55 protein-coding genes (2 of these 55 only partly in view) are annotated in these 55,634 nt (G+C 69.5%); 26 read left to right on the top strand and 29 right to left on the bottom strand.

Going from position 1 to position 55,634, the window contains the following annotated elements:
• The 3 genes in view from CLV49_RS09355 to CLV49_RS09345 are tightly spaced (each overlapping or abutting the next) and all read right to left on the bottom strand, a layout consistent with a single transcriptional unit that may run on beyond the window.
• A protein-coding gene (locus CLV49_RS09355; protein WP_106563307.1) for a DUF2834 domain-containing protein crosses the window boundary here: on the bottom strand, positions 1 to 343 show its 5' portion. Its footprint begins 29 nt before the window's first position; only the first 343 of its 372 coding nucleotides appear in the window; it begins with the start codon at positions 341 to 343; its stop codon lies beyond the left edge, outside the window.
• On the bottom strand, positions 340 to 1,386 hold the full coding sequence (locus tag CLV49_RS09350) for a hypothetical protein (RefSeq protein ID WP_127054354.1): 1,047 nt from the start codon (positions 1,384 to 1,386) through the stop codon (positions 340 to 342). Before CLV49_RS09350 ends, CLV49_RS09355 begins: the two co-directional genes overlap by 4 nt.
• Positions 1,383 to 2,033, bottom strand: coding sequence for a MerR family transcriptional regulator (locus CLV49_RS09345; protein WP_106563305.1), 651 nt, complete (start codon positions 2,031 to 2,033; stop codon positions 1,383 to 1,385). The genes CLV49_RS09350 and CLV49_RS09345 overlap by 4 nt, the downstream gene beginning before the upstream one ends.
• An 86-nt stretch (positions 2,034 to 2,119) precedes the next feature.
• Between CLV49_RS09345 and CLV49_RS09340 the strand changes: the two genes are divergently transcribed.
• Complete coding sequence (locus tag CLV49_RS09340) at positions 2,120 to 2,620, top strand: magnetosome magnetite crystal formation protein family (RefSeq protein WP_106563304.1); 501 nt, start codon at positions 2,120 to 2,122, stop codon at positions 2,618 to 2,620.
• Between the two features lie 7 nt (positions 2,621 to 2,627).
• On the opposite strand, the gene CLV49_RS09335 is transcribed toward CLV49_RS09340, so the two are convergent.
• Complete coding sequence (locus CLV49_RS09335; RefSeq protein WP_106563303.1) at positions 2,628 to 2,933, bottom strand: hypothetical protein; 306 nt, start codon at positions 2,931 to 2,933, stop codon at positions 2,628 to 2,630.
• Positions 2,934 to 3,137: 204 nt separating this feature from the next.
• Here CLV49_RS09335 and CLV49_RS09330 point away from each other — a divergent pair, with 204 nt between their 5' ends.
• Positions 3,138 to 4,556 (top strand): GH1 family beta-glucosidase, encoded by a 1,419-nt coding sequence (locus tag CLV49_RS09330; protein ID WP_106563302.1) that lies wholly within the window; start codon positions 3,138 to 3,140, stop codon positions 4,554 to 4,556.
• 16 nt (positions 4,557 to 4,572) lie between these two features.
• The gene (locus tag CLV49_RS09325) at positions 4,573 to 5,598 is read left to right on the top strand and encodes a LacI family DNA-binding transcriptional regulator (protein ID WP_424978751.1); all 1,026 of its coding nucleotides are present in this window, start codon (positions 4,573 to 4,575) and stop codon (positions 5,596 to 5,598) included.
• A 52-nt stretch (positions 5,599 to 5,650) separates the two neighbouring features.
• Here CLV49_RS09325 and CLV49_RS09320 read toward each other — a convergent pair whose 3' ends face one another.
• The 4 genes from CLV49_RS09320 to CLV49_RS09305 all read right to left on the bottom strand — a co-directional run bounded on the left by CLV49_RS09320 (position 5,651) and on the right by CLV49_RS09305 (position 8,554).
• Positions 5,651 to 5,941 carry a hypothetical protein gene (locus tag CLV49_RS09320; RefSeq protein ID WP_106563300.1) on the bottom strand — a complete coding sequence of 97 codons (291 nt, stop codon included), beginning with the start codon at positions 5,939 to 5,941 and terminating at the stop codon, positions 5,651 to 5,653.
• Positions 5,942 to 6,011: 70 nt separating this feature from the next.
• Positions 6,012 to 6,791 carry an ABC transporter permease gene (locus CLV49_RS09315; RefSeq protein ID WP_106563299.1) on the bottom strand — a complete coding sequence of 260 codons (780 nt, stop codon included), beginning with the start codon at positions 6,789 to 6,791 and terminating at the stop codon, positions 6,012 to 6,014.
• The gene (locus CLV49_RS09310; RefSeq protein ID WP_106563298.1) at positions 6,788 to 7,747 is read right to left on the bottom strand and encodes an ABC transporter ATP-binding protein; all 960 of its coding nucleotides are present in this window, start codon (positions 7,745 to 7,747) and stop codon (positions 6,788 to 6,790) included. Before CLV49_RS09310 ends, CLV49_RS09315 begins: the two co-directional genes overlap by 4 nt.
• Before the next feature lie 144 nt (positions 7,748 to 7,891).
• On the bottom strand, positions 7,892 to 8,554 hold the full coding sequence (locus CLV49_RS09305) for a dihydrofolate reductase family protein (RefSeq protein ID WP_106564991.1): 663 nt from the start codon (positions 8,552 to 8,554) through the stop codon (positions 7,892 to 7,894).
• An 85-nt stretch (positions 8,555 to 8,639) separates the two neighbouring features.
• Between CLV49_RS09305 and CLV49_RS09300 the strand changes: the two genes are divergently transcribed.
• On the top strand, positions 8,640 to 9,176 hold the full coding sequence (locus CLV49_RS09300; RefSeq protein WP_158261940.1) for a GrpB family protein: 537 nt from the start codon (positions 8,640 to 8,642) through the stop codon (positions 9,174 to 9,176).
• Between the two features lie 106 nt (positions 9,177 to 9,282).
• Here CLV49_RS09300 and CLV49_RS09295 read toward each other — a convergent pair whose 3' ends face one another.
• From CLV49_RS09295 to CLV49_RS09280, 4 genes are all read right to left on the bottom strand, one after another.
• The gene (locus CLV49_RS09295) at positions 9,283 to 9,660 is read right to left on the bottom strand and encodes a type II toxin-antitoxin system death-on-curing family toxin (protein WP_106563297.1); all 378 of its coding nucleotides are present in this window, start codon (positions 9,658 to 9,660) and stop codon (positions 9,283 to 9,285) included.
• Entirely contained in the window at positions 9,657 to 9,860 is a 204-nt protein-coding gene (locus CLV49_RS09290; RefSeq protein WP_208019801.1) for a ribbon-helix-helix protein, CopG family, read from the bottom strand. Before CLV49_RS09290 ends, CLV49_RS09295 begins: the two co-directional genes overlap by 4 nt.
• A 55-nt stretch (positions 9,861 to 9,915) precedes the next feature.
• Positions 9,916 to 11,607 carry a hypothetical protein gene (locus CLV49_RS09285; RefSeq protein WP_106563296.1) on the bottom strand — a complete coding sequence of 564 codons (1,692 nt, stop codon included), beginning with the start codon at positions 11,605 to 11,607 and terminating at the stop codon, positions 9,916 to 9,918.
• Positions 11,608 to 11,692: 85 nt separating this feature from the next.
• Entirely contained in the window at positions 11,693 to 12,493 is an 801-nt protein-coding gene (locus tag CLV49_RS09280) for a DeoR/GlpR family DNA-binding transcription regulator (RefSeq protein ID WP_106563295.1), read from the bottom strand.
• Between the two features lie 80 nt (positions 12,494 to 12,573).
• On the opposite strand from CLV49_RS09280, the gene CLV49_RS09275 reads away from it, so the two are divergent.
• The 5 genes from CLV49_RS09275 to sufU all read left to right on the top strand — a co-directional run bounded on the left by CLV49_RS09275 (position 12,574) and on the right by sufU (position 17,082).
• The gene (locus CLV49_RS09275; RefSeq protein ID WP_106563294.1) at positions 12,574 to 13,221 is read left to right on the top strand and encodes a bifunctional 4-hydroxy-2-oxoglutarate aldolase/2-dehydro-3-deoxy-phosphogluconate aldolase; all 648 of its coding nucleotides are present in this window, start codon (positions 12,574 to 12,576) and stop codon (positions 13,219 to 13,221) included.
• Positions 13,222 to 13,340: 119 nt separating this feature from the next.
• Positions 13,341 to 14,636 (top strand): MFS transporter, encoded by a 1,296-nt coding sequence (locus CLV49_RS09270; protein WP_106563293.1) that lies wholly within the window; start codon positions 13,341 to 13,343, stop codon positions 14,634 to 14,636.
• A gap of 79 nt (positions 14,637 to 14,715) precedes the next feature.
• Positions 14,716 to 15,294: a P-loop nucleotide/nucleoside kinase family protein gene (locus CLV49_RS09265; RefSeq protein WP_106563292.1), complete on the top strand. Its 579-nt coding sequence runs from the start codon at positions 14,716 to 14,718 to the stop codon at positions 15,292 to 15,294.
• Between the two features lie 49 nt (positions 15,295 to 15,343).
• Complete coding sequence (locus CLV49_RS09260; RefSeq protein ID WP_424978753.1) at positions 15,344 to 16,639, top strand: cysteine desulfurase; 1,296 nt, start codon at positions 15,344 to 15,346, stop codon at positions 16,637 to 16,639.
• Positions 16,639 to 17,082 (top strand): Fe-S cluster assembly sulfur transfer protein SufU, encoded by a 444-nt coding sequence (gene sufU, locus CLV49_RS09255; RefSeq protein ID WP_106563290.1) that lies wholly within the window; start codon positions 16,639 to 16,641, stop codon positions 17,080 to 17,082. The genes CLV49_RS09260 and sufU overlap by 1 nt, the downstream gene beginning before the upstream one ends.
• A 24-nt stretch (positions 17,083 to 17,106) precedes the next feature.
• Here the strand turns inward: sufU and CLV49_RS09250 are convergent, their stop codons facing one another.
• Together CLV49_RS09250 and CLV49_RS09245 are read right to left on the bottom strand one after the other, a co-directional pair.
• Complete coding sequence (locus CLV49_RS09250) at positions 17,107 to 17,607, bottom strand: methylated-DNA--[protein]-cysteine S-methyltransferase (RefSeq protein WP_106563289.1); 501 nt, start codon at positions 17,605 to 17,607, stop codon at positions 17,107 to 17,109.
• Positions 17,604 to 19,157, bottom strand: coding sequence for an AlkA N-terminal domain-containing protein (locus CLV49_RS09245; RefSeq protein WP_106563288.1), 1,554 nt, complete (start codon positions 19,155 to 19,157; stop codon positions 17,604 to 17,606). Before CLV49_RS09245 ends, CLV49_RS09250 begins: the two co-directional genes overlap by 4 nt.
• Before the next feature lie 259 nt (positions 19,158 to 19,416).
• Between CLV49_RS09245 and CLV49_RS09240 the strand changes: the two genes are divergently transcribed.
• A complete protein-coding gene (locus CLV49_RS09240; protein WP_106563287.1) occupies positions 19,417 to 20,448 on the top strand; it encodes an aldo/keto reductase in 1,032 nt (343 codons plus the stop codon).
• Positions 20,449 to 20,538: 90 nt separating this feature from the next.
• Here CLV49_RS09240 and metE read toward each other — a convergent pair whose 3' ends face one another.
• On the bottom strand, positions 20,539 to 22,872 hold the full coding sequence (gene metE / locus CLV49_RS09235) for a 5-methyltetrahydropteroyltriglutamate--homocysteine S-methyltransferase (RefSeq protein ID WP_106563286.1): 2,334 nt from the start codon (positions 22,870 to 22,872) through the stop codon (positions 20,539 to 20,541).
• On the bottom strand, positions 22,869 to 23,876 hold the full coding sequence (locus CLV49_RS09230) for a methylenetetrahydrofolate reductase (protein WP_106563285.1): 1,008 nt from the start codon (positions 23,874 to 23,876) through the stop codon (positions 22,869 to 22,871). Before CLV49_RS09230 ends, metE begins: the two co-directional genes overlap by 4 nt.
• A gap of 424 nt (positions 23,877 to 24,300) precedes the next feature.
• On the opposite strand from CLV49_RS09230, the gene CLV49_RS09225 reads away from it, so the two are divergent.
• Positions 24,301 to 25,527 carry a hypothetical protein gene (locus tag CLV49_RS09225; RefSeq protein WP_106563284.1) on the top strand — a complete coding sequence of 409 codons (1,227 nt, stop codon included), beginning with the start codon at positions 24,301 to 24,303 and terminating at the stop codon, positions 25,525 to 25,527.
• Positions 25,528 to 26,135: 608 nt separating this feature from the next.
• Here CLV49_RS09225 and CLV49_RS09220 read toward each other — a convergent pair.
• Both CLV49_RS09220 and lplAB read right to left on the bottom strand, forming a co-directional pair.
• On the bottom strand, positions 26,136 to 27,140 hold the full coding sequence (locus CLV49_RS09220) for a DNA-methyltransferase (RefSeq protein WP_243696631.1): 1,005 nt from the start codon (positions 27,138 to 27,140) through the stop codon (positions 26,136 to 26,138).
• Positions 27,141 to 27,196: 56 nt separating this feature from the next.
• A complete protein-coding gene (lplAB, locus tag CLV49_RS09215; RefSeq protein WP_106563283.1) occupies positions 27,197 to 28,246 on the bottom strand; it encodes a lipoate-protein ligase LplAB in 1,050 nt (349 codons plus the stop codon).
• Between the two features lie 80 nt (positions 28,247 to 28,326).
• Between lplAB and CLV49_RS09210 the strand changes: the two genes are divergently transcribed.
• Both CLV49_RS09210 and CLV49_RS09205 read left to right on the top strand, forming a co-directional pair.
• Positions 28,327 to 29,007 (top strand): hypothetical protein, encoded by a 681-nt coding sequence (locus CLV49_RS09210; RefSeq protein WP_106563282.1) that lies wholly within the window; start codon positions 28,327 to 28,329, stop codon positions 29,005 to 29,007.
• Positions 28,989 to 29,741 (top strand): hypothetical protein, encoded by a 753-nt coding sequence (locus CLV49_RS09205; protein WP_106563281.1) that lies wholly within the window; start codon positions 28,989 to 28,991, stop codon positions 29,739 to 29,741. The genes CLV49_RS09210 and CLV49_RS09205 overlap by 19 nt, the downstream gene beginning before the upstream one ends.
• Positions 29,742 to 29,745: 4 nt before the next feature.
• Here CLV49_RS09205 and CLV49_RS09200 read toward each other — a convergent pair whose 3' ends face one another.
• From CLV49_RS09200 to CLV49_RS09175, 6 genes are all read right to left on the bottom strand, one after another.
• Positions 29,746 to 30,789 (bottom strand): NAD(P)-dependent alcohol dehydrogenase, encoded by a 1,044-nt coding sequence (locus tag CLV49_RS09200; protein ID WP_106563280.1) that lies wholly within the window; start codon positions 30,787 to 30,789, stop codon positions 29,746 to 29,748.
• A gap of 135 nt (positions 30,790 to 30,924) precedes the next feature.
• A complete protein-coding gene (locus tag CLV49_RS09195; protein ID WP_106563279.1) occupies positions 30,925 to 32,022 on the bottom strand; it encodes a glycoside hydrolase family 172 protein in 1,098 nt (365 codons plus the stop codon).
• Between the two features lie 35 nt (positions 32,023 to 32,057).
• Positions 32,058 to 32,912: a carbohydrate ABC transporter permease gene (locus CLV49_RS09190; protein ID WP_106563278.1), complete on the bottom strand. Its 855-nt coding sequence runs from the start codon at positions 32,910 to 32,912 to the stop codon at positions 32,058 to 32,060.
• Positions 32,909 to 33,823 (bottom strand): carbohydrate ABC transporter permease, encoded by a 915-nt coding sequence (locus CLV49_RS09185; protein ID WP_106563277.1) that lies wholly within the window; start codon positions 33,821 to 33,823, stop codon positions 32,909 to 32,911. The genes CLV49_RS09190 and CLV49_RS09185 overlap by 4 nt, the downstream gene beginning before the upstream one ends.
• A gap of 81 nt (positions 33,824 to 33,904) precedes the next feature.
• Positions 33,905 to 35,227 (bottom strand): ABC transporter substrate-binding protein, encoded by a 1,323-nt coding sequence (locus CLV49_RS09180; RefSeq protein ID WP_106563276.1) that lies wholly within the window; start codon positions 35,225 to 35,227, stop codon positions 33,905 to 33,907.
• 178 nt (positions 35,228 to 35,405) lie between these two features.
• Positions 35,406 to 36,464 (bottom strand): LacI family DNA-binding transcriptional regulator, encoded by a 1,059-nt coding sequence (locus CLV49_RS09175; RefSeq protein WP_106563275.1) that lies wholly within the window; start codon positions 36,462 to 36,464, stop codon positions 35,406 to 35,408.
• A gap of 157 nt (positions 36,465 to 36,621) precedes the next feature.
• Between CLV49_RS09175 and CLV49_RS09170 the strand changes: the two genes are divergently transcribed.
• The 5 genes from CLV49_RS09170 to CLV49_RS09150 all read left to right on the top strand — a co-directional run bounded on the left by CLV49_RS09170 (position 36,622) and on the right by CLV49_RS09150 (position 40,704).
• Entirely contained in the window at positions 36,622 to 37,197 is a 576-nt protein-coding gene (locus CLV49_RS09170; RefSeq protein ID WP_106563274.1) for a hypothetical protein, read from the top strand.
• 43 nt (positions 37,198 to 37,240) lie between these two features.
• Complete coding sequence (locus tag CLV49_RS09165) at positions 37,241 to 38,164, top strand: ROK family protein (RefSeq protein ID WP_106563273.1); 924 nt, start codon at positions 37,241 to 37,243, stop codon at positions 38,162 to 38,164.
• A gap of 110 nt (positions 38,165 to 38,274) precedes the next feature.
• Entirely contained in the window at positions 38,275 to 39,252 is a 978-nt protein-coding gene (locus CLV49_RS09160; protein WP_106563272.1) for an NAD-dependent epimerase/dehydratase family protein, read from the top strand.
• A gap of 194 nt (positions 39,253 to 39,446) precedes the next feature.
• Entirely contained in the window at positions 39,447 to 39,983 is a 537-nt protein-coding gene (locus CLV49_RS09155; protein ID WP_106563271.1) for a GNAT family N-acetyltransferase, read from the top strand.
• A gap of 115 nt (positions 39,984 to 40,098) precedes the next feature.
• Positions 40,099 to 40,704, top strand: coding sequence for a hypothetical protein (locus tag CLV49_RS09150; protein WP_127054358.1), 606 nt, complete (start codon positions 40,099 to 40,101; stop codon positions 40,702 to 40,704).
• 55 nt (positions 40,705 to 40,759) lie between these two features.
• On the opposite strand, the gene CLV49_RS09145 is transcribed toward CLV49_RS09150, so the two are convergent.
• Positions 40,760 to 41,272, bottom strand: a complete 513-nt coding sequence (locus CLV49_RS09145) for a MarR family winged helix-turn-helix transcriptional regulator (protein ID WP_106563269.1) — start codon at positions 41,270 to 41,272, stop codon at positions 40,760 to 40,762.
• Positions 41,273 to 41,367: 95 nt separating this feature from the next.
• Here CLV49_RS09145 and CLV49_RS09140 point away from each other — a divergent pair, with 95 nt between their 5' ends.
• Together CLV49_RS09140 and CLV49_RS09135 are read left to right on the top strand one after the other, a co-directional pair.
• Positions 41,368 to 42,306, top strand: coding sequence for an NADP-dependent oxidoreductase (locus tag CLV49_RS09140; protein ID WP_106563268.1), 939 nt, complete (start codon positions 41,368 to 41,370; stop codon positions 42,304 to 42,306).
• Positions 42,307 to 42,386: 80 nt separating this feature from the next.
• Positions 42,387 to 42,635: a DUF1232 domain-containing protein gene (locus CLV49_RS09135; protein WP_106564987.1), complete on the top strand. Its 249-nt coding sequence runs from the start codon at positions 42,387 to 42,389 to the stop codon at positions 42,633 to 42,635.
• On the opposite strand, the gene CLV49_RS09130 is transcribed toward CLV49_RS09135, so the two are convergent.
• The 3 genes from CLV49_RS09130 to CLV49_RS09120 are packed head-to-tail and all read right to left on the bottom strand — an operon-like array spanning position 42,605 to position 45,590.
• On the bottom strand, positions 42,605 to 43,435 hold the full coding sequence (locus tag CLV49_RS09130; protein WP_106563267.1) for a carbohydrate ABC transporter permease: 831 nt from the start codon (positions 43,433 to 43,435) through the stop codon (positions 42,605 to 42,607). The genes CLV49_RS09135 and CLV49_RS09130 overlap by 31 nt on opposite strands.
• Positions 43,432 to 44,331 (bottom strand): carbohydrate ABC transporter permease, encoded by a 900-nt coding sequence (locus CLV49_RS09125; RefSeq protein ID WP_106563266.1) that lies wholly within the window; start codon positions 44,329 to 44,331, stop codon positions 43,432 to 43,434. The genes CLV49_RS09130 and CLV49_RS09125 overlap by 4 nt, the downstream gene beginning before the upstream one ends.
• A gap of 8 nt (positions 44,332 to 44,339) precedes the next feature.
• The gene (locus CLV49_RS09120; protein ID WP_106563265.1) at positions 44,340 to 45,590 is read right to left on the bottom strand and encodes an ABC transporter substrate-binding protein; all 1,251 of its coding nucleotides are present in this window, start codon (positions 45,588 to 45,590) and stop codon (positions 44,340 to 44,342) included.
• Positions 45,591 to 45,751: 161 nt separating this feature from the next.
• Here CLV49_RS09120 and CLV49_RS09115 point away from each other — a divergent pair, with 161 nt between their 5' ends.
• The 5 genes from CLV49_RS09115 (at position 45,752) to CLV49_RS09095 (ending at position 53,658) form a co-directional block, all read left to right on the top strand.
• The gene (locus tag CLV49_RS09115; protein ID WP_106563264.1) at positions 45,752 to 46,816 is read left to right on the top strand and encodes a LacI family DNA-binding transcriptional regulator; all 1,065 of its coding nucleotides are present in this window, start codon (positions 45,752 to 45,754) and stop codon (positions 46,814 to 46,816) included.
• A gap of 153 nt (positions 46,817 to 46,969) precedes the next feature.
• Entirely contained in the window at positions 46,970 to 48,733 is a 1,764-nt protein-coding gene (locus tag CLV49_RS09110; protein ID WP_106563263.1) for a class I mannose-6-phosphate isomerase, read from the top strand.
• Between the two features lie 51 nt (positions 48,734 to 48,784).
• Positions 48,785 to 51,979 (top strand): glycoside hydrolase family 38 N-terminal domain-containing protein, encoded by a 3,195-nt coding sequence (locus tag CLV49_RS09105; protein WP_106563262.1) that lies wholly within the window; start codon positions 48,785 to 48,787, stop codon positions 51,977 to 51,979.
• A gap of 84 nt (positions 51,980 to 52,063) precedes the next feature.
• Positions 52,064 to 53,257 (top strand): M20 metallopeptidase family protein, encoded by a 1,194-nt coding sequence (locus tag CLV49_RS09100; RefSeq protein ID WP_106563261.1) that lies wholly within the window; start codon positions 52,064 to 52,066, stop codon positions 53,255 to 53,257.
• An 86-nt stretch (positions 53,258 to 53,343) separates the two neighbouring features.
• The gene (locus tag CLV49_RS09095) at positions 53,344 to 53,658 is read left to right on the top strand and encodes a hypothetical protein (protein ID WP_127054360.1); all 315 of its coding nucleotides are present in this window, start codon (positions 53,344 to 53,346) and stop codon (positions 53,656 to 53,658) included.
• Positions 53,659 to 53,686: 28 nt separating this feature from the next.
• On the opposite strand, the gene CLV49_RS09090 is transcribed toward CLV49_RS09095, so the two are convergent.
• Entirely contained in the window at positions 53,687 to 54,511 is an 825-nt protein-coding gene (locus CLV49_RS09090; protein WP_106563259.1) for an aldo/keto reductase, read from the bottom strand.
• Positions 54,512 to 54,654: 143 nt separating this feature from the next.
• On the opposite strand from CLV49_RS09090, the gene CLV49_RS09085 reads away from it, so the two are divergent.
• A protein-coding gene (locus tag CLV49_RS09085; protein WP_106563258.1) for a dipeptide ABC transporter ATP-binding protein crosses the window boundary here: on the top strand, positions 54,655 to 55,634 show its 5' portion. Its footprint extends 706 nt past the window's final position; the window shows 980 of its 1,686 coding nt (coding positions 1-980); the start codon lies at positions 54,655 to 54,657; its stop codon lies off the right edge, out of view.

Here is a 55,634-nt window from a genome sequence, read left to right as displayed (position 1 = left end):
ACAGGGCGCGCTCGCGGAACGCGAGGAAGAGGGGGAACGCGAAGGCGAGGGCGACGAGCGGGGCGGCGAGGACGAAGAGCCAGATCCGTTTCATCCGGAGCCGGCGGCCCTCGACGATCATGAAGATCACCGCGGCCACCGCCACCACGAGTAGATCGGTCGTGAGCGACGACACCGCCGGGCCGCCCTGGAACCAGTCGCCGAGGAAGTCGCGCTCCTCGAGGATCGCGATCACGTTGTAGGTCCACGTGCCCACGAGTCCGACGATCGCGAGCGCCAGGTAGAGGAGGGCGCGGGGCGTCCAGCGGGCTCGGGCAGTCCCGGCCCCGACCTCGGCGCTCATCGCCGGACCCCCGCCTCGGTACCGGCGGCGGGCATTCCGCCGTCGGGCGAATCCGCCCGTCCTGCGCCCCGGGCCAGCGAGACGACGACACCGGCGACCACCGCGACCACGAGACCGACGGTCACCGCGATGGTCGACGTATCCGGCGCCACGATCGACTGCCCGCGCAGCGCCTGCCACGTCACGATCGCCACGAGTCCGGCGATACCGACAGCGGCCGTGAGCACGAGTCGGAAACGGACGGCACCGAGGCGCAGGACCGGCACGCGGCCGGCGAGCAGTTCGAGCCCGATCACGAGGAGCGGGAGCGCCTGCAGCGCATGCATCCCGATGAAGTGCGGCACCCGCAGGTCGCCGCCCTCGGTGCTCCACCCGAGGAGCGGAAGTCCGGCACCGCCGTCCGCGACACCGACGGCGTGCGCACCGGCGACGCCCTGGAAGTCGTTCAGCTGCTCCGACGTGGGACTCGTCATGAGGAACGCGAGTCCCATCCCGATGAGCCCGATCACGAGACCGGCGCGGATGGCGAGCGATCGTGCAGGGTCGCCCAGCGGCGCCCGGAAGAGGACCACGGCGACGACGACGGTGACGAGCCACACCACGACGATCGACACCGCCATGAGAGCCCACGCGGCCGTCGCGAGCGGCGTCGAGACGTTGAAGTGGCTCGTCGTGTTCGAGAGCACAGCCCCCACGATCACGACCATCTCGAGGAGGAGCGCCACCACGACGACACCCCCGAGGAGCGAGAGCAGACGCCGAGCACGCGAGGCCAGGCCGATCATCCACGCGAGAGTCACGGCGTAAAGGGCGATCGAGAGGGCGAACTTGAGCGGCTTCGCCCAGGCGGGCTGACCGAGGATCTCGCGCGGGTCGACGACGAGGCCGACGACGCAGACCACGGCGAAGACCGCCGAGGCGATGGCCAGTGCGAGCAGCGGACGATGGAGACGCGCGGCCGACCACACGACGGGCGGGGGCGGCGATGCCGCAGGCGGATCGAGACGAGAGCGGGTGGAGCGGGACGGGGCGAGACGGGTCACGAGGGGTTCTCCTGTTCGGAGGCACGGAACGACGGGGGCGTGGGGAAGCGACGCTCCCCCTCGGTCGCCTGCGCGATGCGCCGCAGGGACTGGAAGACGACGTCGCCGAGGGCCGTGCCGACGGCGACGAGACGCGCTTGGGACGCCGGGTCGGGACGGCGTTCGAGTTCGTCGAAGTCGGCGCTCGCGACCATGGCGGCCGCTTCCGCGTAGCGCTCCAACCACGCCGAGCTGATGGGCTCGCCGGCCGCCACGAACGTGTCGAGGGCGTTCGCCGCCACGTCGGCGGCCGGGTGGCCGACCATCTCGGAGTGGATCACGCGACGCACCTGATCCGTGGCCCCCGTCGACGGCGCCCCTCCGCCGCTCGAGCCCGTGAGCGGAACGGCGGACTGCGCGACACCGAACGCCTCGTTGACGGGGATGCCCGCGTCGAGCGCTGCGGTGATGGCCTTCACTCCGGCGACGCTCACACCCGCGGAATCGATCAGGCCGCGGATGAGACGCAGGCGCGCCAGGTGCGCGTCACCGTAGGTCGCTCGGTTGGGGCCGTCGGATTCGCCCGGCGCGAGCACGCCCTCGCGGATGTAGTACTTGATCGAGGCGACACTCACGCCCGAAAGACGGCTGAGTTCCGAGATGCGCATGCAGATAGCGTAGCTATCGGATAGCGTCACTGTCCACTACGGATCCGCGCCCGTAGACTTGGGGGAGATCCCGGAAGGACATCCCCGTGAGCACACCCCCGCCCCCTGCACCGCAGCAGCCCTGGCAGCAGCCACAACCGAACGGGATACAGCCGACTGCCGGTCGGGAGATCCCGCCGCCCGGATTCAAGGGCACGGGCGCGTGGGCGCTCGGGTTCCTCGCCTACATCCCGATCCCATTCTTCGCGCAGTTCGTGACGGGCCTGATCATGGCCGGCGTCTACCCCACGCACAAGAAGCGTGGTCCGATCGCGCGCGCCAACGCGCGCAACGCCGCGAACTGGGGACTGACCTACGCGATCCTCACGGTGGTGTTCATCGGCCTCGCGATCGTCTTCGCGATGATCGTCTCCAACGACGGCTCGACGAACGGACCGAGCTCCCTCACCGCGCTGCCGTTCATCCCGATCTCGCTGTGGCTCGTGCTCGGGCTGGTGCACGTGGTGGTCACCATCGTCGGCACCGTGAAGGCGTCGAAGGGCGAGGTGTTCCGCTTCCCTCTCGCGATCCGGTTCATCGCGGAGTAGGAAGAGGTCAGGCCGCGAGGGACTCGCGGCTGCCGTCGATCACTCGCGCCAGCTCGCGGCCGAGGAGGATCGCGCCGAGGCGCTCGCTGCTGAGCGCGAGTCGAGCGATGCGCACGTCCTCGTCGGTGACGGCCCACGGGAAGTCGTCGCCCAGGTAGCCGATCGTCTCCGCGGGGAGGCGGCAGAGAAGGCGGTCAGCCTTCTGCTCGGTCTCCCAGAGCGCGTCGAAGTCGACGTCGACCGCCGAGATGCCGGCGAACTCGATGGCGTCGGATTCGATGGTGTCGTGGATGTCGATGGTGTCGGTGAGCATGATGGCCTCGTCTCTTCGGGTGAGCTTCTATCCGATGAGATGCGCTCGCGTGGAATTCATGACGCGGGTTCCGGAAGAATTCGACGAACATCCTCGCCCGCCTGGAGAGCGACTGCGAGGCGACTCGGAGGACCCTGCCGTCCCATGAGAGCGCTCTCCCGCGCGGTAGGCTTCTCGCGAACCTTACCGACCGCTGGAGCACCCATGAGCGACGACGCCCGCCGATTCCCCGACCATTTCCTCTTCGGCGCAGCCACCGCCGCCTACCAGATCGAGGGAGCGGCCCACGAGGACGGGCGCACCGACTCCATCTGGGATGCGTTCAGCCGCGTGCCCGGCGCGGTCATCGACGGCCACAACGGCGACGTCGCGACCGACCACTACCACCGCTACCGTGACGACGTCGCGCTCATGAAGGACCTCGGGCTGCAGACGTACCGCTTCTCCACCTCGTGGTCGCGCGTGCGTCCCGACGGAGGCCCGGCCAACCCGAAGGGGCTCGACTTCTATTCACGCCTCGTCGACGAACTGCTCGGCGCCGGGATCAAGCCGTGGCTCACGCTCTACCACTGGGACCTGCCGCAGGCGCTCGAGGAGCGCGGCGGCTGGACCAACCGCGACACCTCCGAGGCGTTCCGCGACTACGCGATGACGGTTCACGAGGCTCTCGGTGACCGCGTCGGCGTCTGGACGACCCTGAACGAGCCGTGGTGCTCCTCCTTCCTCTCGTACACCGCCGGCGCCCACGCCCCCGGGCGCCAATCGGTGGAGGACGGGCTCGCCGCCGCGCACCACCTCCTCCTCGGCCACGGCCTCGCCGTGCAGTCGCTGCGCGAGGCCGACCCCGCGCTCGAGATCGGCATCACGCTCAACCTGACGGTCGCGGCGCCCGTGGACCCCGAGAACGAGGGCGACGTGGATGCGGCCCGTCGCATCGACGGTCAGTTCAACCGCTTCTTCCTCGAACCGATCTTCCACGGCGTCTACCCGGCCGACGTCGTGGCCGACGTCGAGGGGAACAATTTCGAGTCGTACGTGAAGGACGGCGACCTCGACATCATCTCGACGCCCATCGATGCCCTCGGTGTGAACTACTACCACGGCGAGCATGTCACGTCTACGAGGCCGCTCGTCGAGACGGGCGGTCAGGCGCCGACCGAGCGCCCCATCCGCTCCCCGTTCCCGGCCGCGGAGAACGTGTACTGGCAGCCGCAGGACCTCGAGACCACGTCGATGGGCTGGGAGATCGAGCCGTGGCTGCTCCGCGACCTCCTCGTGCACGTCGACGAGGAGTACACCGGCCCGGCGGGCACCGCGGTGTGGGTCACGGAGAACGGCGCGGCGTTCGACGACGAGCTCGTCGACGGTGCCGTGCACGACGAGGGGCGGACGCGATTCCTCGCCGGACACCTCGGTGCCATCCTCGACGCGATCGACGACGGAGTGGACGTGCGCGGCTACTTCTACTGGTCGTTGCTCGACAACTACGAGTGGGCGTGGGGCTACCACAAGCGCTTCGGCATCGTGCGCGTGGACTACGACACCCAGGAGCGCATCGTGAAGGACTCCGGACTGTCGTACGCGCGCATCATCGCCGACCGCGCGCTGCCGGCGCAGCCGTAGTCGACGGACCGGGTCGATCCACGTGAACACCATCGCGGGGCACCACGCACCGACGCTCGAGGCCGTCGCCGAGGCGGCGGGCGTCTCGCGCGCCACCGTGAGCCGCGTCGTGAACGGCTCTCCGCGCGTGCGGGGCGAGGTCGTCGAGGCCGTGCAGAAGGCCATCGCCGAGCTCGGCTACGTGCCCAACCGGGCGGCGCGATCGCTCGCCTCGAGCCGCACGCACTCGATCGCCCTGCTCGTGCCCGAGGAGGTGTCGCGGTTCTTCGGCGACCCGTACTTCGCGAGTTTCACGACAGGCCTCGACCGTCGGCTCGCCGACAGCGAGTACGTACTCAACCTCGTCGTCGCGCGGGACGATCCCGACCGGAAGGCCGTACGCTACGTGCGCGGAGGCAACGTCGACGGCGCGATCGTGGTCTCCCACCACAGCGGCCACGAGTTCCTCGCGCAGCTCGAGGGAGCCGTGCCCGTGGTGTTCGGCGGACGCCCGGAGGCCGGGATCAGCACCGACCCGTACTACGTCGATGTCGACAACGTCGCCGGTGGTCGACTCGCCACGGAGCACCTGATCGGCCTGGGGCGGCGCCGCATCGCGACGATCGCGGGACCGGAGGACATGTCCGCGGGCGTCGACCGGCTCGCCGGCTTCCGCGCCGCCCTCGATGACGCCGGGCTGCCCTCGGACGCTGTGGGCCACGGCAACTTCACGGCTCCGGGTGGAGCCGAGGCGATGCGTCGGCTCCTCGACACCCACCCCGACATCGACGGCCTCTTCGTGGCGTCGGACCTCATGGCGACGGGGGCGCTCGGAGCGCTCGCGACCCGCGGGATCCGCGTTCCGGAGGACGTCGCGATCGTGGGGTACGACGACAGTCCGGCCGCGACCTGGGGCGAGGTGGGCCTCACGACCGTGAGCCAGCCGTCCGAGCTCATGGGCGCGACGACCGTCGACGTGCTGCTCCGCCTGCTGCGCGGGGAACCCGACGTGCCGCACGCCAACATTGTGCCCACCACGCTCGTCCGTCGGGACTCCGCGTGACGCGGGCGCAGCGCCGGATCATCGCGGCGCTCCGCTGGCCCGTGAAGCGCCGCTAGTCGCCTCCTCCTCCGCCACCACCGTCGCCACCGCCACCGCCGCTGTCTCCTCCGCCGCCTTCGCTGCTGCCGCCGTCGCCGCCCCACCAGCCGCCGTGATGCGTGCTCCCGCTGTCCGATGAGACATACGTACCGGTGTAGAGGCCCGCATCGCTGCCGGACGAGCCGCCCCGACGACTCCGCCGCTTTCGCGAACCTCCTACGGCCGCGTTGTAGAGGAAGAGGACGAGCAGGATCGCCACGACGCCCCCGATGACCCAGCCGGATCCATCCACGTTCCGCTCCATTCCCTCGATATGAGCGACTCTACGACTCGGCCTCCGCCGACGACATGGGTACCGTTCCCCCGGCCCAGACTCAGCGGTCGCGGTCGTCCCAGACGAAGAGTCGTGCAGCGAGGACCGCCGCGACGGCGGTCACCGCGGCCATCATGGCCCAGAGGATCGGCACGGGGGTCGAGGGGGCGACCCCCGACAGGTCGGCCGCTGCGGCGCGGACGAACCACGTGGTCGGCAGGGCCTCGAGCACGACCGCGACGGGCTGCGGGATGACCTCGCGGGGGAACACGTCGCCCGAGGCGAACATCGCCGCGATCGGCAGCATCACGGCCACGTTGTTGACGAGCTCCGCGTTCCGCGACCGCGAGGCGAGCAGGTACGCGAACGCGAAGAACATCGCGAGACCCAGCGCGAAGGTCACGAGCAGACGGATGAGCCCGAACGCCTCGATCGAGCCCATCGCGACGGCCGTCCCGGTGACGATCGCGGCGACCACGACACCCGCGACGAGGCGCACCGGGGTCTGAGCGGCGATGAAGACGCCCTTCCGCACGGGAGTCGTCCCGAAGAGACGGAGCGTTCCTCGCTCGCGGAGCGTCACGATCGGCACGGCCGTCCCGAGGAACGTGATCGCCATGAACCCGATCGTCGCGATCGTGGCGAGGTTCGTCCGAAGGATCCCGAGCCCCGGCATCGCCGCGTCGATCAGCGCGATCAGGACGAAGAGGAAGCCGAACATGAAGAGGATCGAGATCGACCCCTTCCTGTTGCGGATGAGCTCTCTCGCGTTCGCGATGCTGAGTTCCACGAACGGCGATCGGGGGGTCGATCGCGCGGCGCGAGTGCCTGTCGTCGTCACCGTCCGTCTCCTCTCGTGGTCGGGGCCGTGGCCGGCTGGTGCTCCGTCACGAGGTCGAGGAAGTAGTCCTCGAGAGTGCCGTTCGTGACGCTCAGCCGGCGAGCGCGCGCCGGTCCCGAGAACGTCAGGAGGCGCACGAGCGCATCCGGATCGCCCGTGCGCACCGAGACGCGGGCCGCCGTGGCGGTCTCGGACACGGTCACCGCGTCGTCGCCTACAGAGTCCGCGACGACCGACAGGTCCGCACCCAGCGGGACGACGAACGACACCACCGAGTCGGCGGAGTGGCGCTCGGCGAGCACATCAGGCCTGTCGAGGGCGTGGATGCGACCGGCCACGAGGATCGCGACCCGGTCGCAGAGTTCCGTGGCCTCCGCCATGTCGTGCGTGGAGAGGAGCACCGTCGCGCCCTCGTCGCGGATGTCGCGGATCACGTCGAAGAGCCGTCGTTTGCTCTGCGGGTCGAGGCCGGCGGACGGTTCATCGAGGACGACCATCGACGGGCGCCCCACGAGGGCGGTGCCGATGAGGAGGCGCCGCACCTGGCCGCCGGAGAGATCGCGTGCTCGGACGTCGGTCTGCTCGGTGAGACCGAGCCGTGCGATCACGTCGTCGACCTCCGCCGGGGCGCGGTGGAAGGAGGCGTAGAGACGGAGCATCTCGCGCACGGTGAGCGTCTCGAGGAGGCTCGCCGCCTGCGGCTGCACCGCGACCTGCGATGTGATCGCGTCTCGATCGCGCGCCGGGTCGACGCCGAGGACCCGGATCGTTCCCGAGCCGACGGACCGCAGCCCCACGATCGCCTCGAGCAGTGTCGATTTCCCCGCACCGTTGGGACCGAGGAGCCCGAGGATCTCACCCCGTGCGACGGTGAACGAGACGTCCGCGAGGACACGACGGTCGCCGTATGACTTGGTGACCGTATCGACCACGATCACGTTCTCCGCTGCGGTCATCGCCCGTCCCACCCGGCCCTTCGCGAGGGGCGGGATCCGTTCGCGCCTCTCCCCCTCAGTCTTGCGGGCGGCACACGGCGGGGCCTCCGCCGCCGGACGGAGATCGGCATCCCCCGAGCGGCGTGCCCTCGGGGTCGGATCGGCTCAGCGCGGCCTGCGCGTGAAGACGTAGTGCACGACCCCGGAGGGCGAGCTCGTCGCCTCGACGTCGAAGCGGTCCTCGAGACCCTCGAGACCGTCCCACACCCTCTCGCCGCGACCGAGCAGGATCGGCACCACCACGATGTGGAGGTGATCGACGAGGTCGGCGGCGAGGAAGTCGCGCACCACCGTGGGCCCGCCGCCCAGCCGCACGTCGAGACCACCGGCTTGCTCGGTTGCGAGCGCCAGCGCCTCGTGCGGCGGGAGGTCTCGGAAGAGGAACGTCGTCTCCCCCACCTCGAGATCGGGGCGAGAGTGGTGCGTCAACACGACGACCGGCGAATGGAACGGCGGCTCCTCGCCCCACCAGCCGCGCCAGGACTCGTCCTCCCACGGACCACGCTGGGGACCGAACTTGTTGCGGCCCATGATCTCCGCGCCGATGCCCTGGGAGGTCGCCGCGGCGAAGGCGTCGTCGACCCCGCGTGTACCCGAACCGACGGACTCGTCGTCATGACCCGTCATGCTCACGAAGGCGTGCGTGGGGAGGAACCACTGCATGAGCCGGTGCTGGGCGTGCCCGAAGGGCGTCTCGAGCGACTGTCCTTCGCCCGTGCCGAACCCGTCCAGCGAGACCGCGAGATTGTGCACCCTGAGCGTCGTCATGCGCTCATCCTGCTCCCTCGACGTCGTTCGCCGCCACCACGACTGGAGGCCGCGGCCCTCACGACGAGCACGTAGGCTGCGATGGATGATCGAGATCGTGCCGTACCGCTCCGAGTGGGCGGACGAGTTCGAGCGGGAGGCCGCTTCACTGCTCGACCGTCTCACGGGCCGCGTCGATCTCATCGAGCACATCGGCAGCACCGCCGTACCGGATCTCGAGGCGAAGCCCATCATCGACCTCGCCGCGCGCACGCTGCCCGGTGTCGACCCGTTCGACCTCGAATCGTCGATCGCGGAGCTCGGATACGAGCAGCACCGTTCCGGGCCGCGCACCCACGGCGTCTACGTCCGGCACACCGCCGCAACGCGGACGCACATCCTCCACGCCTTCACCACGGGTGAGTGGGAGACCTGCAACCAGCGACTGTTCCGCGACAAGCTCCTCCACGAGGCTTCCGCCCGAGAGAGGTACCGGGCGGTGAAGCTCGAGGCATCCGCCGCCGCGCAAACCGGGCAGGACTACACGCGACGCAAGACGGCGATCGTCGAGGAGCTCCTGAACGAGGAGCGCGCCTCCCGAGGACTGCCGCCGACGGCTGCGTGGGACAAGACCGACCGGTGAGCGCCGGGCGAACGGGATCACACGGCCCCTGAAGCCGCCGACGGGTGCAGACCCGAGACAGGAGCGACCCGTTTCGGTGCCCCGACAGGCTCGGCGCAGGCTCTGCTCAGCGCTCGGCGCTCCCCGCTTCGATCCGGCGCGCGATCGTCTGCACGTCGTCCACCCGCCCCTCGGCCACGTCCATCACGAAGTCGTACGCCTCGTCGTTCGACCAGGTGAGGCGGCGCCCGTTGATCCCGAGGAACACGATGAGACCGGCCAGGGTGAGCCGCTTGTTCCCGTCGATGAGCGGGTGGTTCTTGGCGAGCGAATGGACCAGGGCCGCGGCCTTCTCCGGCAGCGTCGGATACGCGTCGTCTCCCATCACGGTGGTCTGAGGCCGGGCACACGCTGACTCGAGGAGGCCGTAGTCCCGAACGCTCACATCCGGTCCGATCGACCGCTCGGCGATCCGCTGGAGGTCACGCAGAGACAGATAGATCACTGGGCGAGCCGGTCGAGCGCCTCCGCGTATCGGGGCAGTTCCTCATCGAGCACCCGGTCGATCAGATCGTCGTGGCTGTGCCTCTCGACATACTCGCGCACCGCTTCACGCGCGACGTCCTGCATCGACCGCGACTCGAACTCGGCCCGGCGCCGAAGCGCATCGGTCTCGGAGTCTGTGAGCCTGAGTGTCATCGCCATCAGACCATGGTATCACCGGTGACACCACGGAGACAGGGTGCACGTGCCCGCCCCGCTACTGGTAGGTGACGAGGTCGACCTCCGGGGTCACCTCACGCATCGTCTGCTCGGGGCTGAGCATCGGGGTGTCCTCGTCGTAGAAGTTCTTCCAGCCCCACGCCATCCCCTCAGGGGCACCGCCGTGGAGGGCACGCCACGTGGCCTGCTTGTCGGGTTGGCTGCCCTGGCCGTCCGCGTGGATGAGGAGCTCGAGCTCCGGGTGGGACATGTCCACGTCCTGCCGGTTCTCGATCATGTCCAGGCGGAACTGGTGCAGCACGAGCATCTTCGGCGGCAGGCTCTCGCGGTTCACGAGGTCGGCGAGCCAGTCGGAGACGGAGTTGATCTCGTCGGCGGACACCGAACCGATCTGCCGGAGGTGCACCTGGTCGGGCTCGAGACGCCACTCGGGGTCGAGCGCGAGACCCACGTTGGGCTTGGCGAGCAGCTTCTCGTACAGCTTCGCCTGGGTGAGGAAGTCGGTGCGGCCCGGCTGCAGGTCGAGTACCACGTACATCCCGGCCTCCGCCGCCGCGTCGATGTACGGCTCGAGCCGGTCGGAGGGCAGCTCGTTCGAGAAGTTGCCGTCGCCCCCGGCCGCACCGGCAGCGACGGTGGCGATCACTTCGAGCGTCGGCACGACGGTGCGGTCCGTGAGGCCGTCGTACGGCGCGGCGGTCTTCTTCGCGCGCTCGATCGTGGCGGTCACGTCCTGCTCGCCGAGCACGCCGAGCACGGGAGCATCAGGCGCCCCGTAGAGCGCGACGAAGAGGCGATCGGCGAAGAGGTGCTGCCCGCCACCCGGCAGTTCGACGCCCGTGGCGGCGGCGCGCACGGAGTAGTCCGGATCGGGCAACTCGCCGAAGGCCTCGCCGAGGAGGAGAGTGGAGTGGGCCGCCGCGTCGTGCAGCGCGGTGATCGCCGCGGACGAGCGGAGCGGGTCGGCGTCGTCCGCCGGGAGCACGGCGACGGGGACTCCCACAGCCCTGGCCGTCGCGAGCGACGCGGCGTCACCGGCCGCATCGGTACTGAGCGCGATGGTCGATTCGACGGGCTGTGCCGGCTCGGGCATCGGGTCGAGCGGCGCAGCCGAAGCCGACGCCGAGGCGGTCGAGGCGGACGGCTCCGGGGCCGGGAGGTCTGCGATCGCCGACGCGGTGAGCCTCTCGGCGTCGTCCGACACGTCGACGCCGGTGGCATCGCGCACGGCCGCGGCATCGGCGGCGCTCGCGACCATGTCGAGGTCGCCGAACCGATCGCCATCCACATCTCCGACGGCCACGACGGTGGCGGCGCCGAGACGGTCGATCTCATCGAGCAGCGGTGACGGAGCCGGCGTTCCCGTGGGCGTCGCCGTGTCGGTCGATTCCACCGTCGGCGACGCACTGGCGCCGGACGACGCGGGTTCGTCGAGCAGAAGCGGCACACCGAGTCCGACGGCGGCCTGCGCCGCGAGCAGGATCGCGTCATCCTCTCCCGGCTCGGCGACGACGACCGCTGGAGCGGACTCGACGAGCAGCCGGCTGGTCTCGATCGCCCGCGTCGCGGCGTCGGCGTCGATCACCGACGTGGTGCCCTCGGCCGGCTGGATCGTGACGACCGCCGCATCCACTTCGGGCTCCGCTGCCGTGGTGGTGCAGCCCGCGAGCACGACCACCCCGAGAACGGCGACGGACGTGAACGCAGTTCGGAAGACGCGAGAGAGCATCGATTAAGGCTAACCGAGACCACCGACACCCTCGATGAGGTGGACCCCCCTCAGCACGTCGGGAAGCGCCGCTGCGGCCCGCCCGTCAGCGGCCGGAGCTCGCGGTGATGCGGAGGTCCACGCCCAGGTCGGTGACGGCCGAGCGCCCCTCCTCCGGGAGTCCGTCGTCGGTCACGATGACGTCGAGGGTGTCGAGCGGGGCCACCTTGAACCGCTCGAATGTGCCGAACTTCGTGCTGTCGGAGAGGAGCACCGTGGACGACGCGGCCTCCATCGCGGCTCGCTTGAGGAGCACCTGGTCGGTCTTCGACGCCGTGACGCCGTGGATCAAGTCCCACGTGCCCGTGCTGAGGAACGCGATGTCGAGACTGATGGACGCGAGCGGCGCCGCGGCGAGCGCCCCCGTCGCCGATCCGCTCGCGATGTCCACGGTGCCGCCGGTGTGGATCGCTTCGACCGCCGGGTAGTCGAAGAGGGTCGTGATCACGAAGAAGTCGTTCGTCACGACCGTGATCCCGCGACGGGCCGTGAGGAACGGCACGAGCGCTTCACACGTGGTGCCCGCGTCGAGGAACACGACCATGTCGTCCTCGATGAGCTCGGCGGCGCGTTCGGCGATCGCGCGCTTGCGCGGCAGTTCGAGCATGGCCCGCGCGGCGCGCTCGCGCGGCGGTTCGATGCCCGTCCACTCGCTCAGGCGCACGCCTCCCTGGACCGAGACGACCTGGCCGGCCGCCTCGAGGACGGCGATGTCGCGACGGACGGTCATGTGCGAGACGCCGAGCAGCTCGACGAGGTGGCGGATGCTGAGGACCCCGGCGCTGCGCAGCAGGCGGATGACCTCCTGATGCCGCTGTTCCGGGATGAGAGGTGCACTGGTCGCCACCCGCTCAGCGTAACGGGGTTTCACATCATCACGAGATCGGTGTGTTGAAATGTTAAACAAAGTGCTAACGTGATGCACAAATGTTAAGCAAATTCGAGGTCCTCGACAACATCGTCCGGACCGGCGCCATCCTCATCGTCCGCCTCGACAGCGCGGAAGAGGCTCTCGCCGTCTCCCGCGCGGCGATCGCCGGCGGCTTCCGCGCCCTCGAGATCACCCTCTCCGTGCCCGACGCACTCGGCGTGATCCGCACGCTCTCCGACGAGTACGCCCACGACGGCGTCGCGATCGGCGCCGGCACGGTGCTCGACCCGCAGGCCGCGTTCGCGTGCATCCAGGCCGGCGCGCGGATCCTCGTGAGCCCCAACCTCAACCCCGAGATGATCGCCACGGCCAACCGCTACCAGGCCGTCTCCGTGAGCGGCGCGTTCACGCCCACCGAGATCGTGCAGACGATGGAGGCCGGCGCCGACATCGTGAAGCTGTTCCCCACGGAGAACGCCGGACCCGAGTACGTCAAGACCGTCATGGCACCGCTGCCCCAGGCGCCCATCCTCCCGGCCGGCGGCGCCACGCCCGAGAACGTGGGGTCCTGGTTCGCCGCCGGCGTGACCGCCGTGGGCATCGGCAGCTACGTCACGAAGGCCGCCCGTGTCGACGGCGACTACACCCGCGTGACCGAGGCCGCGAAGACGTTCCTCGCCGCCATCGCCGCCGCCCGCCACTAGGGCCAAAGACCGCACCACCCGTTCCGCCTGCCACCGTCCCCTCGGGGACACCCGACCTGAAACACCGGACACCGACGAGTTCCCCCTCGCCGTCTCAGCACACAAAGGAGTGCACTGCCGTGAGCCAGACCCACGTGGAGGCCCCCGTCCTCACCGCCGCCGAACGCAAGACCGTGAGGATCCGCTGGTTCCTCGTCGGGTTCCTCATCCTCGGTGGCGTCGTCAACTACATCGACCGCAGCACGCTGAGCGTGGCGAACACGACGATCGCCGAGGAGTTCAGCCTCGACGCCTTCCAGATGGGCCTGCTGCTCTCGGCGTTCTCCTGGCCGTACGCGATCGCGAACCTGCCGGCCGGGTACCTCGTGGACAAGTTCGGCCCGAAGAAGATGTTCGCCTTCGCCGCCGGCGGATGGTCGCTCGTCACCATGATCACGGCCGCCGCGAACTCCTTCGGCTTCCTCTACGCCGCCCGCGTGGCGCTCGGAATCGCCGAGTCGCCGTTCTTCACCTCGGCGCTCAAGGTCAACGAGCGGTGGTTCAACAAGTCGGAGCGCGCCCTGCCCGTCTCGCTCGTCAACACCGGTTCGCAGATCGCCAACGCGATCGCACCGCCGCTCCTCACCTTCCTCCTCCTCACCATGAGCTGGCGCGGGATGTTCCTCATCGTCGGCGTGCTCGGCATCGTGATCGCGCTCGTGTGGGTGCGGATCTACCGCGACCCGACGCTCAAGGAGCAGTCGCTCATCAAGGGCGCCGAAGCCGAGGCGCGCGTCATCGCGTCCGTAGAGAAGGTGCGCTGGGGCCAGCTGTTCGCCCACCGCAACACCTGGTTCATGATCATCGGCGCGTTCGGCATCTTCTACACCGTGTGGGTCTACCTCACCTGGCTCCCGAGCTACCTGCAGACCGCCCGCGGATTCAGCCTCGCGGACAGCGGCTGGCTCGCGTCGCTCCCCTTCCTGTGCGGCATCGTCGGCGTGATCTTCGGAGGCTGGCTGTCGAGCCGACTCGTGAAGCGCGGCGTCAAGACCGTGCTCGCCCGCAAGATCCCGATCGTGGGCGGCGCGCTCCTCGCCGCGGCGGCCGTTCTCCCCGTGGCGTACGTCGACAACACGCCCCTCGCGATCGCACTGCTCTCCGTCGGCTACTTCGCCTCGCAGGTGCCGATCGGCTGCCTCTGGACGCTCGCATCCGACATCGCCCCGTCGAACCAGGTGGCGTCGCTCGGCGCCATCCAGAACTTCGGTGGCTTCATCGGAGCGGCCGTCGCACCCGTCGTCACGGGTGCGATCCTCACGGCGACCGACGGCAATTACACCTTCGTGTTCCTCATCGGCGGCGTCCTGCTTCTCGTGGGCGCCCTGTCGTACGGTCTCTTCGTGAGGGAACCCGTGGAGAAGGCCGCAGCCTGACATCGGACGGGGTCCGGTCACACGGACCCCGTCCCCAGGCTCGAGAGGAACCCATGGTCGAGAGGAAAGGGACCCGACGATGACCCCCACCCTGTTTTTCGTGATCGGCCCGGCCGGGTCCGGCAAGTCCACGGTGAGCAAGCAGATCGCGCACCGTACCAGCGCCGCCTACCTCGACAAGGACTCCGTCGCGACGTTCTTCACGGAGGCCCTCCTCGAGCTCGCGGGCACCGACAAGAACGAACGCGACAACAACGAGTACTACCAGGGCGTCGTCATGGACCTGGAGTACCGCACGCTGCTGCGGCTCGCGGGCGACAACCTCCGGCTCGGGAACTCCGTCGTGCTCGACGCCCCCTTCGTGCGGTACTTCCCGCGCGCCTCCTACCTCGAGGACGCCGCCCGCGAAAACGACTGGCCCGCCGATGTCCAGATCGTCGTCGTCCACGTGACCGTCGACGGAAACCGGGTGAAGCAGCGGGTCGAGAGCCGCGGGTACGACCGCGACGCCTGGAAGCTCGAGCACTGGGACGAGTTCTGGGCCACCGCCCAGGCCGCCGAGTGCGCGTGGCGCGGAGCGCACCACATGCTCCTCGACAACACCGCGGACGGCGCGAGTGGCGACGCCCTCGACGCGCTCCTCTCCGCCGTCGAGTGACCTCACCGTCCCCCGCCCGGTGAATCCGTCGGACAATAGAGGAGTGACGATCCACGACCTCTCCCCGACGGACACCCTCGGCGACGACCAGGCGCTCCGCCTCAAGGCCGACTTCCCCGCGCTCGCGCAGTCGGTGAACGGGCACCCGCTCGTCTACCTCGACTCCGGCGCCACGTCGCAGAAACCCACGGCCGTGCTCGACGCGGAACGGCGTTACCTCGAGACCACGAACGCCGCCGTGCACCGTGGAGCACACACACTCGCGGCCAACGCGACGGAGTTCTACGAGGACGCGCGCGCCACCGTCGCCGCGTTCGTCGGTGCGGACGCCGACGAGATCGTGTGGACGTCGAACGCCACGGAGGGCATCAACCTCGTGGCCTACGCGTTCTCGAACGCGAGCGTCGGCCGCGGCGGTGCGGCCGCCGAGCGGTTCCGGCTCGCCGCGGGCGATGAGATCCTCGTGACCGAAGCCGAGCACCACTCCAACCTCGTGCCCTGGCAGGAGCTCGCCTTCCGAACCGGCGCGACGCTGCGGTACGTCCCCGTGGACGACGATGGCGTGATCCGCGCCGAGGCCGCCGCTGCTGTGATCGGCGAGCGCACCCGGGTGCTCGCGTTCACCCACGTGTCGAACGTCACGGGCGCCGTCAGCCCCGTCGCCGAACTCGTCGCCCTCGCACGCGGAGTCGGGGCACTCGTCGTGCTCGACGCGTGCCAGTCCGCACCCCACCTCCCGCTCGACGTGAAGGCGCTCGACGTGGACTTCGCGGTCTTCTCCGGACACAAGATGCTCGCACCCACGGGTGTCGGCGCGCTCTACGGCCGCCGGGAGCTGCTCAACGCGATGCCCCCGTTCCTCATGGGCGGGTCGATGATCACGACCGTGACGATGGAGGAGTCCGGGTACCTCCCGGCGCCTCAGCGCTTCGAGGCCGGAACGCAGCGCGTCTCCCAGGTGATCGCCCTGGCCGAGGCCGTGCGCTACCTCGACGCGGTGGGCATGGAGCGGATCGCCGCGCACGAGCACGCCCTGGGCGAGCGGCTGCTCGCCGGGCTCGCGGACATCCCGGGAGTGCGTGTGCTCGGCCCGCTCGATCCCGCGCATCGCGCTGGTCTCGTGGCGATCGACGTGGAGGGGGTCCACGCGCACGATGTGGGCCAGTTCCTCGACGACCGCGGCATCGCCGCGCGCGTGGGCCACCACTGCGCGCAACCGCTGCACCGCCGTTTTGGGGTGACCGCGTCGACGCGCGCGAGCACCTACCTCTACAACACGACGTCCGACGTCGACGCGTTCCTCGAGGGCGTCTCGGGCGTCCGTTCGTTCTTCGGGGAGGCGTGATGGGATCGCCGGAGCTCGCGAGCCTCTACCAGCAGGTCATCCTCGACCACTCGAAGCGCAAGAACGGCTTCGGCTTGCAGGACGGCGCGGCGGCCGAGTCGCACCAGTTGAATCCCACGTGCGGCGACGAGATCACGCTGCGCCTGCACCTGGCCGACGACGACACGATCGAGCGCATCTCGTGGGAGGGCGCTGGCTGCTCCATCTCGATGGCGTCTGCATCGCTGCTCCACGATCTCGTCGCGGGGCTGTCGCGCGAGGAGGCCCGCGAGCGGATCGCTCTCTTCCGCGAGATGATGCGATCGAAGGGCGAGGGCGTCGAGGACGACGAGCCCCTCGGCGACGCGGCGGCGCTCGAGGGCGTCTCCCGCTACGTGGCCCGCGTGAAGTGCGCGATGCTCGGCTGGGTCGCGTTCGAGGACACTCTCACCCTCTCGAGCTGACGCGCGGCACCCCCGTCCCGCCGCTCAGCGGGCGGCGGCCTCGCGGTCGAGGAGGGCGCGCTTCACCGGGATGCCCCACGCGAAGCCGGCGAGGCCGCCCGCCGTGTTGATCACGCGGTGGCACGGGACGAAGAGCGCCGGGGCGTTGCGGGCGCACGCGCTCGCGGCCGCGCGCACGGCGCGGGCATTGCCCGTGCGCGTGGCGAGCTCCGTGTAGGTGATGGGCGCACCCGGCTCGATTCGCCGCAGCTCCGCCCACGCCACGTTCTGCAGCGGGGTGCCGAATTGGCGGACGGGCACCCCGTCGATCGCTCGGACGTCGCCGGCGTAGAACGCCTCCACCGCGGCGACGTTCGCGGAACGGCCGGGGACGGCCTCCGGCCGGTTCCGCGGAGCGAGTCGCGCGAGCACCGCGTCGGCGGAGTCGGTCCAGCCGGAGGCGAGCACTCGGCCGTCCTCGTCCTCGAGGATCGTGAACGCCCCATCCGGGGTGTCGATCGTGTGGAGCAGGGCAGTCGTGGTCATGCGTGTTCCTTCGGGGTGGATGTCGGTGCGGGACGGGAGGCGGCGTCGGCCGCCGCCCGCCAGAGGTGCATGGAGAGGTAGCTGCGCCACGGCGCGAACGCCGTCGACTCGGCGGCGAGAGCCGCGTCGACGTCGGGGAGACCGAGCGCCCGCGCCCCGGATCGGATCGCGACGTCTCGACGGACGAACACGTCCGGGTGCCCGAGGGCACGCATCACGACGTAGTCCGCCGTCCACGGGCCGATGCCACGGATGGCCGTGAGGCGCTCCGTCACGTCGTCGCGCGTGTCGGCGAGGTCGATCGAGAGGGACCCGTCGGCGAGCGCGCCGGCCACGCGGCGCACGGTGTCGGTGCGAGCGGCGGGCCCGCGCAGGATCTCGTGCGCGTGCTCGGCGATCGCGGCGGGCGCGGGGAAGAGCCGGTGCGGCGACTCGTCCTCGGCGGGCGACTGCTCGGGCCGCGCGATGGCGGGCGCGACGGCCGGCGACGCCTCCTCGCCGAACGCCTCGACGAGGCGCGTGAGCTGGGTGCGCGCCGACGCGACCGTGACCTGCTGCCCGAGGAGCGCGCGCATGAGCATCTCCCCCGCGTCGAGCGCCCCGGGCACACGCATGCCGGGGATGCGCGCAACCGACGGGGCGAGCCGCTCGTCGCGGGCGAGCACCGCGTCGACGGCCGACGGATCGGCGTCGAGGTCGAGGAGTCGCCGCACGCGACCGAGGAGCGCCGGGAGGTCTCCGAGGTTCTCGAAGCGCACGAGCGCGTCGATCCGCGGACGGCCGTCGACACGGAGCGGAGCGCTCAGGTCGACGAAGGCGGCGCCGTGCGGCAGCCGCACCGTGCGTGCGTACCGCCGCGGTCCCACCGTCTCGAGGCCCGGCACCGACCGCGGTGCGAACCACCCGAAGAGGCCGTCCACGTCGAGCGGTTCTCGGTACGGCAGCGCGAGACGGATCGTTCCCGCCGCAGGCTCGCCGGCGATGCTCGGCACCACCCGGGACCGGGCACGGAGGGCTGACGGCGTGAGGTCGAAGACCTCCGCGACGGTGTCGTTGAACTGGCGGATGCTCGTGAAGCCGGCGGCGAACGCCACGTCCGCCATGGGCATGGTCGTACCGGTGATGAGGGCGCGGGCGTTCTGCGCGCGTTGGGCGCGGGCGAGTGCGATGGGTCCGGCGCCGAGCTCCGCCGCCAGGATGCGGTTCAGCTGCCGCGCGGAGTAGCCGAGGCGCCGGGAGAGGCCGTCGACACCGTCGCGTTCCACGACGCCGTCCGCGATGAGACGCATCGCGCGCGCCGCGACGTCTTCCCGGATGTTCCACTCGGGACTGCCCGGAGTGGCCTCGGGCAGGCAGCGCTTGCAGGCGCGGTATCCGGCCACGTGGGCTGCGGCGCTCGTGGGGTAGAAGGTGACGCTGCTCGCCTTCGGTGTGCGGGCCGGGCAGCTGGGTCGGCAGTAGATACCCGTGGTGCGCACGGCGGTGACGAAGCGTCCGTCGAAGCGCGCGTCGCGCGACTCGATCACGCGGTACCGCTCTCCGAAGTCCATGCCTCAACCCTGCCGCACACCGCCGACACTCGCTAGCGGAAATCGGACACCACCGTAAGGCGATGCGGCGCGCCCGCCCGCCGCACGAGCAGGACACGCAAACGTCACACGACTGGTCGATATTCCCTCCAAAGGGTTCCCCGCTGGGGCCTCTGTCAACCGCCGTCGAGGCCTTGCACCGCTGTAAACATCGGACGAGACTGACGGAGGTGCTCGTGGCTCGACCGCGTGCCCGTTCGACGACGAAAGGGAAAGACGCATGCAGTTCCGCACTCTCGGAGGATCCGGCGCCGCCGTGTCCGAGCAGGCCCTCGGCACGATGACATTCGGGGCGGAGGCCACGGAGGAGACCTCGCACGAGATCCTCGACGCGTTCGTGGAGGGCGGCGGCACGTTCATCGACACCGCAGACGTCTACAGCGCCGGCGTCTCGGAGGAGATCATCGGCCGCTGGCTCGCCGGCCACCCCACGGAGGCCGCGCAGGCGGTCATCGCCACCAAGGGACGATTCCCGATGGGCGACGGACCGAACGACGTCGGCATCTCACGCCGCCACCTCCGCACGGCTCTCGACGCCTCGCTGACCCGGCTCGGCATCGACCACATCGACCTCTACCAGATGCACGCGTGGGACGCCTACACGCCCATCGAGGAGACGCTCCGCTTCCTCGACGACGCGGTGACCGCCGGCAAGATCGGCTACTACGGCTTCTCGAACTTCCTGGGCTGGCAGCTCACGAAGGCCGTGCACGTGGCCAAGGCGAACCACTTCGCCGCGCCCGTCACGTTGCAGCCGCAGTACAACCTCCTCGTGCGCGACATCGAGCACGAGGTCGTTCCGGCCTCCCTCGACGCGAACATCGGCCTGCTCCCCTGGTCGCCGCTCGCCGGCGGCTGGCTGAGTGGCAAGTACGAGAAGGACGTCGCACCGACCGGTTCGACGCGACTCGGCGAGAACCCGACGCGCGGCATGGAGGCGTGGAAGGAGCGCAACGAGAACCCGCGCACATGGGCCGTCGTGGACGCGCTCAAGGAGATCGCCGACGCGCACGGCGCCTCGTCGTCGCAGGTCGCACTGCGCTGGCTCGGCGACCAGCCGGCCGTCACGAGCGTGATCCTCGGTGCCCGCACCGTTGAGCAGTTGCGCGACAACATGGGCGCGACGGACCTCGTCCTCTCCTCGGAGGAGACGCAGCGCCTCACGGACGCGAGCGCGCCGACGCCCGACGACTACCCGTACGGAACCGCGGGCGTCGCCCAGCGCCACCGCCCGATCGCCGGCGGCCGCTGACCCGTCCGACCTGCCGACCCCTCTGACCCGCTGACCGGCCGCATCCGGATACCCGATCTCGCTTCGGGCGTCCGGATGCGGCCGTTCGTGTCAGAGGCGGGCGCGGACCTGGCGGGTGGCCTCGACGACATTGCGGAGCGACGCGACGGTCTCGTCGTAGCCGCGCGTCTTGAGGCCGCAGTCGGGGTTGATCCAGAGGAGCTTCTCGGGCACCGCGGCGACGGCGCGGTCGATGAGCTCGACGACCTCCGCGACGCTCGGGACGCGCGGCGAGTGGATGTCGTAGACGCCCGGCCCGATGCCGTGGTCGAAGCCGTTCGCCGCGATGTCGTCCACGATCTCCATGCGGCTGCGCGCCGCCTCGATGCTCGTGACGTCGGCGTCGAGTCCGCGGATCGCGTCGATCACCGTGCCGAACTCGGAGTAGCAGAGGTGCGTGTGGATCTGCGTCGCCGGCACCACCCCGGACGCCGCGAGGCGGAACGCCCCCACCGACCAGTCGAGGTACGACGGCCGGTTCCGCTCCCGCAGCGGGAGCAGCTCGCGGAGCGCGGGCTCGTCCACCTGGATCACGCCGATGCCGGCCGCCTCGAGGTCGGCGATCTCGTCGCGGAGGGCGAGGGCGACCTGGTCGGCCGTCTCGCCGAGAGGCTGGTCGTCGCGCACGAACGACCACGCGAGGATCGTGACCGGGCCGGTCAGCATGCCCTTGACCGGCTTCGGCGTGAGGGACTGCGCGTAGGTGGACCAGTCGACCGTGATCGGCGCGGGCCGCGAGACGTCCCCCCACAGGATCGACGGGCGCGTGCACCGGCTGCCGTACGACTGCACCCAACCGTTCGTCGTCACCGCGAAGCCGTCGAGGTTCTCCGCGAAGTACTGCACCATGTCGTTGCGCTCGGGCTCGCCGTGCACGATCACGTCGAGGCCGATCTCCTCCTGGAGTTCCACGACGCGACCGATCTCGGCGCGCATGAGTGCGACGTACTCGTCGTGAGAGAGCTCGCCACGCAGGAGGCATGAGCGCGCACGGCGGATGTCGGCTGTCTGCGGGAACGAGCCGATCGTGGTCGTGGGCAGGGAGGGCAGGCCGAGGGCCGCCGACTGGCTCGACACCCGCTCGTCCTCGTCGCCGCGCTCGCGATCGATCGGGGAGAGCGCCGCCTGGCGCTCGCGCACGGCGGAGACGCGCACGCCGGGGGCGTCGAGCTTGTCGGCGAGGGCTGCGGAAGCCGCGTCGAGTTCTGCCGCGATCGCGTCGCGGCCCTGCACGAAACCACGGGCGAGCACAGCCACCTGCTCCACCTTCTGGTCGGCGAACGCGAGCCATGACAGCAGGCGCGCGTCGAGCACGGGCTCGTCCGCCGTGTCGTGGGGCACGTGGAGGAGGCTCGTCGACGTGGAGACGGAGACGTGCTCGCTCAGCTCTCGCAGCGACGAGGCCGCCGCGAACGCCGCTGCGAGGTCGCCCCGCCACACGTTGTGTCCGTCGATCACGCCGGCGACGAGGGTCTTCGTGGCAAGCGCCCGGCGAGTGTCGTCGTCGAGGTCCGCGGGCACCGAGCCGCGCACGAGGTCGAGGTGCAGCGCCTCGACGGGACTCGCGGCGAGCGCCCCGAGCGCCGCGCCGGGCTCGCCGTATGGCGTGGTGACGAACAGCGACGGCCGCGCGGCGACCGCGCCGAGCAGCTCGTACGCCTGCGTCACGGCCGCGGTGATCTCCGCATCCGTCGCGTCGAAGCCGTCGGCGACGAGACCGGGCTCGTCGAGCTGCACCCACTGGGCGCCCACGGCGGCGAGTCGTTCGAGCAGCTCGACGTAGACGGGCAGCAGGTCGGCGAGCCGGTCGAGCGGGCGGAAGCCCTCGGCCTCCCCGTCGGCCGCCTTGCTCAGGAGGAGGAACGTGACGGGCCCGACGATCGTGGGTCGCGTGACGAAGCCGTCGGCCCGCGCCTCCTCGACCTCTCGCACGAGCCGGTCGCTCGCGAGGTGGAAGTCGGTCGCCGCCCCGATCTCGGGCACGAGGTAGTGGTAGTTGGAGTCGAACCACTTCGTCATCTCGAGCGGGGCGTCCTCGGCGCGACCGCGAGCGAGGGCGAAGTACCCCGTGAGGTCGATCGAGCCGTCGGCGGCCACCACGTCCGCGAACCGTGTGGGCACCGCGGCCACCGTGACGGCGGCGTCGAGCACCTGGTCGTAGAAGGAGAAGGACTCGGGGATGGACGAGTCGTCGCGCCCGAGCCCGAGCTGGACGAGCCGCTCGCGCGTCGTGCGGCGCAGATCGGCGGCGATGCGTTCGAGCTCGTCGAGGCCGATCCTCCCCGCCCAGGCCGCCTCCACGGCGTGCTTCAGCTCGCGGCGGCGCCCGATGCGCGGGTATCCGAGGATCGTCCCGGTGGGGAAGGAGGGGGTGGAGTCGGTCATCGTGGGTCCTTCGTCGGTGTCTTTTCAGGCGGGGTCGTATCGGGGAGGGGGAGCGCGTGGGGGCGGGTGCGAGCGACCGTCTCGAGGACGGAGCGCACCTCCTGGTAGCGGTTGAAGGTGTAGAGGTGCAGGCCGGGGGCGCCGCCGTCGAGCACGGCGGAGGACAGCGCCGAGGCGAAGGCGACGCCCGCGGCGGTGCGCCCCTCCTCGGTCGGCTCGATCTCGAGGTCGATCGCGAGGGACGACGGCGGCTCCTCCCCCGTCATCTCGCCGACGCGGTGCAGGCGCTCCGGAGTCGTGATCGGCATGATGCCGGGAAGGATCGGGATCGTGACGCCAGCCGCGCGCGCCCGATCGACGAACGCGAGGTAGTCGGGCGCGCGGAAGAAGATCTGCGTGATCGCGAGGTTCGCGCCCGCCACCTGCTTGGCGAGGAGCGCGTCCACGTCGCGTGCGACGTCGCGGGAGCGCGGGTGCCCCGTGGGGAACGCGGCCACGGCGACGCGCTCCGGGCGCGGTCGGCGGCGGATGCGACCGGCGGCGGCGCCGGGCACGGGCTGCAGCGTGAACGGCTCGCGCTCCTCCTGCACCCGGTGGATGAGCTGCACGAGCTCTGCCGCACTCCCGAGGTCGCCGAGCGCGCCGTCGCCGTCTTTCGGCGGGTCGCCGCGCAGGGCGAGGAAGCTCGTGACCCCCGCGTCGAGGAACTCGCGCACGAGCCGGTTCGCCTCCGCATGGGTCGACCCGACGCATGTGAGGTGCGCCATCGGCTCGACCGTCGTGTGCTCGAGGATGTAGCGGAGCACCGTGAGCGAGCGGTCGCGGGACGATCCGCCCGCGCCGAACGTGACGGAGATGAAGGCGGGGTCGAACTCGGCGAGCCGGTCGATCGTGCGGCCGAGGGCGATCGCCGCCGCGTCGGTCCGCGGCGGGAACAGCTCGAAGGAGACGGGGAAGCCGAGGGGCACCGCGGCGCCCGAGGCGCCGTCCGCTGGGATCGACATGGTGCTCCTTCCGAGTGAGAGGTCACTCGCGAAGGTCGCGCTTCCGCCGCTGCGTTCCTGCCGCCGAGGCACCACACGACCCCTCGCGAGAGGGATGTGGGGCGGGTGCCGGGCTCGGCTGTCGCTCCGGGATCCGGTCGGATCCGTTGGCGACGAAGCTACGCCGTCGCCCGCCGCGCGTCACGCTGTGTGACGCAACATGTCGCTCGGCCCTCCCGACCGAACCCCAAGGACCACACCACCGTGCTGATGGGAGGCAATTGGCCCACTCAGAGCGAGGACTCGCATTGAGAGATGTTGTGCTGGTCCTGAATACGCACGGACGGTCCGGGCGCCGCCTATCCCCCCTCCCCCGGACGCGGGGTGTACCAAACACCCACGGGACGCGAGGCTGGTCAGAATCCGACGGAATGAGGGGCCCCGAATGCACATCAAGCTCAGACATCCAGCGCTCGTGACGGCCACGTTGATCGCAGTAACGGCAAGCCTGCTCGCTGGCAGCGTCGTCCTCACGCCGTCGGCTACCGAAGCATCCCAGCTGAACTCAAGCGCTCAATACATGCGAATCGAAACTCCATTCGAGCACCCAGTCGATCTGCTCGATGCCGCACAGATCACCGAAGTCGACGGTTTCGAGGTTGTCGCCTATCGGATTGAGAACAGCGAAGTTGCGGGCGAATACTCGCTGGGGGGAGGACAAACCCCCGCTGAGTATCGCTCGTACTTCAGTGATCGTTTCGGCACAGTGCCTGAGATCGTTGCAGCAATCACCTTGCAGCCCTCCGCTACGACCGAGCAGGACATATCTCGGACGCCTGTCGAGGTTGCGGCACCTGAACTCGACGCGCCTCTCGTCCCGTCCGACGCCCCCGCTGTGCAGGATCAGACCGCGGCCGCAGCCCGCGCGTCAGATTCGGAGGCGGCGGAACGATCGGCGCTCATCGCACCACCAGCGGGTCTCGCGTGGGCCCCCGACACCGCCGACCTCCAAATTTGGGATAACGGCTCCACCATCTACTTCGGTCACTATTATCAGTGGACTGGACCGGATGGGTATCCGTACGACCTGCCTGATCACTGGGGCATGGAGTTCGGCATCGATGTCTATACAGACGATCCGATTCTTGGAACCCGGCCCTTCTGCAGCATGGGTGGGTCGGACGCACAGGACTACAAGCACCGACCGTTCGCGAAGAACTTCGGTTATTCCTGGGTCGTCTACTCGTCGAAGATTGGCTCACAGTCGATGTCGCCGATCAACAACGCACTCCTTGGCGCCTACGCGGACTACAACGACGCGGAAGATGCTTGTAACCGCAATTCCATCACCATTGGGCTCGCGAACCCGTGGGACTTGGAGTACGACACGAGCGGAGCCGTTCGACTGTCGATCGATATCGTGGCTCCGCAGGGTTTGGACACAAAAGGTTTCATCGGGGGTGCGGTTCAAGCTGTTTCTCGCGGGATGTGCGAGGACTACTCCTGGATGTCGCTGACTGACTGCATGGGTGTTTACGATGAGGCGACCAATCCGGGCACGGGCCCGAGCAAGCTCAGCCGCGCAACGCTTTCAGCAGCGCGCTACTGGAAGGGACCAGATCTAGCATGGGTCTCGAATGACTATGGAACGGTTCCACCACTTGCCTATTGATGGCTACGGGCTCATAGGCTGATTCAGTGATGAAAGCTCGAGCCGTATCGGTCGCCCTCTCACTCGTCGCTGCCTCCACTCTGATGATGGCGGTGACGGCTGGTGCGTGGATTCTCGACAAGTACAAGGCGGATGAGCGGTGCGTCGATCTTGCGACGCAGGCAGCAGGAGACCGTGGGCTCACGGAAGAGTCACTGATCGACACCCGAGTTGATTCGTCCGTCTTCCCACTTGGAACCGCCTGCAACTGGATTCACGAGGGACAGGATCACGTGCTCTATTCCTGGTCCACAGTCGCAACCTCTGTCCTGGCGGTCGCGTCGGCAGCGCTTCTCGTGGCGTCGATCATTGCACTTCTCGTCAGCTCCTCTCGGCGCCGCAGAGGAGCCGTGTCACCTCGGACACAGTCCGCCGACAGGTCGGCGTCGGGTAGTTCCATCTCCTGAGCTGCAACACGTCACACCATTCGGTCTAGCGATTCGGTGACAGATTGCCGTCTCGGTCGCCATCGTCGTGATGGCCGTCGTCGCCGTCGTGTGATTAGTGCGCTGGGCTGACCGCCGAACCCGAGACCGGCCCTAATCCTCCGCGAACGAACGGCGGGTGGGTCAGGCGGGCGGCGACGTGGGCGGCGCGAGCCGCTTCCGCATGACCTCGATCGCGGCGGGGTTCGAGTCGACGAGCACGTAGTTGCGGCCGAGTTCCGCGGCCGCCGCTCCCGTCGTGCCGCTGCCGGCGAAGAAGTCGAGCACCCAGTCGCCCTCGCGGCTCGACGCCTGCACGATGCGCCGCAGCACCCCGAGCGGCTTCTGCGTGGGATAGCCCGTCTTCTCGTTGCCCGTCGGCGACACGATCGTGTGCCACCACACGTCCGTCGGCAGCTTCCCGCGCTCCGCCTTCTCCGGTGTCACGAGCCCCGGCGCCATGTACGGCTCCCGATCCACGGCCGTGGAATCGAAGTGGTAACGCGCCGGGTCCTTCACGTACACGAGGATCGTGTCGTGCTTCGTGGGCCAGCGTGAGCGCGACTTCGCGCCGTAGTCGTACGCCCAGATGATCTCGTTGAGGAAGCAGTCGCGGCCGAAGAGCGCGTCGAGCAGCACCTTCGCGTAGTGCGCCTCGCGGTAGTCGAGGTGGAGGTAGAGGGTGCCGTCGTCGGCGAGCAGCCGCCACGCCTCCGTGAGGCGCGGTTCGAGGAACTCCCAGTAGTCGTCGAACGCGTCGTCGAACACGCGCAACTCGCCGCGTACGTGTCGATAGGTCGCGCCTTTGAAGCCGGTGACCACGCGCGTGCTCGGGTCGAGCGCGCCGCGGCCGGCCGGCGCCTCCGGGGCGTCGGCGTCGAGGGGCGGGCCGGACGGCTCGGCGTTCAGCTCCGCCGCGTCGACGTCCGACGCTTCCTCGACCAGCGGCGTGATCCGCTCGCTCGTCACCGACTGCCGCCGCTGCACACGACCCGTGTTGAACGGCGGATCGAGGTACACGATCGTGAACGCGCCGTCGGGCAGACCGGCGATGACCTCGAGGTTGTCGCCCTCGATGATGGCGCTCTCGGCAGGAAGCGCGCGACCGTGAGCGGCGCCGGCGTCCGTCACGGAATGCGGTGGAGCCACGCGCCCCTCGTCTCCCGCGAACGTCGACCCACGCGGCGAACCCGGCTCGGCGTCCGTCACGGAACGCGGTGGAGCCATGCGTCCGAAGCGAACTTCGACTCCGCGAGCTTCTCGGCGGCGGCGAACTCGGCGTCGGTGATGTGTCCCTCCCGAGCTCCCGTGAGGGTGCGGAACGACTGCAGCATGCGGTCGATGATCTCCGTGCGGGCGAGCCCCGTCTGGCTCTTGAGCGGGTCGACGCGCTTCGCTGCGGACTTGGTGCCCTTGTCGCTCATCTTCTCGCGTCCGATGCGCAGCACCTTCGTCATGAGCTCGCCGTCGATGTCGTAGCTCATGGTCACGTGGTGGAGCACGGCGCCGGAGCCGAGACGCTTCTGCGCGGCGCCGCCGATCTTGCCGGCGGGGCTCGTGATGTCGTTGAGGCCCTGGTAGGTCGCGGCGATGCCGAGCGACTGGAGAGCCTGCAGCACCCATTCGTCGAGGAAGGCGTAGGAGTCTGCGAAGGTCATACCCTGTACGAGTTCCGCGGGCACGTAGAGCGAGTAGGTGATGACGTTGCCGGAGCCCATCATCATGGCCCCGCCTCCGGAGATGCGGCGGACCACGTCGAACCCGTACTTCTCGGCGTTCTCGAGGTCCACCTCGTTCTTCACCGACTGGAAGCTGCCGATCACCACGGCGGACTCGTTCCACTCCCAGATGCGGAGCGTCGGCCCGCGGTGCCCCTCGCCGACCTCGGCGGTGAGGACCTCGTCGAGCGCGAGGTGCATGCGCGGGGAGATGGAGCCGGAGTCGACGATCTCCCAGTCGAAGTCGCGCCAGTCGGCGGCGTTCGTGAGCGCGCGGCGCACGACCACACCGACGGCCTCTGGACTGAAACCGAGGAGTGTCGCCCCCTCGGGCAGGGCCGCGCGCACGGCCGCCGCGATCCGGGTCGAGTCCGACTCGGCGGGGAGCCCCTCGACGGCCGCGTTGATGGCGTCGAGCGCCTCGTCGGGTTCGAGGAAGAAGTCGCCAGCGATCCGGACGTTCGTCAGTCGGTCGTCGACGATCTCGAGGTCGGCTACGACGAGCTTGCCGCCGGGGACCTTGTACTCACCGTGCATGCGTCCAGACTATCCGCGCGCACCACACACGCAGGGTCCGATATATGTCAGAATAGTTCCTGAATTGGAGGTTATCTGGCATGCCCGACATCACAGCGCCCGAGCTCGCCGAACTTCTCGGCGTCACCCGACGCCATGCCACCGACCTCCTCTCCGACGGCGCCATCCAGGGCCGCCGGCTTCCGTCGGGGGCGTGGCTCGTCGATTCAGATTCCGCCCTCCGCTTCCAGGCGTCCGCCCGAACAGGTAAAGGACGGCAGCTCACCCCCGACAGCGCCTGGGCACTGTTATGGGAGTTGTCGGGGATGCGAGCCGAATGGCTCACTCCACGCACGTCGGCCCGGACACGTGAACGAATCCGAACGTTGTCGGCGGATCAGATCGCGCGAGCGGTCGCCAGCCGCACGCGAGCCCACCACTTCCGGGCCGCCAACGTCGCCAAAGCCTCCTCCGATCTCATCTCCACCGGACGCGCAGCGGCCGGCGCGCTCGGCGTCGACCTCATGGACGACACGCGAAACGTATCGGGATATGTCCGACGAGGAACAGCCTCTGACCACGCAGCCGACAACTTCATGGTGGCAGCGCGCGACGGACGTGACCTCCTTTGGGACAACACCCTTCCCATCGACTATGGCGACACAGTGATGCCGGTCGCCGTCATTGCGGCCGATTTAGCAGTGAGCACCGACACCAGGGAGCGCAGCGGCGGCCTGCGAGCACTCGACGATCTGAGGCGGAGATGGCTGGACTCTCACTGACGGTCGACATGGGGCACGAAGACCTCCTCCCTGCCTGGAGAACGGTCATTGACGTCTCCACCACAGGAATCGCAGAACGATTGACCCTGGTCGGTGGGCTCATGGTCGCGGCCCACGCCCGACGGTCGGGAGTGGTCATGCGACGGCCTACCGAAGACATGGACGCCCTGGTGGATTACCGGGCGGATCGGTCCAGCCTCGTCGACACGAAGAGTGCGCTACACAGAATCGGGTTCGAACTGTCCGGCGGGGAGCGGCACGCCTACCGCTTCCAGCACACCGATGGACGCAAGGTCGACATCATGGTCGCGGATCACCTGCCCTCGAGAATGAGACCCCGCCTTTCGTTGCGCCCTGCGTTTGCGGCGCCCGCAGGCGAACAAGCCATTCGGCGCCGCGACTCATACAGCCTCGCTTTCTCAGGAGGCGCACTCGTTCGCTTGGGCATTCCCGATGAGCTGGGCGCACTCGTGGCGAAAGGAGCGGCATATCTCGTCGACCAGCGCGACCGCGGCCGCCACCTCGACGATGCCGCGGTCCTCCTCGCGTGCATCACCGACGTGTCTGCTTTGGATTTTGCGAGCCTGAGCAAGAACGACAAGCGCCGACTCCGAGCGATCGTCGAACACGCCGGCGATGAACGTCATCCGAGCTGGGCGAGTCTCGACGGCGCCGACCGCGAACGCGGACTCATGAACGCGACGCTCGTCGACTCCACCCTTTCGCTGCGGTAACCACTCAGGCGTGGGGCACCACGACGGCGCGACCCGAGAGTTCGCCCGCCTCGAGCTTGCGGTAGGCCTCGAGGGCGTCGTCCATCGCGTAGCGCTCGATGTCGGGCACGATCTGGCCGGCGCGGTACATGGCGACGACGTCGTAGAGGTCCTCGATCGTGCCCCAGTAGGTGTTCGTCATCGTCGACTCGTACGGCGTCGTGAAGAACGACCACTCGGTCACGCCACCGGCGATGCCGACGACCGTGAGCCGTCCGCCCTGCGCCATCGATGCCTGAGCCGTCTTGATCGTGGGTGTCGCGCCCACGAAGTCGAAGGCCGCGTCCACACCCCGGCCGCCGGTGATCTCGCGGATGCGCTCCACCTGACCCTCGCCTCCCGGCACGGTGATCGCGCCGCGCTCGGCGGCGCGCGCCATGGCGTCCTCCTTCATGTCGGTCGCGATGACCGTGGCGCCGGTGAGGGCCGTGAGGATCTGGACGGCGATCTGGCCGAGCCCGCCGAGTCCCACCACGAGGGCGAAGCGTCCGCCGCCCGCGAGGTTCGGGAGGGAGTTCTTGATCGCGTGGTACGGCGTCAGCGCGGCGTCGCTGAGCGGAGCGGCGGCCACGGGGTCGGCGTCGCCGAGCGGCACGAGGTTGCGGGCGGGCACCACGACGTACTCGGCCATGCCGCCGTCGCGACCGAGTCCGATGCCGAGGTACGGCATGGTCGCGGCGTTCTCGCAGTAGGTGTCCTGGCCCTTGGAGCACATCTTGCAGTGCCCGCAGCCGACCGGCCCGTAGACGAGGTAGGCGTCGCCCTTCGTGAAGCCGTCGACCCCGGGGCCGACCTCCTCGATCCAGCCGGAGTTCTCGTGACCGAGGACGAACGACGGCGGCATCGAACCGGGCTGGCCCTCCTGGAACTCCTTGTAGATGGCGACGTCGGAGTGGCAGGCGCCGGCGCCTGCCACCTTGAGCAGGACCTCACCCGGTCCCGGAGTCGGTCGTTCCACCTCGCCGAGGGAGGGGAAGGTGTTGTACTGCTCGAAGACGACGGCGCGCATGATTCTCCTTGTGGGTTCGCGAAGGCCGGGGTCCGGCGTCGTGTTCCCATCAGCACGGAGACGAGGGCGCCGGCTCCGTTGCTTTTAGCCTACGCCTGTCGGATAACGGTGGGGCGCGGCCCGCGCGACGCCGCGTCAACGCGGCCAGCGTTCGGACGCGGACGGCAACGAGGGGAACGGAGCAGCCGTGCCCGACTGGTACCAGTAGGCGACGGTGCTGATGTCGTCCTGCCTCTCGAAGAGTCCGAAGTCCCACGCGCCGATCTGCTGGAGGGTCACCCGGATGCGCTCGTCGAAGTAGATCGGATCGGGGAGGTGCCACCGGTAGAGGGCGTGCATGGGTACGGCCTCCGTCGAGAAGGGCGACGCCTTCGTCCGGTCGCGGGTGCTGTGGAACGGGTATCCGAAGAAGTTCGAATCGAACGTGAGGATCGCAGGCTCCGGCGACGAACGAAGTTCGTCCTGGAACGCCCAGGCGCCACCGGCATAGTCCTCGAGTCCGGTGCTGCACAGGGTCGGGTACTCCTCGTCCGCGTCGATGAAGAACTTCACCTCGCCCTCCCCCCACCAGTAGCGCTGCAGGGAGGCGAGCGCGACATACGTCCCCACGTACGTCCCACTCCCGCTGACTCCGTCGAGGATCACGTGGTCCTCCCCGCGCGCGGTCGTCCCGTTGGAGCGGCGCCACTGCGCGTGGAAGTACTCGACGTCCTCCGCGAGATCGTCGCCCGTCGTGTAGTCGACCTGGAAGAAGACGTGCGGCAGATCTCCCCCGTGCTGACTCACGAGTTCGAGTCGCGCCGAGCGCCGGAAGGGCATGGGGAAGTACGAGTTCATCCCTCCGGTCGGCGCCACGACGATGGGCATCGATGTCACACGAGCTCGCGTCGCGAAGCCGTTGCAGAAGAAGTCGCCGAGAGGGACGTCGACGGCGGGGGCCTCCGAACCGTCCCAGTAGGCACGCAACACGAGATCCCGGAGGACGAAGGGACCGGCCTCGGTCGCGTCGGCCACCGTGATCCAGATGTGGCGGATCACACCGGGGCCGTCGATGTCGGCGAGCACGAGGGTCTCGTTGGCCGGCAGCGGGAGGAACGCGGTTCCCTTCCGTCCGGTCCCGAGCGGGGAAGCCGTCCTCGCGGCACCTCCGATCGCGCCGTGCGGGTTCTCCGCGTTGATGGATCGGCTGCGCACTCCGCGCGCGCGTGGGGTGGGTGACCAGGGGGTGAACATGGGACTCCTTGTCGGATGCGTGTCGCCGGGCGGCGTCACTTGACGGATCCAGCCGTCACGCCGCGACTGAGCGTGCGCTGGAAGATGAGGAAGAAGACGAGCGTGGGGATGAGCGACAGCAGCGATCCGGCGTTGACCACCGTCACGTCGATCGAATGCTGTCCACGGAGCGTCGAGAGCGCGATGGGCACGGTCTGCGACGTGGGGTCGTTGAGGAGGATCAGCGGGATGTAGAACTCGTTCCAGGTCCAGATGAAGAAGAACACGACGAGCACGCTGAGGGTGGGCCGCAGCACGGGGAACACGACCCGCCAGAGGATCTGCCAGCGGTTCGCGCCGTCGATGGCCGCCGCTTCGAGGAGCTCCTTCGGCACCGTCGACATGACGCTCGCGAGGATGTACGTGCCGTACGCCCCCTGCAGGACCACGAAGACGATGATCACCGACCACACCGTGTTGAGGGTGCCGGTGGCCTGCGCCCCGTAGAACAGCGGGTAGATGAGTGCTTCGTGGGGCAGCATGGTGGCGATGAGGAGGAGCGCGACGACCGCCCCGCTCCCCTTCACGCGGCCGATGCCGATCGCGTAGGCGCTCGCGAGCGCGAGCGCCACGCCGACGAAGGCCACGACGGTGGCGATGAGGATGGAGTTGCCGAGAGCGACGGGGAAGTTGACGCGTGCGAGATACGAGGTGAACGCGTCCAGCGTGAACGACTGCGGCCAGGCGAGAGGGCCGTTGGACGAGTAGTCCGTCCCCGACTTGAAGGCGTTGAGGACGAGCAGCCAGAACGGGGAGAGCATGAGGACGGCGAACGCGACGGCGGCTCCCAGGAGGATCCACTGCAGGGGTGAGCGCCGGGCGCGGACGCGGGTGCCGGTCGCGGCGCTCATCGGACGCCCTCCTGACGATCGGCCCGTCGCTGCCAGACGAGGAGCACGGCGGCGATGGCGAAGATGACGATCGACATGACGGTGGCGATCGCCGAGCCGTACCCCACTTGGGACAGCTCGAAGAAGTTCCGATAGGCGTAGTAGGACGGGACGACGGTGGACCCCTCCGGCCCACCGCCCGTGAGGATCAGGATGGGCGCGAACACTTTGAGCGCGCCGACGGTCGCGGTGAGCACGACGATGAACACCTCCGGTCGGATCTGGGGGATGGTGATGGCGAAGAACCGGCGCCACCACCCGGCACCGTCCAGTTCGGCCGCTTCGTAGAGCTCCGGGTCGACCCTCTGCAGGGCCGCCATGAAGATGACCACCGGGTAGCCGATCTGCAGCCAGACGAGCATGAGCATGACCGCGTAGATCGCCGTCCCGGGATCGCCGAGCCAGTCGGGCGGGTCCACGATGCCGATCGCGTGGAGCGTCGCGTTCAGGGCGCCGTTCCGGGTGTCGAGGATCCAGCTCCAGATGAAGCCGGCGACCGCGATGGGCAGGATCTGCGGGAGGTAGTAGGTGGCCCGGAGGAACGAGGCGACGCGTGTGCCGAACGTCTTCCCGAGGTAGTCGAAGAGGAGAGCGGCGAGGACCACGCCGATGGCCGTGGGGATCACGACGATCGCGACGATCATCGCGATGGAGTTGGAGAACGACCTCCAGAACTGCTCGTCGGCGAGCAGATCGGTGTAGTTCCCGAGGCCGTACCAGCGCATCGGGGCGAGCCCGCCCTTCCACCGGAACAGGCTCACGGCCACGTTCATGACGAACGGGGCGATCACCACGAGGAGGAACCCGCAGGCGATCGGGAGCAGATAGAGCAGGTAGGGCGCTTGCCGACGGGCGGTGGTGCGCGGGGACATGTGTTCCCTCCGGGTGGGGCCCCGGCCCGCCGAGACGGCGGGCCGGGGGCGACGGACGAGCTGTGGCGACGCGATGACGGATCAGCCTTCGGAGGCGGCGGCCTTGCCGTCGTCGTAGAACTGCTGGAGGGCGTCGAGGTACTCCTCGGCGGTCTCGTTCCCGTTCGACATCGCCTGCATGTGCGTCTGAATGAAGTCGAGGAAGCCGGGGACCGGGTAGTCCGGGTAGAAGGTCATGGCGTCGGACTCGACGAGCTCGTCGAAGCGCTCGGTGAAGGTGCGCGTGATCTCGTCGTCGATGGTGCTCGTGTCGCCGGCGAGCGGCAGGCCACCCTTCTGTCCGATGAGGTTCTGCACCTCCGGGCTGAGCGTGATGTCGATCCAGTCGGCGGCGAGGTCCTTGTTGTCGGACTTGGCCGGGATGCCCCAGAGGTGACCAGACGACCCCATGGAGAGCTCGGCGCCCGGGAGCGTGAAGTAGTTCCACGGGAACGTGGCCTGTTCCCGGATGCGGGCGAACTCGCCGTTGTTCCAGATGAGCATCGCGGTGTCGCCGCTCAAGAAGTTGACGGTCGCCTGCTCGAAGCTCAGCCCGCCGAGGTCCTCGCCGACGTAGCCCTTGTCGATCCAGTCCTGGAACCGCTGCGTCCCCTCGGCCCACGGGCCGGTCGAGAAGTCGATGTCCTCCTTCAGGAACATGAAGTCGTCGATCGCGGACCGATCGTCACCGGCGGCCTGCGAGACGAGCGAGTACCACACCCACATCTGGTTGAAGCCCTGGCTCGTGGCCGCCGAGCTCGAGATGGGGGTGATACCGGCGGCGAGCATCGCGTCCATCGCCGATTCGAAGCCGTCGAGGGTCGTGGGGATCTCGGTCACACCCGCCTGTTCGAACAGGTCCTCGTTGTAGTAGAACATCACGTACTCGCCGATGTTCGGCACGCCGTACCAGTCACCGGAGCCCGCATTGCCGTTCTCGTCGTAGCGCGCGAACGAGGCCATGCCGCCGCTGACCTTCTCGTCCCATCCGCGTTCCTCGACGAGGTCGGTGATCGGGTCGAGGAGTCCCTGCGCGGCGAGCTGGCCGCCGTCGGCGTTGCCCTTGTTGAACTCCATCACGTCGGGCACGTCGTTGCCGGAGAGCATGATCTTCGCGTTCTGCCGGATCGCGTCGAAGCTCGTCGTCTGGAAGTCGACGGTGACGTCGGGATGCATCTCCTTGAACATCTCGAGGGCGAGCGCCCACCCCTGTCCTTGCGCGGAGTCGGGGTTCTCGTACTGGACGATCGTGAACGTGTCGCCGTCCGAACCGGACGAGCCGGCGCATCCGGTGAGAGCGGCTGCAGCCGCGATGAGCGTGGTGGCGGCGGCGATGGTGCGTCGCCGGATCGGTGATCTCTTCATGTCGAGCTTCCTTGCTTTTCCAATGGGGAGGGAGGCCCGAGGGCGCGACGGAGGTCGCGACCGGCGGGCACGGGTGGTCACCGGCACGACGGACGTCCGGTTCGGGTGGTGCGGGACGGCATCGTCGGATGAACGGCGCCGGATCGATCGCGCGGGTGTGCGCAGGGGGGAGGAGGAATCAGGGGGGAGGTGCGGGGGCGACCGACTCCCTCACGACGAGGGGGCAGTGCATGAGTCGGCGCTCGCCGCGCGGGGACAGCTCGGGAGGATCGTCGGCGAGACGGTTGGCGTCTCGTATCCGGCTGATCGCTCGGCCGACGGCCCACGAGCCCATCGACTCATGAGGCAGGGAGACACTCGTGAGGCCGGGCCGGAGCGCATCGGCGACGAACGTCTGGTTGTCGAATCCGACGACGGAGACGTCCTCCGGGATCCGGAGGCCGAGGTCGCCCGCGGCCTGATACACGGAGAAGGCGAGCTGGTCGGAGAAGCAGAAGACGGCGGTCGGCCGGTCCGACCGGCTCAACAGGTCGTGCGCGACGGGGTACCCGTCGACCGTACGGACGGTGGGCGCGCGGACGATGAGTCGTTCATCCCCTCCCACCCCCGCCTCGTCGAGCGCGCGGGTGTAGCCGGCCAGACGCAGCTCGCGGGCGACGAACCGGGGGTCGCTCACCGTCAGGTGCGCGATCCGCCGGTGGCCCCTGTCGAGGAGGAAGCGGACGGCGTCGTATGCGCCCTGCTCCTCATCGGGGACGACCGAGTCGATGTCGGCACGGTCCGTCGCCGGCGTGCCATCGAGGACCACCGCCGGGATCGAGCGGGGGACGAGCGGGACGTCCACGAACCGGTGGTACTCGGTCGCGAGGATCAGCCCTTCGATGTTCCGCTGCATGAGCGACTTCACGGCGGGGGCGTCCAGCTCGGCACGACCGCCCGTGTCGATGAGCATGAGGAGGTATCCGTCGTTCCACGCCGTCGTCTGCGCCCCTCTCAGCATGGGCCCGGCGAACGGCACGCTCGCGACACCGTCGGAGAGCACACCGATGGTGTGGGACTGCTTGGTCTTGAGGCTGCGCGCCAGCAGGTTGGGGACGTACCCCATCTCGTTCGCGGCACGACGGATCTGGTCGGCGACCGAGGTGTTCACTCGTCCGCGATCGCGATCGTTGAGCACGAGCGACACGGTCGACGGAGAGACGCCCACGTGCTGGGCTATGTCCTTCAATGTCAGCATCGACAACCTCCGTCAAACGTTTGATGTGACCGTAGGGACGTCAATCGTGTTGACGCAAGAAGATTCTTTTTTCGCGTCCAGTCGACCGGGTTAGGCTGTCCGGAATCGGCTGGCCCTCACGGGCTGCCGCTCACCCGGAAGCCTCGAGGAGAAGCCCATGTCGACGTCTCTCGGTGAGCTCTTCCCCGGCGAGCAGGAGGTGGACGCTCCGTCCGCGAAGCCGCGTCGCGCCCTCGGGCAGTCCATCTTCACCGTCGTCCTCGTGCTCGTCGGCTCGATCCTCGCCGGTGTCGTCGGCTCGATCGGGGTGGGCATCGTCGCGAACCTGTTCGGCGTGGGACTCGATGCGCGCTACTGCGATCTGGAGACGGCGACCACGTGCTCGTCCGTCTCCGTTCCGGCGATCAACGATGCCACGGGCGCCGGCCTGCCGTCGTCCGCCGTCGTGGCGGAATCGAGCTGGGTCGGGACCGGGACGTCGGCCGCCCTCGACGCCCTCGTGGAGGCTCCGGAACCCAGGTGGACGCCGCCCGCGTCCGCCTACGAGGAGTGCGGAGCGATCCAGCCGTGCTCCGGCGCGGTTCCCGACTCATTCGCCGACCGTGGGATCGAGGTCACCGCCGAACTGGTGCCGCGACTCGACCTGGGCGACGGGACCCAGCGCTTGGTGTTCCTGGGCGAGGACGGCGACGGGCGCGAGTGGGTCGCCGTCGCGTTCCGTCTCGTGGGCTGAACCCGCTCTGGTATCGATATCAACCCGCCGTTAGGCTGACGTCGTGAACGACGCGTCGACGAAGCCGCCCGCACCCACGCCGCACTCGATCCGCGTGCTCGATGTCGGCGGATCACACGTGACGGCGGCGATCGTCGAGACGGACGGGACGACCGCGCGCGTCGTCCGCCGCATCGACCGCGACATCGATCCTCACGCGGGCCGCACCGACCTCCTCGACAGCATCGTGCGGCCGGCGCGCGACGTCGAACCCGCGTCGCGCGAGTGCATCGTGGCCATGCCCGGCCCGTTCGACGACGAGACCGGCGTCGGCCACTTCGCCGATGTGGGGAAGTTCGCCGCACTTTCCGGTGCGCCGCTCCGGCCGGCGTTCGCCGCGCGACTCGACGTCGAGGAGGACGACGTCCACTTCCTCAACGATGCCGTCGCCTATGGCATCGGCGAGTGGGCGTACGGTGGCGGGAACCGCCCGCGGCGCCTCGTCTGCATCACCCTCGGGACCGGCGTGGGGTCCGCCTTCCTCGACGACGGCACCGCCGTGACTGACGGCCCGGACGTCCCGGAGGACGGCTACGCCTTCCGCATCGAGGTGCACGGAGGCCCGCTCGAGGAGACCGTCTCGAGCCGGGCGATCACGCGAGCCTTCGAGAATCGCACCGGGGCGATCGCGTCCGTCGCCGACATCGCCGTGGCGGCGCGGGTGGGTCACGCCGACGCGGCTGCCGTGCTCGATCACGCGATGCAGTCCCTCGGCCTCGCTCTCGCCCCGTGGCTCGCGCGCTTCGAGACGGACGAGCTCGTGATCGGCGGCTCGATCTCGCGTTCGTGGGACCTGCTCGAGGCGCCGATCGCGGCCGGCCTCATGGACGGCGGGTACAAGCCGGTCACCGTGCGCCGCTCCGCCCTGCTCGCCGACGCCCCGCTTCTCGGCGCCGCCGCGCACCGCCTCCGACGGTCCGAGGCCTGATCCCCGGAACCAGCACGCGCACCCGTCACAGCCAAGGCCTCCCGCCAAGCCGATCGAGTGCCTAACGTGGGCGGTGAGCATCGGCGCCCGGCCGAGGAATGGAACGCCCCATGAAGATCGTCGTCATCGGCGGAAGCGGCCACATCGGCACCTTCCTCGTCCCCCGTCTCGTCCGCGCCGGCCACGAGGTCGTGTCCATCAGCCGCGGGCAGAGCTCGACCTACGCCGACGCGCCGGAATGGGACGCGGTGGAGAGGGTCGCCGCCGACCGCGAACAGCAGGACCGTGACGGCACGTTCGGCGCCACCGTTCTGGCGCAGTCCCCGGAGGTCGTCATCGACCTCGTCTGCTTCACACCCGAATCCGCATCCGCCCTCGTCGACGCACTGCGCGGCGAGGTCGCGCATCTCCTCCACTGCGGGTCGATCTGGCGGCACGGGCGCAGCCGGAAACTCCCGATCGCCGAGCACCCGGACACGACGGAGGATCCGACAGACGAGTACGGCCTCGGCAAGAAGGCGATCGCCCGGCTCCTGAAGGAGGAGACGCGGTCGGGTGGGCTTGTCACCACGTCGCTCCACCCCGGCCACATCGTCGGTCCGGGATGGAATCCCATCGGCCCGCTCGGCAACCTCGACCCGACCGTTTGGCGGACTCTCGCCACGGGCGGCACCCTCGCGATGCCGGGGAGCGGCACCGAGATGATGCACCACGTGCACGCCGACGACGTGGCGCACGGGTTCGAGCAGGCCGTGTCCCACCGGGACGCCGCCGCCGGTGAGGATTTCACCGTCGTGGCGCCGACGGCACTGAGCGTGCGCGGCTTCGCCGACATCGCGGCTTCGTGGTTCGGCCGGGAGGCCACCCTCGAGAGCATCGGGTGGGACGCATTCCGCGCATCCACCGAGCCGGAGCACGCCGACGCGAGCTGGGGCCACCTCGACCGCAGCCAGTGCTTCACGATCGAGAAGGCACAACGCCTCCTCGACTACACCCCGCGCTACGAGCCGGAGGCCGCTGTGCTCGAGTCGATCCGCTGGCTCATCGACCATGACGAGCTGGACCCGGGGGCGCCCCTCGTGGAGTGATGCCCGGTGTCAGTCGGTCGAGCGCAAGCGCGTGACCGTGGGACGGCCGCGAGCACGATCACGACCGCCCCGTAGAGGAGGACCGTGGTTCGGAGCGACAGCACGGGGAGGAGCAGTCCCGCGACGACGGTCGAGGCGGTGCCGACGAAGGATCATGTGCCAGGCGGGCCCACCCATTGAGACAGTATTGGGGTGTGAGTGTCGTGCTTCGCCCCTGGACCAGCCGAGATGCTTCTGCCCTGAGCGAGGCCGCCCTGAGCGCTCCCGACCTGATGATTCAATTCGGCGGCGCGGATCTGTCGAGCGTGGCGGCCGCAGAGGCGTTCATCGCGCAGTCGTTGCGGTTCGACGAGCACGGGAAGAACTGGGCGATCGTCGAGGATGGAATCGCGGTCGGCAACATCGGAGCGTCCGCGATCGAGTTTCGGCACGAGACCGCGTGGATGTACTACTGGCTCTCGGCCGCAGCGCGAGGGAAGGGCTATGCGGGTGGTGCGCTTCTCGCAGTGAGCGACTGGGCCTTCGAGAGCGGCCTCCATCGGCTCGAGCTGGGGCACCGACTGAACAATCCCGCCTCATGTCGAGTGGCGATCGCGGCCGGCTTTCGGGCCGAAGGCATCGAGCGGGAGAAGCTCCGCTACGGCAGTGACCGCTATGACGTCGAGACACATGCGCGACTGGCGACCGACCCGGCCCCTGCAGCGCCCTTCGTACTGTCGATGACGGCATGAGAGGTGACGCCGTTCACGTCACGCCCGCGAGCCGTGAAGGCGGGTCGAGCACAACGGGACGCGTCTCGCCCCGCTCGATGCGACGATGGCCGTGGAGAGCAACGGGAGGCCGACCATGAAGCTGTACTCGGAACTGACGCCGCAACGCAGCCGGCAGGTGCTCGCCGACGTGATCGGCATCCTGGTCCTGGCGCTCGGGATCGTCGTCGCCGTGATGGTCCGCAACACCATCGCCGCGTTCGACGCGATCGGGAAGGACGTGCAGTCGTCGGGCGAGGGACTCGCCGCGACCATGAGCGACGTGGGAGAGAACCTGTCGGCGACCCCGCTCATCGGCGGGAGCATCAGCGTGCCGTTCGATGCGGCGAGCGGAGCCGCGACGACCCTCGCTCAGGCCGGCGAGAACTGGCAGTCGGGCGTCTACACCCTCGCAGCGATCGCCGGGTGGACGGTCGCCGCGATCGTCCTCGTGATCCTCATCCTCGCCTGGGTCCGTCCGCGCGTCCGCGGGGCCGTCCGCCGTGGGGCCGTCGCCCGTCTCACGCGATCGCCCGGCGCCGTCGAGCTGCTCGCCTTCCGGGCGCTCGTGGAGCGACCGGGCCACGAGGTGCTCGCACTCGACCCCGCCGTCGTCGAGCGTTGGCGGCACGGAGACCCCGTCGTCACGCGGCAGCTGGCCACCCTGGAACTCAACGCCGCAGGGCTCCGCGCGCCGGCCTGATGCCGACTCGCCCGTCGGGCCACACGGGTCCGGCCGACGAGCCGGAGTCCACGGGCTAGGCCGACGTGCCCCCGGCGCCGCGTCGCCGCGGGGCAGCCGAGCGGGGCGGCGCAGCGCGCATGTGGTCACGCACCGCGGTGAGCGGCCCCTCGAGAGCCGCGACACCCTCGGCACCGAGGGGCGCGAGGAACATCTTCCGCAGGATGTCGATGTGCCCGGGGAACACCGCGGCGAGCACGTCGCGGCCCGCGTCGGTGATCGTGAGTGTCACGCTGCGCTCGTCGTCGACCGACGGCGCCCGCGTGACGAGACCGGCTTTCTCGAGCAGCCCGGCCTGATGCGTCAGTCCGCTGCGGCTGTAGACCACACCGTCGGCGAGGTCGGTCATCCGCTGGCCTCCGCCCGGCGCGTCCCCGAGGCGAGCGAGCAGCTGAAACTGCACGTAGCTGAGCCCCCCGGCCTCTTTGAGCTGCTGCTCGACGGCGTGCCGCAGGAGGCTGCTCACCTCGATGAGCGAGAAGTAGACGCCCAGTTCGGCGGGGTCGAGGGGGGTCGCGTCGTCAGCCATGCTCACATTCTACTTGCTTCGATATCGAAGCAGTGTTACCGTCAGGTTGTTGCTTCGATATCGAAGCAAATATCCCTACGAAAGAGAGAACGACCATGAAGGCAGTACGTTTCCACGAGACCGGCACCCCCGACGTGCTCCACTACGAGGACGTCGAGGTCCCGTCCCCCGGCGCCGGCGAGGTGCGCATCCGCGTCGCCGCGTCCGGCTTCAACCCGGCAGACAACGGCATCCGCGCAGGCAGCCTCCCGATCCCGGTGACGCTGCCCCACACCCCCGGCTACGACGTCGCCGGCACGGTCGACGCCCTCGGCGACGGGGTCGACGGACTGACGGTGGGAGACGCCGTCGTCGGCTTCCTCCCGATGACGGCCCCCGGCGCCGCCGCCGAGTACGTCGTGGCCCCGGCGGACGCCCTGACCGCAGCGCCCACGACCATCCCGCTCGTCGACGCGGCGGCGCTCCCGTCCGTCGGACTCACGGCGTGGCAGGCCCTCGTCGACGACGCACGCCTCGAAGCGGGCCAGCGGGTCCTCGTCGTCGGAGCCGGCGGCGCCGTCGGCGGGTACGCCGTGCAGATCGCGAAGCGGATCGGCGCGACCGTGATCGCCACGGCGAGCCCCCGGAGCCGCGCTGCAGTGGAGGCCGCCGGCGCCGATCAGGTGGTCGACCACACCTCGGCGACCCTGATCGACGAGGTCTCCGAGCCGGTGGACGTGCTCCTCAATCTCGCACCGATCGGCCCGGAGGAGTTCACCGCGCTCGTCGCGCGCGTCCGCGACGGTGGCGTCGTCGTGAGCACGACCGCCTGGATGCCCGCACCGGACGACGCCGAGCGCGACGTCCGCAGCGTGATCGTCTTCGTCCGCAGCGATGCGGCGCAACTGGCGCAGCTCGTGGCCCTCGTCGAGAGCGGTGAGCTCCACGTCGACGTCTCCGAGCGCGTCGCTCTGCCGGAGCTCGCGTCGATCCACGAGCGCGCAGCGGCGGGCACCCTCCGCGGCAAGGTCGTGGTCGTCCCCGAGAACGCGTGACCGCGCTCCCGATCGCCGATGCGCTCCGCACGACCCCGGCACCCGGGTCGAGCGGAGCGCATCGGCGTATCCTTGCGGGCATGGAGAAGGATCGTTCCACCCTCAAGGCCGTGCTCGTCGGTCTCGGAGCCGTGCTCTACGGGGCGTCACCGATCGATCTCGTCCCCGAGATCCTCGCGGGCCCGCTCGGCTTCGGCGACGACGCCGTCGTGCTCATCGGCGCCGGCGTCGCCATCTGGCGCATCATGCGCAACCGCAACGCACGCCGTCGAGCGGCAGCCGCCCAGCCCGCACCGCCTCAGTACTGGCCGAGCGAGAGCCCTCGCTGAAACACGCGCTGCGTGAACATGAAGAGGAGCGCCGTCGGGATCGAGACGATGAGCGCCGCCGTCAGCACCACGGTGTAGGCGGAACCGCCGCCCTCCGTCGACTGCAGCGCCGCGAGGAGCGGCATGACCGGTCGCGTCGACGCACTCTGCGTGAGCACGAGCGCGAGGAGCAGGTCGTTCCACACCCATGTGGCCTGGAGGATGAAGACCACGACGAGGGCGCTCCTCGACATCGGCAGGTAGATGCGAGAGAAGATACGCCACGCGTTCGCTCCGTCCACGACCGCCGCCTCGAACACCGTCTCCGCGATGCCCGCGAAGAAGTTGCGCATCACGAACGCGGAGAACGGCGTCGCGACCGCCGCGTAGACGATCGTCATACCCGTGAACGTGTCGAAGAGACCGATCTGCGAGAAGGACGCGAAGAGCGGGATCACCATGATCTGCAGCGGGAACACGGTGCCGCAGAAGACGACGAAGAACCAGAAGAAGCCGTGCTTGAGCTTCAGCACGATCACGGCGAAGCCGATCCCTGCGCCGAGGATCACCGCGATCAGCGGTGCGATCGTCGCATAGAGGAAGGTGACGCCGAGCCCCGACGGCACGTCCGTGGTCGAGAACACCTCGCCGACGTTGGAGAGGAGCGCCGGCAGGTTGCCGGGCGACCACAGCTCCGAGCCCGAGTACTCGCTCGTGAGCTTCCCTGCGTTCGCGAGGAGCAGGTAGATGGGCAGCAGCCAGAGGATTCCGAGGCCTCCGAGGACCACGTACCGCAGCGCCAGTCCGATCCGTCCGCTCATGAGCGCACCGCCTTCTTCGCAGGCTCACCGATGGTGAGCTGGCGCCGCAGGTAGATGATCGACGCCGCGAGCGTGATGACCGTGAGGAAGAGGGCCACGGCGGCGCCGAGCCCGTACTCGCTGTTGAGGAACGTGTTCCGATACATCGTCACGCCGAGCGTCTCCGACACGCGGTTCGGCCCGCCCTGGGTCATCGACTGCACGATGTCGAACGTCTTCAGGCTGTTCACGATCGAGAGGCCCACGACGATCGTGGTCGACGGGCGCAGGAGCGGCCAGATCATGTAGCGGAAGAGGCGCCAGCCCACCGCGCCGTCCACCTTCGCCGCCTCGAGCGGCTCCTTAGGAATGGACTGGAGCCCCACCGTGAAGAGAAGCGCGTTCACCCCGACGCCCTGCCACGCCGACGCGATGATCATCGCGAACGTGTTGAGCGGCGCGTCCTGCAACCAGCGCAACTCCGATCCGGGCAGGCCCAGGAAGGCGAGCGCCTGCGACAGCGCTCCCCCGTTCTGCAGAACGAACGAGAACACGACACCCACGGCCACTCCGGAGAGCGCGTACGGCACGAGGAACGGGACCCGCAGCCACGCGCCGCCGGGGAGCCCGAAGGCGAGATACGCCACGACGAGGCCGAGGCCCACCGGCACCACGAGGGTCCCGACCACCCAGAGCAGCGTGTTCACGATCGACGTGAGCACCGCCGGGTCGCGGAACATCCGCACGTAGTTGTCGATGCCGACGAAGTCCGGATCACCGAGACCGTTGAAGTCGGTGAAGCTGAGGAAGACCGTGTAGAGGACGGGGAGATGGAGGACGAGGACGACCGCCACGACGCCCGGGGCCAGGAAGCCCCAGGCGGCGCGTTGGTAGTTCGTCGAGGAGCGGCGCGACATCCTGCGTGTCAGTTGCCGGCCCAGTACTCGTCGGCGACCTGCTGGATGCCCTCGAGATACGGAGTCGGGTCGCCGGGGTTCGTCATGAAGCCGGTGAACTGGTCGAGCGAGGCCGTGAGGATCGGCGCGGGGGCCGCCTCGTACCAGCGCAGGTAGAACTCGTAGCTCGGATCGGCGAACTCGGCGCCGATCGCCTGGAACTCCTCCGTGGACGCCTCGGCGTTGGGGTTGTACGGCAGGTTGCCCTCCTGGTTCGACCACGCGGTCTGCGCCTCTGAGGACATCCACCACTCGGCGTATTCCAGGCCCAGGTCCTTCTGCGGCGAGTTCTCGGCGGTGCACGCCGGCGCCGTCTCGATCGCGACCGGGGTGGTCTCCTGGTCGGGGTTCACGTTCGGGATCGGGAAGACGCCCCAGTCGGTGCCGCTCTCGAGGCCGACCGTGGTCAACGTGCTCGCGTACCAGGTACCGAAGGGGATCATCGCGACCTCCTGGTCCTTCATCTGCGTCTCCGCCGCGACCTTCGACCCGGGGTCCGTGAAGTACCCCTTCTCCTTCATGTCGAGCCAGATGTTCATCACGTCGACGACCTCGGGATCGGTCCAGTCGACCTCGCCCGTCGTGAGACCGGTGTAGAGGTCGAGGTCGGTGCCCGCTGCGAGGATCTGGAACCAGACGAACGCCCACGGGTTGCCGCCGGCGTTCCAGAACGGCGTGACCCCGTTGTCGACGAGCGTGTCGGAGACGGCCATCATCTCCTCCCACGTGGTGGGGGCGGTGAGGCCGTACTCCTCGAACGTGCGCTTGTCGTAGTACATGACCCAGTCGTCCACGCTGATGGGTGTGCAGTACTGCTCGCCGTCCACCGTGTAGAGGTCGCGCACGGACTCGGCGACATCGCCGTTCTCGACGGCCTTCGTCCAGATGTCGGTCGTCGGCGACACGAGGCCCTCCGCCACGAGCTCCTCGAGCTGGCCGCCGGTGTGCCAGGTGAAGAGTCCCGGCGACTTGTTCGTACGGAAGGACTGCTTCACGAACGCCTGGAACGCCTCCTGGTCGGCGTAGGCCGTGGTGGCGAGCGAGACGTCGATGTCCTTCTTCGACTCCTCCGAGAAGGCGTCGAAGTCCCACGTCTTGTCGGTGATGAAGGTGAGCTCCCCCGAGTCGGCCCCGGAGGAGCCTCCCGCCGAGCAGCCCGAGAGCGCTGCGGCTCCGAGGAGGAGGACGGCCGCCGCGGCGGCGCTTCTGGTCGATCTCACGCTGAACTCCCTTGTTCGAGCAGGTGGTGCGTTGGGGTGAAGGTGGGGAACCGGCGATCGCCGGTTGTTATCGTTACCAAGCAACGGCACAGTAACACGCGTTCCGGAGGCCCACAAGAGCCCGGGCAGCCGCCCGCGCCGCTTCGGTATACCGTGGCGTCATGACACCGGAGGACATCGCAGACGGACGGGCATCGGCACGCCGCTCGGCGAATCCGACGGTCCACGATGTCGCCCTCGAGGCCGGCGTGAGCCCGATGACGGTGTCTCGCGTGCTCTCCGGTGGCAAGAACGTGCGCGCGGAGCTGCAGGACAAGGTGTGGCGCGCGGTCGAGACGCTCGGCTACCACCGCAACGAGAACGCCCGCAGCCTCCGGCCAGGGCACCGCTCGGGCCTCGTCGGCGTGACCATCACGAACATCGCGAACCCGTACTACGCCGAGATGCTCCGCGGCGTCGAGGAGATCGCGTCGGCGAACGGGCGCCGCATCCTCGTGGGCAACTCGAACGAGGACGCGGACCTCGAGCGCCAGCTCGTCGCCGACTTCATCGGACGCCGCGTCGAGGGCCTGATCGTCGTCCCGTCGAGCACCGGCGACGGCGCCCACCTGCAGGGCGAACGACTCGGCGGAGCACCGCTCGTACTCGCCTCGCGCGCCGTCGCGGGGGTCGACGTCGACACCGTCCTCATCGACGATGTCGCGGGAGCACGGGCGGCGACCGCCCGCCTGCTCGCCGAGGGCCATCGACGGATCGCCTTCCTCGGCAACCGCTCGTCGGTGTTCACGGGACGCCGGCGGCTCGACGGCTTCACCCTCGCGCACCACGACGTCGGGATCGAGCCCCTCCCCGACCTCGTCCGCCTGGGGCAGCAGGACGTGGGCGCCGCCGAGCACGCGATGGCGGAGCTCCTCGACCTCCCGCACCCCCCGACGGCCGTCTTCGGCGCGAACAACCGCAACACCGTCGGCGCTATCCGCGCGATCGTGGCCCGCCGCCGCTCGGCGGACGCGGCGGGCGTGACCTCGGCCGAGATCCGCGTCGCCGGCTTCGACTCGTTCGACTTCGCCGACATCGCGCCCGTGCGACTCTCCGTCGTCGACCACGACGCGGGAGACCTGGGACGCCGAGCGGCCGACATGCTCTTCGAACGCCTCGACGACGCGCCGGCGGCCGGGTCCGCGCGTCTCGTCGAGCTTCCGGTCACCCTCCGCGACCTCTTCTGACGCACCCCTCCGACCCGGTTCGACATCGGGTGTAGCGGACGTGTCGAACCCCTGATATCGTTACCAACGCTTCGGGCCCGAGCATCGCGTCACCGACCGGTAGCCGCGCATCGACCCCGTCTCTTCAACGACGAAACAGGCGAAAGGGAGGCCATGGCTTCTCACCCCTCCGCGCGTCGACGCTCCCCGGCGTACGACCCGCGACCGACGATCCCGCTGCCAGGGGAGCACCGCGTCGATCGCGGATCAGCCGTGTGGGCGCGACTCGCGACGACCCTGCCGGACGGGGGCACGATCGCCATCGACACCTACCCGGGCACCGACCTCCCGGGTCTGCGCGCCGCCCTCGCCGAGCACCTGCCCGACGCCGTCGTGATCGACATCGAGGACGCCGCGGCCCTCCCGGCCGAGCGGATCGACGCGCTCATCGCCGGCAACCTCACCGACGACCGCGTCTTCGGCGTCATGAGCCACCACACGCTGAGCGACTTCTACGACCCCGCCGAACTCGACAGGGTGGCCGCCCGCGTCGAGGCCGCACCGGGGCTCCGCATCGTCGTCGGGTGGGGCGCGACCCTCGCCCCCGTGCTGTACGACGTCGTCGTGCTCGCCGACCTTGCCCGCTGGGAGATCCAGAAGCGCCAACGCGCCGGCGCCCCCAACTGGCGGGCGGACAACGGCCACGAGGACGCGATCCGGAAGGTCAAGCGCGGCTTCTTCGTGGACTGGCGGGTCGCCGATCGCCACAAGCGCGGCCTCTTCGACCGACTGGACTTCGTCCTCGACACCAACGACTCCGTCGACGACGCCCGCCTGCTCCCGGCCGAGGCGTTCCACGCCGCGCTCGAGCTCGCCGTGACGCGCCCCTTCCGCGTCGTGCCGTTCTTCGATCCAGGGGTCTGGGGCGGGCAATGGATGAAGGAGAACCTCGGCATCGACAGCGACGACAACCTCGCGTGGTGTTTCGACTGCGTGCCGGAGGAGAACAGCCTCCTCGTCGAGGCCGGGGGCGAGATCGTGGAGATCCCGTCGATCGACCTCGTATTCCGTCACCCGCGCGCGCTCCTCGGCGAGCGCACCTTCGCACGGTTCGGCGCCGAGTTCCCCATCCGCTTCGACATGCTCGACACGATGGGCGGCGGCAACCTCTCCCTCCAGGTGCATCCCCTCACGGACTACATCCAGAACACGTTCGGCATGCACTACACGCAGGACGAGAGCTACTACCTCCTCGACGCGTCCGACGACGCCGTCGTGTACCTCGGCGTCAAGACCGACGTGGACCGCTCGGCGATGATCGCCGATCTGCACACCGCGGCCGCGGGAACCGCCGACTTCCCCGCAGAGCGGTACGTCAACACCTTCCCCGCCCGGAAGCACGACCACTTCCTCATCCCCGCCGGCACCGTCCACTGCTCGGGCGCCGACTCGATGGTGCTCGAGATCTCCGCGACGCCCTACATCTTCACCTTCAAGATGCACGACTGGGGCCGCGTCGGCCTCGACGGCGTCCCGCGCCCCATCCACCTCGAGCACGCCGCCGCGAACATCCAGTGGGACCGTGACACGGAGTGGACGGAGAGGAACCTCGTCGACCGCGTCGAACGCCTCGCCGAGGGTCCCGGCTGGATCGAGGAGCGCACCGGTCTCCACGAGCTCGAGTTCATCGACGTGCGACGCCACTGGTTCACCGACGTCGTCCCGCACCACACCCGCGGCACCGTCAACGTGCTCAACCTCGTGGAGGGCGACGAGGCGATCATCGAGAGCCCCACGGGCGCGTTCGAGCCCTGGGTCGTGCACTACGCCGAGACCTTCATCGTTCCGGCCGCCGTCGGCGCGTACACGATCAGGCCGCACGGACCGAGCATCGGCCGACGCCTCGCCACCGTCAAGGCGTTCGTCGCCGGCACCTGACCGGCATCGACCATTCCGCACGACCAACAGACACCCAGAGTGAGGACAGCAATGAGCAAGGTAAAGGCACTCATCTCCGCGCGACCGTGGACGGACACGGGGGCGCGGGCCGGTCTCTTCTCGGCCGCGGCCGCCATCACGACCGTCGTCGGCGGTGAGAACGTGCGGGTCATCGCCGAGCAGCTCGTCCGCTCGGACGGACGGGGCGGACGGCAGCAGGCGATCCGCCTCGAGATCGGGGACATCCATCGCCCCGTCTCCCTCGGTTCGGCCGTGCAGCACGGCGGCATCGCCCTCGACGTCGAGGTCGGCACCGTCGACGACGCGCACACCGTCGACGTGAGCGGCATCACGCTCCGCACGGCGGACGGCGAGGAGGTCGCGGTGCAGGTGGAGGACGGGCCGCGCGGCGCCTACCGCCTCTACATCGCCGCCGTCGAGACCGCGACGGCGCTCCGCCTCGTCATCCCCTCGCTCGACGCCGACGTCGAGCTGCCCTTCGACGTGCTGCCCGTGCGGGACTGGACGATCCACGTGGTTCACCACTCGCACTTCGACATCGGCTACACGGACCCGCAGGCGATCGTCCTCGCGGAACAGCGTTCCTTCCTCGACTCGGCACTCGAGCTGTTGCGCGACACGGCCGACGAACCGCAGGACGAGCGTTTCCGCTGGGTCGTCGAGTCGCTCTTCACCTTCGAGAGCTGGGCCGAGACGAGACCGCAGCACCTCGTCGACGAGTTCGTCGGCTACGTGCGGGAGGGACGCGCCGAGCTGACCGCCCTCCCCTACAACCTGCACACCGACACCTGCTCCACGGACGAGCTCCACGAGCTCCTCCGCACCGCCCGTCGCATCGCGACCCGTTACGACCTGCCGATCCCGTCGGCGATGCAGACCGATGTGCCCGGAACCGTGGTCGGTCTGCCGGACGCCCTCGCGGAGAACGACGTGAAGTACCTCGCCGTGGCCCACAACTGGGCCGGGCGGTCGATGCCGCAGATCAACGGAGGACAGCTCCTCCCCCGGCTCTTCCGTTGGGCCGCGCCGTCGGGTCGCTCGGTGCTCGTCTGGCTCACCGACAGCCCCCACGGCATGGCGTACATGGAGGGACCGCTCCTCGGGTTCCACCAGGACTACTCGGCCGTCGAGGATCACCTGCCCGTGTACCTCGAGTCGCTCGCCGCGAACCCGTACCCCTTCCCGCCCGGTGTCTTCGGCTGGCACGGGACCGCGCAGGCCGTGGACCGCACGCCCTACCCGTGGGACATCGTGCACCTGCGCACGCAGGGCTTCGTGGGCGACAACGCCCCGGCCCGGCGCCGCGCGGCCGACATCGCCCGCGAGTGGAACGCCACGTGGGAGTCGCCGAAGATCCGCATCTCCACGAACACCGACTTCTTCGAGGACGCCGAGCAGCGGCTCGGCGACGAGATCCAGACGTTCGAGGGCGACTGGGGCGACTGGTGGGTGGAGGGCGTCGGCTCCGCCGCGTACCCGATGACGCTCGTCCGCGACGCGCAAGCGAAGGTGACCGATGCGCAGACCGTCTCCGCGGTGCGAGCGCTCCTCACCGGCTCGGAGTTGCCCGGCGAGGCGGAACAGTCGGAGGACACCTTCCGCACCATCTCGATGTTCAACGAGCACACGTGGGGCGCCGGCAACTCGTGGCGGTTCTCCGATCACGGCTTCGACTCCGGCGAGGTGCAGTGGCAGTGGAAGGTGGCCAACTCGATCGTCGCCCAGCAGAAGGCCGGTCAGTACCTCGAGCGCGCCTCGGCGTTCCTGGGGGCCGACCTCGGGAGGGCGCCAGACGCGGACTCGAGCTACTACGTCGTGAACACGACGGCGATCGAGCGGGACACGGCCGTGCGGTTCTTCGTCCGGGAGAGCACCGTGCCGATGGGAACGGCTTTCACCCTGCACGACGGCCGCACGGGCGAGACGCTCCCCTACGCGGAAGAGGCGCAGAGCAACCACGAGCACCGCGAGGCCGGGCGATTCGTCACGGCGCGCGTGCGCTCCCTTCCCCCCGTGGGCTTCGTCCGTGTCGACCTGCGGCTCACGGACGGTGATCCCGTCGACGCCACGGACGACATCCGCTCGATCGACGATCCGCTCGTCCTCGAGAACGAGCACCTCCGTGTGCGCGTCGATCTCCCGGGGTCGCGCATCGCGTCGATCGTCGAGCTCGCGACGGGACGGGAGCTGCTCAACCAGGACTCGCTATTCGGCGGCAACGAGTACATCTACGACCTCTACACGAGCGCCGGCGGCTTCAACCACCAGTCCAACAAGACGTCGACCTCCGACGAGCTCGAGCTGCTCGGCGACCGCTGGCGGGCGCGTCCCGCCGCGCTCATCGCGCGCGAGTCGGACGCCGTCGAGGAGCGGCTCGTCTACGAGTACCCCGCCGCCGGGGCCGAATGGGTGCGGGTCACCCTCCGTCTCCGTCACGGCGAACCGGCGCTCGTGATCGAGAACCGCGTCGCGAAGGAGCCCACCGATGCGAAGGAGAGCGCGTTCTTCGCCTTCCCGTTCGCCGGGGACGACCCGACGGTGCGCTTCGAGGTGAGCGGCGGCGTCACCGGCGACGGCATCGAGCACGTGCCGGGTGCACCGCAGCACATGCGCGCGGTGCGCGAGTGGGTCACGGTGGAATCGGACGAGGGCTCGGTCGCGTGGGTCACGAAGGACGTGCCCCTCGTGGAGCGCGGCGTGATCGCCCTGCCCTACGCGCCCTTCCCCGCGAGCACCTCACCGTACGAGCCGGGCACCATCCTCTCCTGGGTGCACAACAACGTGTGGGACACGAACTTCCCGGTGCGTCAGGCGTTCGAGACCACGTTCTCGTACGCGATCGGCGTGCGGACCGCCACGGACGTGCCGGCGGAGGAGGTCGCCGTGGCGGCGACGGCGGCGCTCGTGCACCCGCCCGTCGTCGTCCAGGCGAACGGGGCCGCGGGCGCGGAGGCTCCCGACGAGCGGTCCCTCCTCTCCGTGAGCGACCCGCGTGTGAAGCTCGTGGCGGCGCACTCCCTCGGCGGCGGGCGCATCCTCGTCCGGCTGCAGTCGTTCGTCGACGGCCCCGTCTCGGTGGAGGTGAGCGTGCCGGGCGGCATCGCGTCCGCGGCCGCGGCGACGTTCCTCGGAGAGGAGCGCGAGCCGCTCGACGTGGCGGGCGCGGGCGTGACCGTCGACATCCCGCGCCTGAGCCCACGGGCGGTGATCCTCACCCTTCAGTGAGGTCGTCGACCGACCGCGGCGCCCGTGCTCCCGAGGGACACGGGCGCCGCGGTGTGCAAGCGCCGGGTGTGGAAGCATTGACCCATGTCGATCACCACGGACGCCCAGGCTCTCCTCCCCGATCTCGTCGCCCTGCGCCGCACGCTCCACGCGGCGCCGGAGGTGGGGCTCCAGCTCCCGGCCACGCAGGCCACGGTGCTCGCACAGCTCGAGGGCCTCGGCCTCGAGATCACGACGGGCACGGACACGACGAGCGTCGTCGCCGTGCTGCGTGGAGCGCACGAGGGACCGGTCGTCCTGTTGCGCGGCGACATGGACGGGCTGCCCGTCGTCGAGCGGACGGGCCTCGAGTTCGCTTCCACGAACGGCGCGATGCACGCGTGCGGGCACGACCTGCACACCGCGGGACTCGTGGGCGCGGCGCGACTCCTCGCCGCTCGTCGTGACGAGCTGCACGGCTCCGTCGTCTTCATGTTCCAGCCCGGCGAGGAGGGCTACGGCGGCGCGAAGATCATGATCGACGAGGGTGTGCTCGACGCCGCGGGCACCCGCCCCGTCGCCGCCTACGGGATCCACGTGACGCCCGGCGTTCCGGGTGTCTTCGCGATGCGACCGGGGCCCGCGATGGCGTCGTCGAGTACGCTGCACATACGCATCGTCGGCGAGGGCGGCCACGGCTCGCTGCCGTCGAGCGCCTACGACCCCGTGCCGGCGCTCACCGAGACCGTGTCGGCCCTGCAGTCGATGGTCACGCGCCGCTTCAGCGTCTTCGACCCGGTGGTCCTCACGGTGACGCAGCTGTCGGCGGGCGAGGCGATCAACGTGATCCCCGACTCGGCCAGCCTCGGCGCGACGGTCCGCGCGCTCTCCGACGAGTCGCTCGAGACGCTGGCCGTCGAGACGGAGCGCATCGCATCGGGCATCGCCGCCGCGCACGGCTGCCGCGCCGAGGTCGAGTTCGACACCGTGTACCCGGTCACGAAGAACGATCCGGGAACCACAGCCGGCGCCATGATGACGCTCTCCGACGTCTTCGGACCGGGCCGCGTGCAGACCATGCCGGAGCCGCGCATGGGCAGTGAGGACTTCTCGTTCGTGCTCCACGAGGTACCGGGCACGTTCGTCTTCCTCCAGGCGACGCCGGCGGAGCTCGATCCCGCGACCGTCGCGTACAACCACTCGCCGCGCGTGCTCTTCGACGACTCGGTGCTCGGCGACCAGGCCGCGGCTCTCGCGGCCCTCGCCCTCTCCCACCTGGGCGTGCCCGCCTCCGCCTGATCCGCAGTCCGGCCGAGAGAGCCACCGACGCTGTCACCTCATGAGGGGTGTTGGTGGACGAGCCGCTCCTCAGTACGATGACGGACATGAGCTTCCGTCATGATCCGTCGATCCCCGCGTCTCTCCCCGTGACGGGGGAGGCGACGATGGGACACGTGGGCGACGCCATCTGGGTGGCCACGATGAAGGCCGATGCACTGCTCGGGCGCGTCTCGCACGACTATCGCGTCCAGCTCGGCGCCACCTTCGACTGGCGCGTGACCGCCGAGGACGTGCGCGTGGCTCGCGCCACGCTCTCCACCCAGCGTGCCGACGCGCTCGCCCGCGACCTCGCCGTCGCCCGGCCCGCGACCGCGTCGACGCCCGACTGGGACGCGTCGGCCGACCTCCTCGCGCTCTGATCGCGCGTCGCGTCCTCGCCCGGGCTCGTCAGGCGAGCCGGTAGTAGTCGGGTTCGACGTGCTCGCCCCGATCGAGCGCATCGATCGCCGCCATGTCGTCGTCTCCGAGCGCGAACGAGAAGACGTCGAGATTCTCCGCGAGGCGACCCGGATCGGACGACTTCGGCACGGTCACGAGGCCCGACTGCACGTGCCAGCGCAGCACGACGCGCGCCACGGAGACTCCGTACGCTGAGGCGATCCGCTCGAGCGTCGGATCGCCGAACACCCGTCCGCGGGCGAGCGGCGACCACGACTCCGTCACGATGCCGAGCGCCTCGTGCGCCGCCCGTTCGAGGCGCCGGGTGTGGAAGGGATGCAGCTCGATCTGATTCACAGCGGGGATCTCGCCTCCGAGCTCCACGAGGTCGGCGAGCTGGGCCGGCGAGAAGTTGGAGACGCCGATATGCCGCGCGAGGCCTGAGCGCCTGGCGGCCTCGAGCCCGCGCCAGGCGTCGCGATGCCGGCCGCCCGCGCTATGCGGCCAGTGGACGAGGTACAGGTCGACGTGGTCGAGACCGAGGCGGTCGAGCGAGTCGGCCGCCGCTCGGACGGCACCGGCCTCGTCGTGCGCGTCGATCCAGAGCTTCGTCGTCACGAACAGGTCGTCCCGGTCGATGCCGGACCGCCTGATGCCCTCGCCGACGCCGCGCTCGTTGCCATAGACGGCGGCCGTGTCGATCGAGCGGTAGCCGAGCTCGATGGCCGTGCAGACGATGCGCGCCGTGGTCTCGTCGTCCATGTCGAACACGCCGAGCCCGAGGAGCGGCATGTCGATGTCGGGGCGCGTGGGCGAAAGCAATGGGGAACGCATGAGACCTCCGGGTTATTTAGGACGATCGTCCGAAAACAGGTCTAACACGAGGCGATACCGCGGCCGTCAGGCGGGACGGCATATTAAACGCACTCGAAACATGCGCCTACACCGCGGAAACATGCGGAGTTTATTTTGGACCCATGTCCGATAACGTGCTGCTCGCGCCCACGACGACCGACCCCGAGGACGCCGCCCCGACCCCGCTCCTCCAGGTCCGCGACCTGACCGTCTCGTTCGGCACGTCCCACGGGCGGCACACCGCCGTCTCCGGCGCGAGCCTCGACCTGCCGGCGCGCCGGACGCTCGCCGTGGTCGGCGAATCGGGTTCCGGGAAGTCCACTCTCGCCGCAGCCATCAACCGCCTACTCGCGCCCAACGCGACGATCGAGTCCGGCAGCATCCTCTTCGACGGGCGCGACCTCGTCACCGCGAGCCCCCGCGAGCTCACGCGCGTCCGCGGCGCCGGCATCGGCCTCGTCCCCCAGGACCCGATGTCGAACCTCGACCCCGTCCACCGTGTCGGCGCGCAGATCGTCGAGGCCCTCGAGGCGCATGGCACGTCATCGCGGGAGTCCACGGCGCGCGCGATCGAACTGCTCGACATGGTGGGCATCCCCGAGCCGAAGCGCCGCTTCCGCCAGTTCCCGCACGAGTTCAGCGGCGGCATGCGCCAGCGCGTGCTCATCGCGATCGGGCTCGCATGCCGGCCGAAGCTCCTCATCGCGGACGAGCCCACGAGCGCGCTCGACGTGACGGTGCAGCGGAAGGTGCTCGATCGACTCGACGAGCTCACCGCCGACATGGGCACGGCCCTCTTCATGATCACGCACGACCTGGCCCTCGCCGCCGAACGTGCGAGCGACGTGCTCGTCATGCACCGGGGCACGATCGTGGAGCACGGGCCGGCCGACCAGTTGCTCGCGGACCCGCAGCACGAGTACACACGCAAGCTCCTCGACGCCGCACCGGCCCTCGCCGCGCAGCGCGGAATCGCCCGCGCGGTGACCCCCTACGCGGCCGCCGGCGAGACCGGGGATGCGATCGTCTCCCTCACCGACGTGGTGAAGGAGTACACCGTACGCGACTCGGCGTTCGGGCGTCCCCGCACCTTCGCAGCCGT

The sequence above is a fragment of the Labedella gwakjiensis genome (assembly GCF_003014675.1).
Taxonomy (GTDB): domain Bacteria; phylum Actinomycetota; class Actinomycetes; order Actinomycetales; family Microbacteriaceae; genus Labedella; species Labedella gwakjiensis.
The sequence above is the reverse complement of the archived record's forward strand: the minus strand, read 5'-3'. Positions and strand labels throughout refer to the sequence as shown.

Bases quoted from the DNA above. Each gene is read 5' to 3' on its own strand.
- CLV49_RS09245 (WP_106563288.1), bottom strand. From the start codon at position 19,157: ATGGACTTCGGAGAGCGGTACCGCGTGATCGAGTCGCGCGACGCGCGC.
- CLV49_RS09205 (WP_106563281.1), top strand. From the start codon at position 28,989: ATGGCTGGACTCTCACTGACGGTCGACATGGGGCACGAAGACCTCCTC.
- CLV49_RS09160 (WP_106563272.1), top strand. From the start codon at position 38,275: ATGAAGATCGTCGTCATCGGCGGAAGCGGCCACATCGGCACCTTCCTC.
- CLV49_RS09105 (WP_106563262.1), top strand. From the start codon at position 48,785: ATGAGCAAGGTAAAGGCACTCATCTCCGCGCGACCGTGGACGGACACG.
- CLV49_RS09330 (WP_106563302.1), top strand. From the start codon at position 3,138: ATGAGCGACGACGCCCGCCGATTCCCCGACCATTTCCTCTTCGGCGCA.
- CLV49_RS09275 (WP_106563294.1), top strand. From the start codon at position 12,574: ATGTTAAGCAAATTCGAGGTCCTCGACAACATCGTCCGGACCGGCGCC.
- CLV49_RS09305 (WP_106564991.1), bottom strand. From the start codon at position 8,554: ATGACGACGCTCAGGGTGCACAATCTCGCGGTCTCGCTGGACGGGTTC.
- CLV49_RS09180 (WP_106563276.1), bottom strand. From the start codon at position 35,227: ATGAAGAGATCACCGATCCGGCGACGCACCATCGCCGCCGCCACCACG.
- CLV49_RS09310 (WP_106563298.1), bottom strand. From the start codon at position 7,747: ATGACCGCAGCGGAGAACGTGATCGTGGTCGATACGGTCACCAAGTCA.
- metE (WP_106563286.1), bottom strand. From the start codon at position 22,872: ATGACCGACTCCACCCCCTCCTTCCCCACCGGGACGATCCTCGGATAC.
- sufU (WP_106563290.1), top strand. From the start codon at position 16,639: ATGGGATCGCCGGAGCTCGCGAGCCTCTACCAGCAGGTCATCCTCGAC.
- CLV49_RS09170 (WP_106563274.1), top strand. From the start codon at position 36,622: ATGTCGACGTCTCTCGGTGAGCTCTTCCCCGGCGAGCAGGAGGTGGAC.
- CLV49_RS09145 (WP_106563269.1), bottom strand. From the start codon at position 41,272: ATGGCTGACGACGCGACCCCCCTCGACCCCGCCGAACTGGGCGTCTAC.
- CLV49_RS09090 (WP_106563259.1), bottom strand. From the start codon at position 54,511: ATGCGTTCCCCATTGCTTTCGCCCACGCGCCCCGACATCGACATGCCG.
- CLV49_RS09100 (WP_106563261.1), top strand. From the start codon at position 52,064: ATGTCGATCACCACGGACGCCCAGGCTCTCCTCCCCGATCTCGTCGCC.
- CLV49_RS09130 (WP_106563267.1), bottom strand. From the start codon at position 43,435: ATGAGCGGACGGATCGGACTGGCGCTGCGGTACGTGGTCCTCGGAGGC.
- CLV49_RS09210 (WP_106563282.1), top strand. From the start codon at position 28,327: ATGCCCGACATCACAGCGCCCGAGCTCGCCGAACTTCTCGGCGTCACC.
- CLV49_RS09095 (WP_127054360.1), top strand. From the start codon at position 53,344: ATGAGCTTCCGTCATGATCCGTCGATCCCCGCGTCTCTCCCCGTGACG.
- CLV49_RS09300 (WP_158261940.1), top strand. From the start codon at position 8,640: ATGATCGAGATCGTGCCGTACCGCTCCGAGTGGGCGGACGAGTTCGAG.
- CLV49_RS09190 (WP_106563278.1), bottom strand. From the start codon at position 32,912: ATGAGCGCCGCGACCGGCACCCGCGTCCGCGCCCGGCGCTCACCCCTG.
- CLV49_RS09150 (WP_127054358.1), top strand. From the start codon at position 40,099: ATGAAGCTGTACTCGGAACTGACGCCGCAACGCAGCCGGCAGGTGCTC.
- CLV49_RS09335 (WP_106563303.1), bottom strand. From the start codon at position 2,933: ATGCTCACCGACACCATCGACATCCACGACACCATCGAATCCGACGCC.
- CLV49_RS09250 (WP_106563289.1), bottom strand. From the start codon at position 17,607: ATGACCACGACTGCCCTGCTCCACACGATCGACACCCCGGATGGGGCG.
- CLV49_RS09265 (WP_106563292.1), top strand. From the start codon at position 14,716: ATGACCCCCACCCTGTTTTTCGTGATCGGCCCGGCCGGGTCCGGCAAG.
- CLV49_RS09140 (WP_106563268.1), top strand. From the start codon at position 41,368: ATGAAGGCAGTACGTTTCCACGAGACCGGCACCCCCGACGTGCTCCAC.
- CLV49_RS09200 (WP_106563280.1), bottom strand. From the start codon at position 30,789: ATGCGCGCCGTCGTCTTCGAGCAGTACAACACCTTCCCCTCCCTCGGC.
- CLV49_RS09320 (WP_106563300.1), bottom strand. From the start codon at position 5,941: ATGGAGCGGAACGTGGATGGATCCGGCTGGGTCATCGGGGGCGTCGTG.
- CLV49_RS09175 (WP_106563275.1), bottom strand. From the start codon at position 36,464: ATGCTGACATTGAAGGACATAGCCCAGCACGTGGGCGTCTCTCCGTCG.
- CLV49_RS09285 (WP_106563296.1), bottom strand. From the start codon at position 11,607: ATGCTCTCTCGCGTCTTCCGAACTGCGTTCACGTCCGTCGCCGTTCTC.
- CLV49_RS09345 (WP_106563305.1), bottom strand. From the start codon at position 2,033: ATGCGCATCTCGGAACTCAGCCGTCTTTCGGGCGTGAGTGTCGCCTCG.
- CLV49_RS09115 (WP_106563264.1), top strand. From the start codon at position 45,752: ATGACACCGGAGGACATCGCAGACGGACGGGCATCGGCACGCCGCTCG.
- CLV49_RS09290 (WP_208019801.1), bottom strand. From the start codon at position 9,860: ATGGCGATGACACTCAGGCTCACAGACTCCGAGACCGATGCGCTTCGG.
- CLV49_RS09230 (WP_106563285.1), bottom strand. From the start codon at position 23,876: ATGTCGATCCCAGCGGACGGCGCCTCGGGCGCCGCGGTGCCCCTCGGC.
- CLV49_RS09110 (WP_106563263.1), top strand. From the start codon at position 46,970: ATGGCTTCTCACCCCTCCGCGCGTCGACGCTCCCCGGCGTACGACCCG.
- CLV49_RS09125 (WP_106563266.1), bottom strand. From the start codon at position 44,331: ATGTCGCGCCGCTCCTCGACGAACTACCAACGCGCCGCCTGGGGCTTC.
- CLV49_RS09195 (WP_106563279.1), bottom strand. From the start codon at position 32,022: ATGTTCACCCCCTGGTCACCCACCCCACGCGCGCGCGGAGTGCGCAGC.
- CLV49_RS09240 (WP_106563287.1), top strand. From the start codon at position 19,417: ATGCAGTTCCGCACTCTCGGAGGATCCGGCGCCGCCGTGTCCGAGCAG.
- CLV49_RS09135 (WP_106564987.1), top strand. From the start codon at position 42,387: ATGGAGAAGGATCGTTCCACCCTCAAGGCCGTGCTCGTCGGTCTCGGA.
- CLV49_RS09185 (WP_106563277.1), bottom strand. From the start codon at position 33,823: ATGTCCCCGCGCACCACCGCCCGTCGGCAAGCGCCCTACCTGCTCTAT.
- CLV49_RS09225 (WP_106563284.1), top strand. From the start codon at position 24,301: ATGCACATCAAGCTCAGACATCCAGCGCTCGTGACGGCCACGTTGATC.
- lplAB (WP_106563283.1), bottom strand. From the start codon at position 28,246: ATGCACGGTGAGTACAAGGTCCCCGGCGGCAAGCTCGTCGTAGCCGAC.